The following is a 57,671-nucleotide window of genomic DNA, read 5'->3' on the forward strand; positions in this document are numbered from 1 at the left end:
CAATTAGAAAAGCCGAACAGGCTCGTTCAGCTCTGACAGAAAAATAGGAAAACAGGATTGTGTCGTATTTGACACGAGCAAGTTTTATCTTTTTTCCGAAATGCTAGCGTGTAAGGCTGGACAATTAGAAAAGCCAAACAAGCTCTTTTAGTGTTTGAGAATTTTATTCTAGCAAGTAGAAAAATGGAGCAAGTATATGAAAAAAATAGGCCTATTTGTTCTCTTACTCCTTTTGATTGTAGCATCGATTTTTGTTGGAGTGAAAGATATTTCTCTGACACAATTGTTTCAATGGGATTCACAGCAACAATTAGTATTGTTAACAACAAGGGTACCTCGAACAATCAGTTTAGTGATTGCCGGAAGTACGATTAGTATTTCTGGGTTGATCATGCAACATTTAACACAGAATAAATTTGTTTCACCTAGTACAGCAGGTACGATGGATAGTGCACGATTAGGTATTTTGGTCGTGATGATCTTTTTCCCTAGTGCACCGCTATTATTCCGATCATTCATCGCATTCTTGTTTGCTTTTGTTGGAACGTTGATTTTTATTTATTTAACACGTTTTCTACCTGCAAAAAATCAAGTGATGATTCCGTTGATTGGTGTGATGTTTGGTAATATCATTGGATCAGTGGCAACTTTTTTTGCGTATCAATTTCAGTTAGTTCAAAATATGTCTTCTTGGCTGCAGGGGAATTTTTCCACAGTGATGAAAGGCAATTATGAACTGCTTTATCTAACGATTCCTTTATTGATCATCACCTATTTTTTTGCTTATCGGTTCACTGTAGTCGGCATGGGGGAAGATATGGCAACCAATTTGGGGTTGAATTATCAGCGTATCCAATTATTTGGCTTAGGTATCGTAGCACTATCTAGCGCTGTGGTTTTGATTATGGTAGGTAATATCCCCTTTTTAGGCGTGATTGTTCCTAACTTGGTATCGATGCGTTATGGAGATCATATGAAGAACACATTGGCAATTACGGCAGTCGGGGGCAGTATCTTTTTACTGGCATGTGATGTTTTGGCTCGAGTTGTGATAGCGCCTTATGAAGTGCCTGTCAGCGTTGTAGTCGGTGTGCTAGGTAGTTTTATCTTTATCGCATTACTGATGAGGAGGAAAACAGCATGAAGAAATTCTTCCAGTCATCAGCGGTAAAAGTTATTTTATTGTTGATCGCCGTGATTGCGGTTTGTGCTTTATACCTGTCATATAAAACGTATGGGAATTGGGCCTTTGCCTTAGAGCTTAGAGGAAAAAAATTATTAGCATTTATTTTTGTCGGGATTGCAGCAACATTTTCGACGATCAGTTTTCAGACTATGACACAAAATCACTTTTTAACGCCAAATATTTTAGGACTGGATTCACTATATGTTTTTATCCAGACCTTACTGTTTTTCTTTTTAGGTGGACAGCAGTTGTTAGGTAATGAAACGATCGCCACATTTTTATTGAATGTTTTGTTAATGGTGAGTGCTAGCATTATGTTATCTCGTTTTTTATTGAAAAAAGGTGGGAATGATCTATTTCTATTATTGATGATCGGGATTATTTTAGGAACTTTTTTCAATAGTATTAGTACTTTTTTACAAGTTGTAATGGATCCAAATGAGTATGATCTGTTGCAAGGAAAATTATTTGCTAGTTTTGGAAATGTGAATAGTCAACATTTGTTGATAGCTGGAATTTTAATTACGTTTTTAGCTGGTTTTTTGTGGTTGAAAAGTCATGCGCTAGATGTTCTACATTTAGGGAACGAGCAAGCGACGAGTTTAGGAATCAATGTTCCGAGATTTCAGTTTGTACTCTTAACAGTAATCAGTGCTTTGATTGGATTATCCACAGCATTAGTCGGGCCCGTCACGTTTCTTGGATTCATTGTCGCTAATATGAGTTATCAATTGATGGGAACTTATAAGCATCGTGAGTTATTTTTAGGTGGAAGTTTGTTGTCCATTCTATTGCTTGTATTTGGTCAGTTTCTTGTAGAACAAGTTTTTCAGCTGAATACAACACTAAGTATTGTGATTGAATTTGGCGGTGGTGTCTATTTTGTTGGAAAAATTATTAGTGAAAGGAAGCAGCGCAGATGATCGAAATCAAAAATGTATCAAAAAGATATGGTGAAAAGATTGTTGTTTCAGAAGTTCAGTTGCCCATTACGGAGCAAAAATTGACTGCTTTTATTGGTCCGAATGGGGCAGGGAAAAGTACGCTGCTTTCAATGATGAGTCGCTTGATTCCTAAAGATACTGGTGAAATTTATTTAGATCACAACGAAGTGAAAACTTGGAAACAAAGTGAATTATCTAAAAAACTATCGATTTTAAAGCAAACAAACGGCATTAATCTAAAAATTACAGTTAGAGAGTTAGTCAATTTTGGCCGTTTTCCTTATAGTAAAGGTCGTTTGAAGAAAGAAGATCATGAAAAAGTCGAAGAAGCAATGGAAAATCTTGGGTTATTAGATCTTGCCGATGAACTGATCGATACATTATCAGGTGGCCAATTACAAAGAGTATATATTGCTATGGTTTTGGCGCAGGATACAGATTATATTTTACTGGATGAGCCATTAAATAATTTGGATATGAACTTTGCGGTTCAAATGATGCAGACGCTACGGCGCTTGGTAGATGAATTTGGAAAAACAGTCATTATCGTCCTTCACGATATCAATTTTGCAGCGAGCTATGCTGATGAGATCGTAGCAATGAAAGACGGTCGACTATTTACCCATGGTAGCACAGATGACATTATTCAATCCGAAGTTTTGAATAAACTTTATGATATGAATATTCGGATTTGTGAAATTGAAGGAAAAAGATTCTGTATGTATTTTAACTAGAAAAGCGTAACGCACTCGTTTAGCTCTGACAGAAAAATAGGGAATAATGATTGCGGCGATTTTTGCCACTAGCAATATTCATCTTTTTTCCGAAGAGCTAGTAAGTGAAGCTAGATCACAAGAAAAGCGTAACACATTGGCTCAGCCTTTGAGCAGTATAAGAATAATAATTTTAGCAGAGTGTTTTTCTCTGTGAATTATTATTCGTTACTGCCGATAAGGCTAATGAGTGAAGCTGGATCACAAGAAAAGCGTAACATATTAGCTCACTCTTTGAGCAGTATAAAAATATTAATTAAATTGGGGGAAACAAAATGAAAAAGAAATTCTTAGCAGTTGCAACAATCTCAATGATCGCATTACTTACTTTAGGTGCATGTGGAAATAATGATAAAAAAACGACTGATGGATCGGCAACCAATGATTCAAGTAAAGAAGCAACAACAATCACAGTAAAAGATTCAAATGGTTCTGTTGAAGTTCCTAAAAATCCTAAAAAAGTCGTTGTTTTTGATAATGGCTCATTGGATACGATGGATGCATTAGGTGTTGGTGATACTGTTGTCGGTGCGCCAACGAAGAACTTGCCAGCCTATTTAGCTGACTATAAAAAAGTAGAATCTGCAGGTGGGATCAAAGAACCAGATTTAGAAAAAATCAACCAATTAAAACCAGATATGATCATTATTTCTGGACGTCAACAAGATTTTCAAGATAAACTAAGCAAAATTGCGCCAACAATTTATCTATCAGTAGATGCCAAAGATACATGGAACTCTACAAAGAAAAATATTGAAACCTTAGCTGAAATCTTCGATAAAAAAGATGAAGCGAAAACAAAAATTGCAGATTTAGAAAAAGAAATTACAGATGTTAAAGAAAAAGCACAAGCTAGTGATGAAAAAGCATTAGTTGTCTTGGTAAATGAAGGCCAACTTTCAGCATATGGCACAGGGTCTCGTTTTGGTATCGTTCATGATACATTTGGTTTCAAACAAGCAGACGATGCTATCGAAGCTTCAACACATGGTCAAAGTGTGTCATATGAATATGTGTTAGAAAAGAATCCAGACATCTTATTTGTAGTTGATCGTACGAAGGCAATCGGCGGGGATGATACGAATGATAATGTTGAAAATAACGAATTAGTTAAGCAAACGAATGCAGGTAAAAACGGTAAAGTGATTACTTTACAGCCAGATGTTTGGTACTTGAGCGGTGGCGGTTTAGAGTCTACGCATTTGATGATTGAAGATGTGCAAAAAGCGTTGAAGTAAAACTTGAATCAGTGATAAAAGAGAGTATAAGTCAGCGTGGCTGAGTTATACTCTCTTTTTATATACTATTTAAGTTGATTATAAACTAAATTCATCTTCACGTTTTTTCTTAGTGAAGTAAACTGCTGCAATGATAGTCAAGCCAAGTGAAGCTACGAAAGAACTTGTTTCAGTTTCACCTGTTTCAGGTAATTTTTTATGTTCTTTTTTAATCGGCGCTGTTTTGATTGGTTCTGCTAATAAAGTTGGTACTGTAGTTGTTTGGATACCAGGCGTTGGTGCAGTTGGTGCAGCTGGAATCGTAGGAACTTCTACAATTTTTCTGTAAGTTGCAACAAAGCTTTGATCTTCTAATCCATACTTTCCTTCAAATACCATAGAAGGACTTGCTGAGTAGGCTGCCTGAGAGATACCTAAATATTCATAACCAGGTACTTCTGGTGCTGTGATTGTGAAGGCATCGTCAAATTTACCAACTTCGGATACAACATCTCCTAGAGGAACGCCATTTTCATCAACACAAACAACACTAACAGTTGTTTGAACACGATCATAACGATAAATAACTTCTTGCTCAGTGTCTGTAAACGCGCCAATACTATTAGCTGGTGTACTTACTAAGATATAACCAGGGATATTTCTTGGTTCAGTTGTGTAAGACTCACCAATGAAACCACCTAGAACTGTGATAGCCTGAGTCAACTCAAGGCCGCGATCATCAATATGAGCAACATAAACGTTTCCTCCAACGATACCAGCAAGTTTCTTAACAGTTACAGAAACAATCTGATTGGTATCTGGGAAGGTTAATTGTAAACCTAAATTTCCAGTAGCATCCGCAACAGGAATTGCCATTGCGTCTGAAGTAGAAACAAAAGTATAAGCCCCTGGTGTTAAAGATAAGGCTACATTTTGAGTTGTACCTGCTTCACCTGTAAAAGAAAGTGTATTGATCGGACCAGCGTCTTGATCAACGATGTTAACAATCACTGTAACGTTCGTAGCTGCCTTTTCTTTTTTAGGTGTTTCTGTTTTTTCAGCTTCGGGTGTAGTTTCAGGTTTCGCTTCTTCTTTTGGTGTTTCTTGTTCAGGTTTGCTTTCAGGTTGTGTTTCTTCCTGAGGCACTTCCTTTTCAGCTTCAGGTTGAGTTTCAACATCAGCCTCTTTTTCAGCTTCTGGCTGTTTCTCTTCAGAAACTACCTCTTGTTACGGGTGCAGGTTGTGTATCTTCTGCAAATGCAAGTTGGGCATTCAATAATGTTGGCGCTAGTAGCGTAACCAAGGCTAGACTAGCAAATTTTTTGTTCGTTTTCATTTTACCGTTTCCTCCTTTTAGTATTAAAATATTTTAATACTAGTTAAATTATATCATTTACAAGATAAAGGAATTTATCAAAAAAACAATATTTTTTGTAAGAAATAGAGAATGAAGTAAAGCGTATTTTTTAAAATGTATAATAAAATTAACTATTTTACTTAGTTCAAAATAGCGTTTACAGATCAAGGTATAATAGGAAGGTTAGAACGTTTAGGGAAAATAAAATGTTTAAAAGTTTGTTGACGGTCACTATTTTACTATGCTACAATCTTTGTAATACATTATCTATTAAAATTAAATGTGAAGATGAGGAAAGTATTTTTCAGCTAGCTCAAAGAGAGTCTCGATTGGTGGGAAGAGACAGTGAATATGGAAAAGAAAATGGCCTTTGAACAAATTGATCGAACACGTTGAGATCAATTCAGGTGCGCCTGTTACAGCGCCTCAGTATGTTTGTACTGATAGAGTGGGCTTATTGTATAAGCTAATTGAAGGTGGTACCGCGAAAGTTTAAAACTCTCGTCCTTTACAGGATGAGAGTTTTTTGTTGTTCATCACTACGCTGCGCTTCGATCGCATTGTTGTAAATCACGAAGAATGAAGTGATTCGATGACGCACAATACAAGGTATCGGAAAGCTACGTTGCTTCCTTTGTTTTCTAAGAGCTAAAGCTCTAAGAATTGAAGGACTACGACTGGCTCCGCCAGAGTAGATGATGAACAATACTTGGCGACCAGAGGGAGAGAAGTAACCTTACTAGTGAATCACTACGCTGCGCTTTAATCTCATTGTTGTACATCATAAAGAACGAAGCAACTTGATGATGTACAATTCAAGCTGTAGCAAGGACAAGAATACCTCATTTTCATATTCACATAATAAGGTAGGAGTAGCTAATGTATACAGATATTGAAGGGGGAAACAAAATGAAGAGAAAAATATTAGTCGTAAGCGCTGTAGTAACGGGATTATTACTAACAGCATGTGGGGGCAATGACAAAAAAGAAACAACAAAAAGTGAAGATGGGGTAATTGCAACAACTCAAAAAATTGAAATCAGCTCACCTGCGCCACTTTCAACATTAGATACAACACAAACAATGGACAAAAACACCTTTACGATCGTTCAGCATCTTTTTGAAGGCTTGTATCGTTTTGATGATGACAGTACACTAATTCCAGGATTAGCGGAAAAAGTTGATATTAGTGAAGATGGCTTAACGTATAAATTTACATTAAAAGATGACATTAAATGGAGTAATGGTGAACCGATCACTGCACAAGATTTTCTTTATTCATGGAAAAAATTAGTAACACCGGAAACGATCGGCCCAAATGCCTACTTATTAGATAATGTGAAAAATAGTAAAGCGATTCGTAATGGTGAAAAACCAGTAGCTGAAATTGGTCTCGCTGCACCGAGTGATAAAGAATTTGAAGTAACATTAGAGCAAGCACAACCATCATTTTTAACAGTTGCGTCAATAGGTTGGTTAGCACCACAAAACCAAGCATACGTTGAAAAACAAGGAAAAGATTATGCGACAGATAGCGATCACTTGATTTATAGCGGTCCATTTATCTTAACTGACTGGGATGCTTCATCCGAAACATGGACATTAAAGAAAAATCCTGAATACTATGATGCAGATAATGTAAAATTAACAGAAGTGAAAGTCAATACGATCAAAGATGAGAATACCGGCATCAATTTATATCAATCAAACGAGTTAGATTTAGTCCGCATCAGTGGTCAATATGTTCAACAATACAGTGATGAGGCGGGGTATGTCACTCATTCAGATGTTGCCAACTACTACCTAGATTTCAATACAAAAGCAGATACGGCACCAGATAATCTTCATTTACGCAAAGCAATTGCACAAGCGATTGACAAAGATGCATTGACGAAAAGTGTGCTAAACGATGGTTCAAAACCATTGAACGGTTTAATTCCAAGTGGGCTATACAAAAATCCTGAAACATCTGAAGACTTCAGAGAGTTCAGTGGGGATCATTCAGTTTATGATGTGAAAAAAGCGCAAGCTGAGTGGGAGAAAGCCAAAGCGGATTTAGGGGATAAAATCAAACTATCACTTTTAGTTTCGGATGACGATAATGGTAAAAAAATCTCTGAGTACGTTCAAAGTCAATTACAAGAAAACTTAAAAGGGTTAGAAATCACGATCAATGCACAACCAAAAAATAATGTACTTCAAACGCGTAAAGACAAAAACTATGAGCTATCATTGTCTGGCTGGATTGCTGGAAGCAGTGATTTAGATTCTTATTTCAATTTGTATGCTGGAGAGTCTGCCTATAACTATGGTTCATATAAAAATGCTGATTACGATAAACTTATTACAAATGCCCGTACGATCAATGCTAATACACCAGACAAACAGTTTGACGATTACAAAGAAGCGGAAGCTATTTTATTAGATCAAGATGCAGCCCAAGTGCCACTTTACCAAAGTGCTTCTAACTACTTGATCAATCCGAAAATCAAAGGGATCAGTTATCACTTATACGGTGATTACTTCAACCTTAGAACAGCTTACTTAGAGGAGTAGAGAAATGAGTCGATTATTAGAACGATTTATCCGTTATGTTAAAGTTAATACACGCTCTGATGCAGCCAGTCAGACAGTTCCGACGACAAGAGGACAAGTAGAGTTTGCTAGAATCATTGAAAAGGAATTAGCTGAAATCGGACTTTCTGAGATTCATTACAATGAAAAAAATGGCTTTTTAACAGCAACGCTACCTGCAACAATAAGTGAGGATGTACCGGTAATCGGGTTTATTGCTCATTTGGATACAGCAGATTATAATGCTGACAATATTCAGCCAAAGGTTTTCCCAAACTATGACGGCCAAGATGTGGTGTTGAATGAGAAATTAGGGATTATCATGGCAACAGAAGAATTTCCCAATTTAAAAGAGTATACAGGACAAACGTTAATTACAACGGATGGAACAACATTATTGGGTGCGGATGATAAAGCGGGAATCGTTGAAATATTAGATGCGGTGGAATATTTACTGGCGCATCCTGAGATTCCTCATGGTGAAGTCTTACTGGCATTTGGACCAGATGAGGAAATCGGCCGTGGAGCAGACCGTTTTGATGCAGCAAATTTTCCAGCAAAATTTGCGTATACAATAGATAGCGGCAGAGTCGGTTGTTTTGAGTATGAAACGTTTAATGCGGCACAAGCTGTGATTAAAATCGAAGGGACAAGCGTACATCCTGGAACAGCATATGGTGTTATGATCAATGCCATTAAATTGGGTGAAATGATCGATGCCCAATTACCTAAAGAGGAGGTTCCTGAAAAAACACGAGGATATGAAGGTTTTTACTTGTTGACAAAATTTATTGGAAGTTTAGATCATGCCGAATTGACGTATATTATCCGTGATCATGATAAAGAACTTTTTCAAAATAGAAAAAACACACTAGCTGAAATAGTCTCTAAATTGAATGGCACTTTGGACAAAGAGCGCGTAACAATAGAGTTTTTAGACCAATATTACAATATGGGAGAAATTATCAAAAAAGATATGACACCTGTAGAGCTTGCAGTCAAAGCAATGGAAAACTTAAATATCAAACCAGATATTCAACCTTTTCGTGGTGGAACGGATGGATCGAAAATCTCATTTATGGGAATCCCAACGCCTAATTTATTCACAGGTGGTGAAAATTTTCATGGACAATATGAATTTATTACTCTTGAGTCAATGGAATTAACCGCAAAAACGATAGTGGAAATCATCAAAGAGAACCATACTAAATCGAAGGGTTGACAGTGGAAAATGAAAAAGAGATAAAAAATGTTGACAAGATTAGAATTTTCTAATATGATTATCCTTAATAGCAAAGCTTTGAGAAAGAGGAGTAACAACACTGGAACTTTTCAGAGAGCTGATGGGACTGCGAATCAGTAAGGGATGGGTTGTGAATGGACTTTCGAGCAAAATGTTGAACTATAGTAGGCATTTTCGGGGACTCCCGTTATAGAGTAAGGTCGTTGATAGACGACTGATAAGAGGAAAGAATTTCTTTCAAACTTGAGGTGGCACCGTGAATAGTTCGCCCTCAAACCACAGATTTTTGTGTGGTTTGGGGGTTTTTGTTGTGAATCACCATGACTGGCTCCGCCAGAATGGATGATGAACAATACAAGGCGTACCAAGGGAGAGAAGTAACCTTACTAGGAATCACCAAACGCTCTAATCCAAAACGATGAATAGCGAATGGCAATTCTAATAACGATAAGTAATTACATGACGTTTACGTTGAATAATGTAAAGTTACTAAAGGTTACTAAAAAAAGAAATACCCTTTTCATTGAGGTGGTACCGTGGATACTATTATTCGCCCTCACAAAACAGATAGTGGTCTGTTTTGTGAGGGCTTTTTGCTGTGAATCACTACACTGCGTTTCGATCGCATTGTTGTAAATCACGAAGAATAAAGTGATTCGATGATGCACAATACAAGGTATCGTCAAGATACGTTGCTTCCTTTATTTTCTAAGAGTTGAAGCTCTAAGAATTGAAGGACTACGATTGGCTTCGCCAGAGTAGATGATGAACAGTACTTGGCGAGCGAAGTGAGAGAAGTCTCATTACTAGAGAATCACGTATTCTATCAAAATCTGAAATAAAAAAATAGAAAAGAGGGAATCTCATGCAACGAATCAAAGAAATCCAAGCAGACTATCTAACTGCGATATCAGCCTTTTTAAGAATCAAAGGAACGAACAAATGTCTTTTAGAAAGTATTCCCAGAGATAAAAGCAAAGGACGCTATTCGGTCATTGCGTGGGATGCCGTTTCTGAAATCACTTGTTTCGGTCATCAGTTCACGATCGATGGTCAAACAAGAACGGTAAAAGATCCATTAAAAGAAATCGAAAAATACGTCCTGAAACAAGGATCTGTCTCAGCCGAGTTACCTTTTCAAGGTGGAGCGATCGGTTATGTTGGTTATGATGTGATTGCTTGTTATGAAGATTTAGGGCAACAGCCGTTTGACGAATTGAACGTTCCAGATATTCATTTTTACTTATTTGATTCGTACTTAATATTTGATCATGTTAGTGAAAAAATAGTTTTAGTCGAAGCGAATACTTACTCGAAACGTGGAGAAGAAGAGCTAGTTGAAGCGATCACACAAAAAATAAAAGAACTTCAAACACCAAACCAAGAAGAACAAAAAGTCATCCATTTGAAGAAACTGCACTACAAAAGTAATTTTAGCAAGCCGCAATTTGAAGCAGTCGTTACCAAAATAAAAAGATATATCAAACAAGGGGACATGTTCCAAATGGTACCGTCACAACGTTTGACTGCTGATTTTGAAGAAGCTCCATTTGATTATTATCGTAGGCTACGGGTGACCAATCCATCCACCTACTTATATTTTCTAGACTTTGGTGAAACTTATGTGATCGGTTCTTCCCCGGAAAGTCTAGTGAGTGTGAAAAATCAACTTGTCACGACAAACCCAATTGCTGGAACACGTAAACGAGGACAGACAGCTGAACAGGACTTGGTGTTGGAACGAGAGTTGATTACTGATGAAAAAGAACGAGCAGAGCATTTGATGTTGATCGATCTTGGCCGCAATGATATAGGGAAAGTAAGTGAAATCGGTTCTGTTGAAGTGCCAGTTTATATGATCGTTGAAAAGTATCGGTTCGTCATGCACTTAGTCTCTGTAGTAACTGGAAAGCTGAAACAGGACTTGACCGCAATGGATGCCCTGAAAGCAACTTTACCGGCAGGAACAGTTAGTGGAGCGCCGAAAATTAGAGCGATGCAACGGATTTATGAGATCGAACCAGTTAAACGAAACATCTATGCTGGAGCCGTGGGCTATCTTTCGAAAAATGATCAGGCTGATTTTGCTATTGCCATCCGAACGATGGTTGTTCATAAAAATAAAGCGTATGTTCAAGCCGGTGCAGGCATTGTTTACGATTCTAATCCTGCTAAAGAGTATGAAGAAACATTGCATAAAGCAAAAGCACTTTTGGAGGTGGGAGAATGATTTTACTCATTGATAATTATGATTCATTTACACATAATCTAGCTCAATTGATTGGTGCAGACCAAGAAGTTGTGATTACTCGAAATGATTCAGATACTATTTTTCAGCTGGCGAATCAGGCTAAGGCAATCATTATTTCTCCTGGACCTGGAACGCCAGAAGAGACAGGACATGTAAAAGAGCTGATCCAACAGTTTTACCAAAAGAAGCCAGTACTAGGTATTTGCTTAGGACATCAAACAATTGGGGAAGTATTCGGAGCCAAAGTTATACTGGCTAAGAAAATTCGTCACGGTAAGCAATCGCTTATTAAAACGAATAAAGACAGTCAGCTTTTTAAAGGGATAGCTCAAGAAGATTCAGTGATGCGGTATCACTCACTTGTGATCGATCGTCAAACTTTGCCATCAGAATTTCTAGTTACTGCAACAGCAACGGATGATCAAGAGATTATGGCAATTGAACATCAAAAATATCCAGTGTTCGGCCTTCAATTTCATCCAGAATCGATCGGCACTTCAAGTGGTACAGCAATTATCAAAAATTTTATCCAAGTAATGGAGGAACAATGCGATGAAAGAACTCTTTGAAAAAGTTTTTAGTAATCAACATTTGACACGTTTGGAAACACAACAAGTAGCGGAAAAAATCTTTGAAGGGCAACTAACAGATAGTCAAATCGCAGCTTTTTTAACAGCATTAAAATGCAAAGGAGAAACGGCGGAAGAAATGGCCGGAATTGCAGAAACGATCCAACGTAAAGCAGTCATAATCGATTGTCAAAAAGAGAATGTTATGGATAATTGTGGAACTGGTGGGGATCAATCAGGCAGTTTTAATATTAGTACAACAGCTGCCTTCGTTTTGGCAGCTGGTGGTGTAACTGTTGCCAAACATGGTAACCGCAGTATTTCCAGTAAATCAGGCAGTGCTGATCTTTTTGAATGTTTAGGGGTTGATATTACACTGTCGCCGGATAAATTAAGTACGGTATTGAATGAAGTTGGTCTAGCTTTTCTTTTTGCACCTCACATGCACCCGAACATGAAATATGTGATGAATGTCCGCAAAGAGCTGGGGACACCAACAATTTTAAACTTGATTGGTCCATTAACGAATCCAGTAAGATTAGACTCGCAGCTAATGGGAACTTATCGGCGTGATCTGTTGGAAGAAACAGCGAAGACACTAGGTGAATTAGGACGTAAGCGAGCGGTAGTTGTTAATGGTTCAGGTAACTTAGATGAAGCCACGTTGGCTGGAACAACCTATTTTGCTTTATTAGAAGAGCAACGGATCACCATGCATACGATCGAACCAGAAGAGTTTGGGTTTGCACGTCTCCCAATAGAGGCGATTCAGGGCGGGAAGGCTGAACAAAATACAGAAATTCTGTTATCTATTTTAAAAAATCAGGCGAGTCCATATTTGGATACTGTTTTATTAAATGCTGGATTAGGATTTTTCAGCAATGGTAAAGTGTCCAGCGTTCAAGCAGGAATTCTGTTGGCGAAAGAGTGTGTTGCAAGCGGTGAGGCTTTTGATAAACTGCTGCAATTGATCAAAGTGCAAAAGGAGGTAGCTTAAATGGATTTTTTAGAAACAATCATTCATGAAAAGAAACAAGAAGTACAGGCAATGCCGTTAGAGAAGATTCAACCATTACGGAAAACAGACTCGTTTTATCAACAAGTCAAAGCACATCCGGATAAAATGCATATCATCGGAGAAGTTAAACGAGCTTCACCATCTAAAGGTGCTATTAATTTAGCTGTCAACGTAATCGAACAAGCGCAAGCATATGAACAAGCCGGTGTTACAGCTATTTCTGTATTAACGGATGAAGTCTTCTTCAAAGGCTCAATTGAAGATTTACGAACAGTTGCTTCACAGGTAGCAATTCCAGTTTTATGTAAAGATTTTATCATCGATGAAAAACAGTTGATTCGTGCAAGAAATGCTGGAGCGACGATGGTATTATTGATTGTTTCGGCTTTATCTAAACAGAAGCTAGCAGAGTTATACACCAAAGCAGTCGCATTGGAGTTAGAGGTCTTAGTAGAAGTTCATGATGAACAAGAGCTTGCAATAGCAGAAAAGTTATCGGCTCAACTAATCGGTGTGAATAATCGGAATCTGAAGACCTTTGATGTGTCAATCGAAGTCAGCCAACAACTAGGGAAAAAACAAACAAGAGATGCTGTTTATATCAGTGAATCAGGTTTTTCAACGGGTCAACAAGTTGCTCTTGTAAAAGAAAACTATCAAGCGGTTTTAGTTGGTGAAGGGTTGATGCGGGAAAATGATCCTAAAGCAAAAGTCAAAGAATTGCAGGTCTTACGATGAAAGTCAAAATTTGCGGATTGAAAACGGAAGAACAAGTAAACACAGCAGTTGCACATGGGGCAGAGTATCTTGGCTTTGTTTTTGCGGAAAGCAAACGTCAGATTAGCCCAGAAAAAGTCAAAGAGATCACGAAAGCTGTCCCTAAACGAGTCAAAAAAGTGGGCGTATTTGTTTCTCCGAGCCAATCAGAAGTTGAATGGATCGTTCGACAAGCTAGCTTAGATATGGTGCAAATTCATGGTTTATTAAAAGCGGGAACCTTTTCAGTCCCGCTGATTCGTGCAATTCCTGTTGATGGTTCATCTCAAGAAAAACTTATCCAAGAGACCTCAACAGAATATTTGCTGTTCGATGCGCCACCACAGCGATTTGTTGGGGGAAATGGTCGAGTATTTGATTGGTCTCGGTTAGATACAAATTCGATTAAAAGCAAGAAAATCATCATTGCTGGCGGCCTAACACCGGAAAATGTCCAACAAGCAAAACAACTATTTGACCCGTATGCAGTCGATGTATCAAGTGGCGTTGAGACAAATGGAGAAAAAGATCTGAATAAAATAATTGCTTTTCTAAAAAAAGCACGTTAGCTTTGCGGGCTAGGTTCATGAAACAGCACCTCGAAAAAAAGATGAAACCTGAATGCGGTAAAGAACACCACTTCCATGTTTTTCTATTTTTCAGTCGATGCTAAACAGCTCATTCAGCTTTAATAATAAGGAGGAAAATCATGTATAATCAACCAAATCAAGGGTTTTACGGAGAATTTGGGGGGCAATTTGTCCCTGAAACATTAATGTATGCAGTGAAAGAATTAGAAGAGGTTTATGAAGCGTCTAAGAAAGATGAGGCGTTTCAAACAGAACTGAATTATTACTTGAAACAATATGTAGGGCGAGAAAATCCTTTGTATTTTGCCGAGCGTTTAACAGATTATGCGGGTGGGGCCAAAATTTATCTGAAAAGAGAAGATTTAAACCATACGGGTGCGCATAAAATCAATAATACGATTGGGCAAATTTTGTTGGCGAAAAAGATGGGCAAGAAAAAAATTGTCGCAGAAACAGGTGCAGGCCAACATGGTGTAGCAACAGCGACTGTTGCTGCTTTGTTTGGAATGGAGTGTACGGTTTTTATGGGAGCTGTTGATGTTGCTCGCCAGTCGTTAAATGTTTTTCGGATGGAATTATTAGGTACGAAAGTTGAAAGTGTTACTTCTGGAAGCAAGACATTAAAAGATGCAGTTAATGAAGCGTTACGATTTTGGGTTGCCAATGTTGAAGATACTCATTATGTGATGGGCTCTGTCTTAGGACCACATCCATTTCCTGAAATTGTTCGAGATTATCAAAGCATCATCGGAATTGAAGCTAGACGGCAATTTTTAGAAGTAGAAAATAAATTGCCGGATGCAGTGGTTGCATGTGTTGGGGGTGGGAGTAATGCAATGGGAATTTTCTATCCATTTATCAATGATGATGTGGCTCTAATCGGTGTTGAGGCAGCTGGATTAGGGTTGGATACAGAGGCACATGCAGCATCGATCAACAAAGGCAAAACAGGTGTTCTTCACGGTGCTATGATGAAGTTGCTTCAAGATGATGACGGACAAATTTTAGAAGCGTTCTCGATTTCGGCTGGATTAGATTACCCTGGCCTTGGCCCAGAACACTGCCATTTAAACGAGACAAAGCGAGCAAGTTATGAATCGGTAACGGATCAAGAAGCACTAGCTGCTTTTAAGATTTTATGCCAAACAGAAGGGGTCATCCCCGCGTTAGAAAGCGCACATGCCGTTAGTCATGCAATAAAAATCGCAAAAGAACTTGGCCCAGATAAGCAAATCGTTGTTTGTCTTTCAGGTCGTGGTGATAAAGATGTCCAACAAATCAAAGCATTACTGGAAGAGGAGGGGAACCAATGAAACCATTAACAAAGCAATTGAAGGAAAAACAAGAGGTCAACGAAACGATTTTCGTTCCATATATTATGGCTGGAGCACAAGGTCTAGAACAACTAGCAGATGAAATTCATTTATTAACAGAGGCCGGTGCAAGTGCGATTGAATTAGGGATTCCATTTTCTGATCCAGTAGCAGATGGTCCTGTGATCCAAGCAGCAGGCCTGCGAGCATTGGAAAATAAAGTGACGCTACGAAAAATAATTAAACAGCTAAAACAAGTCAAAACCCCAACACCATTGGTCATCATGACGTATTTCAATCCGATTTTTAGTTATGGTCTAGAAGCATTTGTACAAGATTTAGCTGAGACGAATGTCTTAGGCTTGATTATTCCAGATTTACCTTATGAGCATCAAGAACGATTAGCGCCGTTTTTAAAAGACAGTGATATTTCATTGATTCCATTAGTGGCATTAACGACGCCAAAAGAACGGATTCCAGAGTTAGTCGAAGCGGGCGACGGCTTTATTTATGCAGTAGCAGTCAATGGTGTAACAGGTATTGGTCGAAATTATGAAGAAACAGTAGACGAACATTTAGCTTATATTCAAAAAGTCAGTGATAAACCAGTTTTAGCTGGATTTGGTGTTTCTTCTAGGGATCATGTTGATCGTTTTAGAAAAAGTTGTGCGGGAGTGATCGTAGGAAGCAAAATCGTACAACTGTTAAGTGAGGGGAAACAGAACGAAGTCACAGCATTTATTGAAGCAGCAGTAAGAAACTAGTTTTTTTATTTTTCCCCTTGCCACTGAGCCTGAATTTCTGTAAAGTAGTATGAAAAGCAGGTGAAATTATGGAAATTGTCATCAATCGGAATTTGATTTTTGCAGAAAATCAATCTCTAAAAACAGAACGCTTAACGTTGCGGCCCGTAACGCTAAGTGATGTTAATGATATGTATGAATATGCATCTGACGAAGAAACCTGTAGATATGTTTTTCCAAGGCATCAAACAATAAAAGAGACCAAAGAAAGTATTGCTAATTATTTTATGTGTGCACCTTTCGGAAAATACGGAATTGAATTAAATACAACGGGAAAACTCATTGGAACGATCGATTTACGTATCGAGAGTCAGCATCATATAGCCGAAATCGGTTATGCGCTGAATAAAGATTTTTGGGGTAATGGCTATGTACCAGAGGCAGCAAATGAACTGCTTCGTTTAGGCTTTGAAGAACTAAAGTTGATGCGGATTTTTGCAACATATGATATTGATAATCCTAAATCTGGACGTGTAATGGAAAAAATTGGGATGAAAATAGAAGGAAATATCCCGAATGCTCGCATGTGGAAAGGGAAAGTCGTTACAGATGTCATGCGTGGAATTACGTTAGAGGAATGGCGGCAACTACACAACTAAATAACAGAACAGTTCAGAGGAGAAATGAAGACATGCTGATGTTTACTGAAAAAGATTTTGATGTTTTTACAATAGCAGGGTTAGACCCAAGAATGGCTGAGATTCGTTCAACGATCCAACCAAAATTTCAAGAATTAGATGATTATTTTGCTGAAAAATTAGGCGAGAAACTCGAAATAGAATTTTTTGTTCACATCGCTCAACACCGTCGGAGAACAGTTTATCCGCCAGAAAATACCTGGTCAGCCTTGAGTCAGAAAAAACGTGGCTATAAAATGGAAGCACATTTCCAACTAGGTATTTGGCCAGAGTATCTTTTTATGTGGCTATCACTAATTGATAATCCTAAAAATGAAAAAGAAATTGCGCAAGCATTTTTAGACAATCAACCATTATTTCAGCAATTAGATGATGATTTTTATTTGTCGATCGACCATACACAACCCGAAATTGAACGATTGAATGAAGCGGATTTGGAAAAACATTTGACTCGTTTTCGTGATGTCAAAAAAGGAGAATTCCAAATTGGTCGAATTATTAGGAAGACAGATAACTTGTTGAACGACCCGGAAAAAGCCCGTGCATATATGTTACAAACGTATGAGGCGTTATTGCCTTTATATGAACTAGCAAGTAAACAGCAATAAAAAAACAAGTAGTCACTTCAATTATAGAAGTGACTACTTGTTTTTTTATTGCATATCGATCTTATTCAACGGATAATACTGAAAATAAACCACACCGACAATATCCTCTTTATCCACAAAACCAAAGTAACGGCTATCATCGGCTTTGCGACGATTATCCCCTAATACAAAATACTTTCCTTCTGGAACAACCGTTGCGGGCCCAGCAGCTGTACTCGCCAAAGTGAAATCAGCCGTTAAGGGTTGTCCGTCTGTTAAAGCTTCTTTAAATTCATTTAAATAAGGCTCATCATATTTTTTATCATTGATATATAGTTGATCATTTTCTATCCGGATTGTATCACCGGGTAAGCCGACAACGCGTTTCACGATCCGTTTTCCATCTCTTGGGCTCGGAAAAGTTGCTACGTCAAAACGTTTTGGACTGATTAAAGAGGTTTGCCACAGACGATCAGATTCATGATAAGTCGGCTCCATTGAAATTCCGATAACTTCCACAGGTGTTAAAACAAACTTCCTTAGGAAAAGCGCAAATAGCAAAATTATTGAAAATTGGATTACTGTATAAAGTGTGCCGTGTTTCTTTTTCATATATAAACTCCTTTTTACTTATTGTTTCTTTTAGTATATCAGAATAATAGGCAGAAATAAGAAGAAAGGTAGATAAATTTGTGGCTTTTTTTAGAGTAGGTAAAAGCAAATATTTTGTTGTAAACTCTAAATTTTGCTATACTTTTTTTATAACTTATCAATCGATAAGGAGGAGGAAGAGAAATGTTTTTAGCATGGAATGAAATAACTCGTTCAAAATTACGCTATGCATTGATCATTAGTGTGATGTTTTTAATTTCGTATTTAGTCTTTTTTTTAACAGGTTTAGCATATGGCTTGGCGGAAGATAATCGCACGGCTGTAGATAAGTGGCAGGCAGATGGTATTGTGTTGTCGGATGAATCAAATACGAATATTAATATGTCGATGATTCCGATCAAATCAATGAATCAGGTCGAGGCGAAAGAAAAAGCTGTACTTGGTCAAACAGCAGCCGTGATTCAATTAGATAAAAAGAACGCCGAAAAAATCAATGCTAGTTTTTTTGGTATCAATAAAGACGAGTTTCTAATGCCAAATATTGTCGAAGGAGAAGCATTTAAGAATGAAAATGAGACGGTCGTAGATGATAGTCTGAAAAAAGAAAATGATGTTCAATTGGGTGATACGATAAAGCTGGCAGGAAACGATAAAAAGCTAAAAGTAGTGGGATTTACGAACAACGCCAAATTTAATGTTGCCCCTGTTTTGTATGTCTCAACAGCCGCTTTTCAACAAATTCGCTTTGAAAAAACAGATACTTCAGAAAATGCTAGAGTAAACGCAATCGTATTTCGAGCAAAAGATGGGGCAGTAAAAAATGTTCACGTAAAAGATGATGGTCTAACTCGTTATAGTATTGGCACATTTATTAATAAATTGCCTGGGTATAGTGCCCAAGTACTGACGTTTGGTTTCATGATCGGATTTTTGATTGTAATTGCAGCAATCGTGATTGGAATTTTCATTTATGTATTGACCATGCAAAAAGCAACAATTTTTGGGATCATGAAAGCACAAGGGATCTTTGGATTTTATATCGCTGTCTCTGTGATTGTTCAAACCTTTGTTTTAGCCGTTCTGGGGATAACTTTTGGGTTACTAGGTACGCTTGGGACTTCATTTGTATTGCCAACATCAGTTCCGTTTCAAACAAATTGGTTATTCTTCTTATCAATTGGCGGAATCATGTTGGTGATTGCCGTATTAGGCGCATTATTTTCTGTTCGGACGATCATAAAAATTGATCCACTGAAGGCGATAGGTTAGAAAGGGGGGTGTTTAACATGAAAGCAATCGAATTTTTGTCTGTGAATAAACAGTTTTTAGATGGGGATACAACAATCGAAGCATTGAAACCCACAGATTTTTCTGTGGAAAAAGGCAAATTTGTGGCTGTGATTGGTCCAAGTGGTTCGGGGAAAAGTACGTTTTTAACATTAGCTGGTGGTTTGCAAACGCCAACGAATGGCGAGGTTAAGATAAATAGTGAAGCATTTAGCAAAGAAAATGAGAAAACACGCTCTAAAATACGCTTCTCTGAAATTGGCTTTATTTTACAAGCATCAAATTTGGTTCCATTTCTAACTGTGGAAAAGCAACTGCGGTTAGTGGATAAAGTAAAAAAAGAAAAGACCGATATGGAGAAAGTCAATAAGTTATTAACAGAGCTAGGAATTGAGAAGTTGAAGAAAAAATATCCAGATGAAATTTCTGGTGGGGAACGTCAACGAGTAGCAATTGCGCGGGCTTTGTATAATGATCCATCTATTATCTTAGCGGACGAACCTACAGCAAGCTTAGATTCAGATCGGGCTTTTGAAGTTGTAAAAATATTAGCGAGAGAAACAAAAGAAAAAAACAAAGCAACGATCATGGTCACTCACGATCAACGCTTGATCGAGCATTGCGATGAAGTATATGTGATGAAAGATGGCGTGTTGCAAAAACAAAGAACGTAGAAAAAGCAATTGGCTAACATGTTTATTTGGTTTTAAAGGGTAAGACAAAAGTGTTTTTACTTTTGTCTTACCCTTATTTTTTTATATAAAAAAACCTTATACAGAAAAACTGTACAAGGTTTTTTCGAGAAAGATCCATAATGCAATAACAGCAAGAGAATCTTAAAGTTTTTGGTTGTAGTATTCAACGACAAGAGCTTCGTCGATATCAGGGTATAATTCATCACGTTCTGGTAAACGAGTGAAGCTACCTTCTAATTTTTCAGTGTCAAAGCTTACGAATGCTGGACGTCCAACAGTAGATTCAACAGCTTCTTTGATTGTTACTACGTTTTGAGATTTTTCACGAACAGAAATCACTTGACCAACTTCAACGTGGTATGAAGGGATATCTACGCGTTTGCCATCTACAGTAACGTGACCGTGGTTAACTAATTGACGTGCTTGACGACGAGTAGTTGCAAGACCTAAACGGTAAACGACGTTATCTAAACGTTGTTCTAGTAAGATCATGAAGTTAACACCGTGTTTACCTTCTTTGATCTTGCTTGCTTTAATAAACAAGTTAACGAATTGACGTTCGTTCATACCGTACATATGACGTAATTTTTGTTTTTCAGTTAATTGCATACCGTATTCAGAAACTTTACCACGACTGTTTGGTCCGTGTTGTCCTGGTTTGTATGGGCGACGTGCTAGTTCTTTACCAGTTCCTGATAGAGAGATACCTAGACGACGAGAGATTTTCCATGATGGTCCTGTATAACGTGACATTAAAAATTCCTCCAATAAAATAATTTTTTGGAGTAAAATAATCTTCTGAAAAATTCATATTCGTTCAATTCATTCTTCAACCTTCGCCCTTTGCAGCCGTGGTTACGCAGTTGAACCTGAAAAGAATAGCCGATAAGATGATTAAACCTTAGAAGCTAGACATCGATCAAGGCAATGAATTGTTGACGAGCCTATTATTTTTCTGCTGCATTATTTTACACAAAGATTAGTATAACGTAAAAAAAGTGATAACTCAAGTTTTTTCTTGAGTTATCACAGATAAACTACCAGCCTCCAGAAGCGCCACCGCCACCAGATGAACCCCCACCGAAAGAGCCCCATGAAGATCCTCCACCGCCGCTACCAGAAGAATCATTGTGTGACCAATTATTAGAATTGTAATTAGATGTCAGATAGGCAGTCGTTAAAATGTCTCCATTACCTGAATAAAGAGTATCACCAATTAAAATGCGGCCAAAAGCTTTTGGTTGAGCAGTTGGATTTTTTAATAGTTCTCCTCTAGCTCGTGCACGCCGGATACTTCTTCTTGATGAAATCAAGAAGGCTCCGCTTAGCATGATATAGTAAAGGTCTGTTTGTTTTATTTTTTCAAGAAGTAATTGAGAATCAGGTTGATGGAGTTCATTGGCGCTGCTGGCTACTTGTTCTTGATATGCTTTATAGCTTAGTTTTAAAGACGTTCTTGCCCGTATGAGTCTGGTGATCAAGAAGAGGCCAACGACTATGATGCTCAGCAACAAGATGAATAACCCCCAATGAGCAAACTTAGCTGAGCTTTTTTGCTGTTCAACTTGTTTGATTTTAGAATCGACCAAGGCTGTTTTTGTGTTCATTAAAGCAAAAACGTTATCCACGACTTGGGTTACAGCGACAGCGTAATTTTCTTCTTTAAACTGATCGACAACTGTATCGTCATTGATAATAGTGTCTGCTAGTCCATCAGGAATCAACCCTTCCAATCCATAACCCACTTCTAAGCGGAATTCCCGTTCATCTAAAGCGACTAAATATAAGACACCGTTGTTCTCATCTTTATTACCGATCCCTAGCTGATTGAAAATTTTATTGGCATAAGATTCAATAGCTTCACCACGGGGCAATTTACTGACGGTTACGACTTCTAACTGAGCACCGTTGGTACTGGCAGCTAGTTGTTTGTTCAGATCATAGATTTTTTTCTTTACGGCAGCATCTAACATGTTTGCGTTATCTGAAACAAATATATTATTTTTGTTGATTACTAGATTACTGTCGGTTCCGTCAATAACAACAGAATAATTATTTTCCTGTTGGGGATACTCTTTTAAATTATCTAGGTTTTCTTGCAAAACGGTATCAAACGATTTTGTTGCTGTATCTATGTTACCAGCTAGAATGTCTGTACGTTCTTGTTCAAGTGTGAGCAATTGTTGGTCATAGGAATCTATTTTTGCAGGATAATGATTTTCTGTTATAAAAAATAAGGTGAAAAAGAAACCGCAAGATAGAATGATCCACAATAAAATGACCATAAAAATTTCGTTTCTTTGTTTTAAAGAACGATAGTGAGAAATAACTTTTTGATTTAATTGTTGTGGCTGATTGTTTTGAATGGATCTATACATGATGTTCGTCCCCCTAACTTCAAGTTAATACCAAATTTTCTTTTTCATTTTTCATAGAGAAAGTAAGTGTTAATACTACTATTTTACCATTAGCTTAAATAATGTCATCCTACTTCAGATGGATTTTTTTGTTTTTAGATTACTATAGATTTCTTTGGAATTTTCCTCTTCAATTTGTTATGCTATGAAAAAAAGTATTATTTTGTATGAAAAAGAACTAGACAAAACACTCGCCGGTCTTTAAAATGATAAGGGATGTTTTTGAAAATATTAGATGAAAACAAATTGAAAAGGAGAAACACAATGAAACCTGTATCGCCATTGTTTGAGCAGATCGACAAATCAATTAGTAAAAAAATGAACTTATTCCAAAGCAGCTTTATGCGTTACGCTTTTCGCGCTATTCTTGCTTGCATGTTTTTAACACTAGGAACAGCGGTTGCTTTTGCGATTGCAATCAAAGGTGAAGGAATGGTCCACGGCTTAGGCAAGATTCTTTATGCCTTCATGTTCAGCTGGTCACTTGTTATGATTCTTTATATGAATGCGGAACTCGGGACATCAAACATGCTTTATATGACTGTTGGGGTTTACCGTAAAAAAATCAACTTCTCTTTTGCTGCAAAAATTTTATTTACATGTATTTTCTTTAATTTAGTTGGTGGGGTTCTTTTTGGTTACTTGATTTCTTTAACCGTTCCTTTCCAGGACTTACCGGCTGACAGCTTTTTCTTCACGTCGATTGCAGGTAAATTAGATAAAACAACAACACAGATTTTAGTTGAAGCAATTTTTGCAAATATTGTGGTAAATACTGCAGTGCTAGTAAGTATGCGTATGAAAGATGACGCAGGTAAAGTTGCAGCAATCATTTTTATCATTTTCATCTTTGCTTTCTTAGGGTACGAGCACGTTATCGCCAACTTCCCAGCATTTAGTTTAGCGTATTTCGCTTCTCACGGAACATTGGCGGCAATGACAGCTGGCAGTGTAGCACACAATCTATTCTTTGCTTTGATTGGTAACTTTATCGGTGGTGGCTTAGTGATGGGCTTGGGTTATGCTTGGTTGAACAATGCAGATACAAATTATTTAGATTAATGAAATGAAAAGCTGAGATGGACCTATTTCCATTTCAGCTTTTTTTGCTGTCTGGGCTGATTTGAAGTAAGATAGAGGAAAGAAGTAAAAGGAGCAAAAGAATGAATGAAATTGTGTTTCCGAGAAATAAAGAAAAAGCACAGCAAATGGCCGCTTACATGAAAAATTTATTTCCTTTTGCAGGTGTTGCAGCACCAGAACGTACGTTATTAGAGAAAGAACTATTGAAAGTTAGTAAAAAAATGCCAGTTACAGAATTGTTTGACTTAATAGGTTTTTACTATCAGAAATCTGAACGGGAGTACCAGTATCTGGCAATCGATTTGGCAACGGTCAATGTCAAACGCTTCTCCTTTGAAGACATAATAAACGTCAAATCATTTGTGATCGAAAAAGCTTGGTGGGACAGTGTTGATGCTTGGCGTAAGTTTTTTGGACTGTGGGGCGCTCAACATTTTGAAGAGATGCCGCAGTTATTTGATGCCTTTTTTGGTGAAGAAAATTTTTGGCACAGACGGATTGCCATCAATTTGCAACTGTTATATAAAGAAAAAACAAACGCTGTGTTATTGAAAAAAGCCATCATTTATGATAAAACTACAGATGAGTTCTTTATTCAAAAAGCAATCGGCTGGTCTATGCGTCAATATAGTAAAACGGAGCCAAATTGGGTCCAAACATTGATGGAGGAAACTGATTTAAGCCCATTAGCCGTTAGAGAAGGCAGCAAGTATTTGCCAAAACCATAGAAAGCGAGCGAGTTATTACGCCATGAGAAGAAAACTTTTTGCATTTGATATTGATGGAACATTACTGGGAACAGACAGACAACCACTAGAGAGCACCCGAGAAGCATTAAAGATGTTACGCCAACAAGGGCACCTTGTAACGATTGCTACAGGACGCAGCCGATTTATGGCGCAAGATATTATCTTAGATCTAGATTTTTCTAATTATGTTCTTTGTAACGGTGCCGCAGCATTTTTAGATCATGAACAATATTTTCAAAATTTATTAGATCAAGATGAATTACATCGTTTTGCTTCAGAGGTAGAAAAAAGAGAAATCGGCTTGGCCTATGTCGGGCTGGATGACGTGAAAAAAAACAATCATCATCGTCATATCCAAATGGCTGAAGCGATGGGATCAATCGATTTTGAAGCGCCGGAATATGATAGGAATTTTCAAAAGGAAAATGATGTCTATCAGGCATTAGCGTTTTATGATGATTCGTCAGATGGGATGTTTGATCGTGAATTTTCAAAATTCCGCTTTATCCGCTGGCATTCTGAAAGTGTCGATATTGTGCCTAAGAATGGTTCAAAAGCAGCAACTTTGCTGAACTTAGCAGAGCGTGTGGGGATTGCTCGTGAAGACATCATTGCATTTGGCGATGGTGAAAATGATCGTGAAATGTTATGTGAATCAGGTATTGGTGTAGCGATGGGAAATGCATTACCACATATCCAAAAAGAAGCAAAAATCGTGACAGACACCAATGATAATGATGGTATTTGGAAAGCGTTAAAAGAATTAAAAGCAATTTAAATAGAATAAAAAAGTGGAACAGGACAAACATGTTGCGTTTGTCCTGTTCCACTTTTACTTTATTCGATCACCAAAACGCCATCTTTCAGTGCGTAGGGATTTTCTGAATCAATGTGATCATAGAACATGATCCCGTTCAAATGATCGATTTCATGCTGAACGACAATGGCTTCATAATTTTTCAATCGAATTTTTTGTTTTATACCAGAAACATCTACATAAGACAAGGTGATTTTATTATGGCGTACCACATAACCGGGTACTTCACGGTCAACAGATAAACACCCCTCACCTTCCCCAAGACAGGCATCTTGCACAGAATGGCTTAAAATTTTTGGATTGTACATAACAGCACTCAATGCCGGTTCTGGGTTTTCTAAATCGCCATTTGGTACGTGAACGGCTATGATTCGTTTAGAGATGTCTAATTGCGGTGCTGCTAAGCCAACACCGCCGCGTAATCTTAATTCTTCTGCTTTGACAGGATCTTGACTATTATGTAAAAATTCCATCATGTCTTCTCCTAATTTAATATCTTCATTAGATAGTGGCAAAGCTACTTCTTTTGCCACTGATCTAAGGGTTGGGTTTCCTTCACGGATAATATTATCCATTGTAATCATTACTATTCTTCCTTTCAATACACTAAAGTATTAAAGTTATTTAGTTTATATTTTAACATATAAGAGGTATAGAAAAAACAGAAAAATGAATAACTCTCTTATCAATAGGTCAAACAAAAAACGTACCAGAATTATCAGGTATTACAAAGTAGTAAATAGAATGAAATATGAGTGATTGAATAAAAATAATACTATTTTTTTCTGAAGAGTAAGAAACGAATAACGTTCATTCATTGTTATAGTTGGCCAATAGCTGTCTCAAATTTCTCATAGAACGAATTTCAATAAATAGAGCAAATCAAATTGAATTGTATGCTCTATCATCCAAATGAGGTGATTTTTGTTAAAAACGCATCAATCATGAACGTAGTAAACCGCTTCCTGTATATGATGATTTTTTCATCATTAGAATCACTCCTAAGTTAGTTCCGAAAGCAATTATAAAAAAATCAAATAAAATCTCAACTTAGGAGATTAGTTGCAATCTGAAAAATTCTGAGAGTGAGTGTTCCTCTTAACAAATATATGTGCTTAGACATTAAAATAAAGATAGACTATTGAGAACACTGAGTTAATATTGACTAGTAATAGACATAATTTTCAAGAGTGATAAAAAATACCTTTAGAATAACCCAAATATCATTTTAGGTTATTCTTTTTTTATTCTCCGGAGGAAAATCAAAAATTTTATCAATTAAAAACTGATTGATTAGAGTAATTAATGGCAATAAGTTTTGGTTATAAAGAAAGCGCGTATCAATGTAGCGAGTTGCTTTTACCTTTCTATCAGAAAAAATTTGCGGATCCAAAGCAGTGTGTACGATAAGATCTATAGGCTCTGTGACATTGTTTACTCCAGAATAAAAAACGATGTTGACGATGTCGGAAAAATAGTCAGTTAAAATACGCAATAATTTTAATTCTATAGAAGGATCAATATCTGTACAAAAACTAATAATGATTTTTTTTGAAAAAACAGAAGGTGGATAAATTGTCGATAATATTATGCCATATCGGTAAATTAAAAAGTTTTTGGTAGCTTCATCCAATGGGACCTCTTTTTCAATCAAATATATAATCTTATTAATAGTAGGTTCCATATTTTTTTTGTTAAAAAAAGACAATTCTTTGTCGTTTATAGTATAGCTGTTATTGAATAAAATTAAATGCATATGAGTACAAAATAAATAATTAAACATGTTGTGAGTCTCTTCTTGTGACAAGGGACCCAGCGTTTCTGTAACGAAAGTCAAAATTTTAATATTTAGCTTTGCATAGGCATCTAATTTATCATTCCCTAACATGGTAGCATTAAAGTCTGTATCAAAGTAAGAATAGTATTTTGAATTTGTCGCTAGATGAAAATAAAAATAATAAAATTCTTCTTCTGTTGGAAATAAACTTGTTTTTTGTTGCATGTTTGCTATAAAGGGAACCAAAAATGGGTAATAACTTTTGATGTATGGGTTGGTTTTGAAGAATTGACCACATTTGAATCGCATCTCTTGGACTGCTAAGGCGTAATGAACTTTTCGCTGATCAATCAAAGAAACAGGTCTTGTTGTATTTTCTAGTAATAGAGTCGTCTTTTCAATAATGACTTGTTCCTCAATTGCTTCAAAGGGCCAAGAACTACCCTTAAAAAATTCCCAGAAAAAATCTTCTGATAATCGTCGAATATTAGCTTCATTTCCTTCCAAGTAATAACTACCATTACGTATTTTTAATGTAATTGAAAATACACTGAGAATTTTTTTAAAATCTTTGATTTTATTTTTTAATACCGATTCACTAATGAAAAATTTGACAGGGAAAAAAGCTTTGCTTACTTTATTATGTAAAATCAATTGTGTTAAAAATTGAACTGGCCACATGAAGTAAAGAATATCACGATAATATTGTCCAAATTCGAATGTGTTTTTAATCTCTAATAAATATCCTCTCTTCTTATCATATTTTAAAGAAAAATATTTATTTTTTTTCGCTTCTTTTTCGAATTGAGTTAAATATTTTTTCAAAGTAATTGTGGTATATCCTAATGTTATATGTAATTCTTCTAAAGTAATCCAGTCATTTTTATACTCTAAAGCTTTCATGATAGAAAGCTTTTTTTTTGCGTCTGGTTCATACAGTAGACCCAATAAGGTATCTAAAGTCTGTGGCATTGTTTATATTCCTTTCTATAATAAAGATATTTTTTTTCAAAAAATCAAATAAAAAAATGTCCCATTAAAATGGAACATTCACATATTATATTATTATACAAAAAAAACAAAAGAATGGAAGTTTTTAAATTGAAATATAATAAACCTATGTGTTTACTCTCTTTTTTTTGTCTTTTTCTTTTTCCACTTCCTACATATGCAAATAAATCAGCAAGTCAAAAAATAGAAGAATCTGGTGTGGAAACGCAAATACCTCAACCTGCTGATGATAATGAAGAGATTGAAGAAAACTTAAACACGACTAACGAGAGGATGTATTCGACTACAAAGGGCTTAGCTTCTATTCCAGAAGGTGGAATTATTGTTAATGGTCTTTTTGATAACCCCGTGGGTGGAACAGGATTTAATATTCAAAGTTATCCACCTAATACCAGTTCAAATAATGGATTTCCCTATAGTGAAGTGACGATTGGTGGGAAAAACAATTGGGTAGCAATGTGGTCACTAGATAATAATAAATTAGATTTTTCTAAGTCTTTTAAAGGGAGGATGTTCGTCAATTTTGGTAGTGTGCAATCAGATGGATTCACTTTTACGATACACAACGATTCAAAAAAAACACAAGCCTTGACTACTTCACAAGACAAAAAGACAGATGGACAAAATTTAGGTGTATACGGATCTAATGTTTCCTCTCAAGGGTTGTTTACTACTTATTATCCGAATACGGGCGCAATAAAAAATTCATTTTCAGTAGAATTTGATTTATATACTAACGGTATTGCACGTTATCCTAGTGCTTTTGATATTTCTGATTCTGGTGGCGAATTCGATTCTCCGCATATGGCGTATACCTTCCCGGGAAACTTAGATTTGACGTATCAAGCAATTGATAAAAGTGTGTTAGGGAATATTTCAGATGCCAATAGCTGGTTTACGGCTGGACTGATTGGAAGAACAGCTAGAATCAAGCATCGAATGCTTTCAAATATAAATAGTACGTTAAAAACAAACGTGAGAGATAATTCTTGGTATGAATTTAATTTTAGCTTTGATTATGATAAGAAAGAATTTGCCTATTTTTTAAGAGATCCCAACACAGATATTTCTACTAGCCCTGTCTTAGTCCCTTGGAATTTATTGTCATCGGAATTGAAACTATCTGCAACAAACACAACTGCTTATTGGGGATTTACAGCAGCAAATGGTGCAAGCAGCGGAAATGTAAAAGTGGTGTTTGCCGATGCACCAGTTCCTTTATCCTACGATCTAAAGAATGAGGTGACCAATAAAAAAGGGGAAGAGCTAGCATTAGAAAACAATGGCGGGAATACAAGTGTTTACGCAACAAAAGGCGATCAAGTATCATTTAAAACGACTGCGACTATTCAAGATTTGGCCTATACAAGTACAACTAATATCTATCAAGTAGGGTTAAGTGCAGCACAGTTTGATTTAGCTAGTATTGGTACTGTTCAGGGGAAAATCAACGGACAGGTGGTTGGGTCCTATACTCCGTCAATTGATACGACTACTAATAAATTTTATATAACGATTCCTGGAAATATAAAAAAAGGAGATGCTGTTGAGCTAGCATTTAGTGCGAAAAGCAACCTTACATTGAAAACAGATGAAATAGCGACTTTTAGTTCTAGTTTGTATTTAACAAATACTTCTACCGGAAATCAAGACTTTCTTTCTTCTATGCCTGTGCATTTCTTACTAAAATATGTTGCAGACCCATTCAATGTGTCTTGGACAAGTGATTCACTAACTACAACAATCACAAAAGAAATTGATCAAGGGGCACTTAAAGAAACCGGTTATCCACTAACGTTTTATTATAGTGGAGGAACGGCCGCTTCAACAATCAACTATAAAGTTCTTAAAAATGGAGAACTAGTGCTTAATGATACCTTACTCAATGATAGCAATACTACGACGCAAAAAAGTAAAGAATTATTGATTCCTAAAGGAGCGTTGACCTATGGGGATAATTCATTAGACATCGTGATTTATGAAGAAGCAAATGCGGCAAATGTAAAACAGTTAAGTGCAACGATTAAGGTCACGGGGGTGTTACAACTGACAAAAGTTCCTTCCATTTTAAGCTGGACCAATCTGAAAATTGGTGAAACTAAAGGTGTCGTAGCTAGAGATGCCGGAAATGCAATAGATTTGACAGTGTCTGATAGTCGACAAAATCAGATGAATGACTGGTATGTAAGTATTTCGACTATAACAAAAGATTCATCTGTATTATCTGACAGTAGCTTCTTATGGCAGACAAAAGAAGGGGAAAGGCAGCCTATACCAGATAAACAATCAGGTAATACGCTGAACATTATGGACCCAACAAAAGCCTCGTTAAAGGATACCTACTATTATCAATTGCATCTGGAAAACACAGCAGGCGTCTTACTAAATAATAAAAAGTATCTTGCAATCGGTACGTACAATAATGACCGAGCTATTCAATGGACGTTAAATCAAGTCTATACACCGAAGTAAATACAACGACAAGTGAATAAAGGTGGAATAAATATTGAACAAAAAAAAAGGCACACTTTATGTACTTACTATAATGGGTTTGTTGAGCAGCACGGGAATTGCTGAAATAGGGGGTGCGCAAGAAATAACAAATCAGACGCAAGAGACCCCCACGATGATTACTGTGATTGATAATGATGATGGATCAGGAGTAGATCCTTTAGACCCTACAGATCCCAATCAAAAAAATCTTTTATTAGAAACAGTACCAAAAAATTACCAATTTAAAACAAAATTGCTAGGGCAAACCGTTACCGCTAGTGCCAAAGCAAACGAAACACTGGATGTATTCAATGATCGTATCAATCGAGAGTGGTCTGTTAAAGCCCAAGTAGTAGATAACTACTTAATTTTAGCTCGTTCAAATGAGAAAATGGAAGTAACAAGTTTTAAAATGAATCAAATTGAGTTAGTGGGTACGGGAGCAACAGGGATTGTTGCGCAAGCTGCGGCTAGTAAAACTGCACAAAATAACACAGGTGTAATCAAAACAACGATTTCAGATTTAACTATAACATTTAATGATTTGAATCGTGAATTGATTGCAGGCGATACGTTGAAAGGCACAATCAGCTATAAGCTATACAATACACCCAATGCACAATAACGAAGTGAGGATGATAGCACTATGAAGAAAGCCAGTTATCTCTTAGTGATAGTATTATGCTCATTTTATCTGTTAGCAGGTTGGGATTCTGCGGTACAAGCAGATGCAGCTAAAGCAGGTGAGACAGAAATTGGCTACCATATATATGCTATCTTGCCAGAAAATCAAAAAAATCCAGATAGCTCATTTTTTGACTTGCAAATGAAACCAGGGCAAAAGCAAACGATTGAGGTTGCAGTGGCAAATACATCAGTAGAAGACCAAACCTATACTATAGAAATTAATCCAGCATACACTAATGATCAAGGTTTTATTGATTATTCTGAAAAAAAAGAGACAGAAGAAAAACAGAGAGAATTAACAATAGATCATATTGCGACCTATGAAAAAAAAATTACTGTTCCAAAAGGACAAACGGAAAAAGTACCAATTACCTTGACTATGCCAGAAGAAGCATACAAAGGTGAATTATTGGCAGGAATCAAGGTTAGCAAAGTAAAAAAACAAACGAATCAAGTAGGAATTGCAAATACCTACAGTTATCTTTTAGGGCTACGTCTGACAGAGAGTGACCAAAAAATACAACGTAAAATTGGTGTAAAAAAAATTGAACCGACAATTGCTTTTGGTAAAGCGAGTGTAGCGATTGATCTTATTAACCCTGTGCGAGAAGCTTATGGTCATTTAACATACCACGTTGAGATCAAAAACGAGGAAACGGGAAAGAAAATCAACGAAAAAACCTATTCAGGCTTACAGTTAGCACCTGTATCAACCTATCATTTTTCTATTGATTGGGATGATGAACAATTGGTTGCAGGAAACTATCAGTTAGTTTTGACTATTGAAGACAAAAAAGATAATCAGTGGACATTTCATAGAAATTTTGCCATTAGTCCAGATGCAGCAAAGCAAGTCAATACTGTAGTTGTGCAAGAAAATAGATTTCCTTACCAGGCGCTTTTAATAGGAATAGTGGGGCTCATTATTGGTGCTATATTGATTTTTTGCATCATAAAATGGAAAAACAAAAGACGTACGAGGAGAAAATTATGAAAAAAAGAATCGGTCTGTTGCCGATTGGAGAAGAACCCGACATGTACAAGAGGATGACAGAATCGATTTGCATAAACGAGAAGGAATATGATCTTGTATCTGTTGAAACGGAAGAGATACTCTCCACTCTAGATGGAATAGTTATTTATGTTGCCAATCAAGAAAAGTTAGAAATGATGTCATGGTTGATTGAATTAGAGCATCAAATGCCACTATTTATTTGGATTGTTTACAGTAAACCAAATGAACAAATAGCTCAAATTTGTTATGAACTATGTAAACATTCTGTTATCACAATAATTGATCAGCCACATCAGCTTTCGATAATGAAATACATGATACGGAATGCTATGAATTATAAAAAAAGTACCACAGAGAGACACTGTGCAGAAATAAAAAAAAATCAATATAACTTCTCTTTGGATGCTAACAAAATGATACTAGTATATGAGGATAGTATCATAAGATTAACAAGGAGAGAATTTATGTTGACGTCATTACTTTTTGAACAAATGAATAATGTCGTAAGTTACGAGAGACTAGAAGAACATCTATTTGGGAAAACGGGTTCTTATTATCAAGCCAGATTAGCCAACTTGGTTCATTTAATTCGAGAGAAGTTAAAGGTTCAAAATTATTTGAGTATTGAGATCATTCGTACTAAGGGATACATGTTATGTACGAATGAATAAATAATATGATACATGTAAAAATAGGAATGGAGATGCCAATGAGAAACAGAACGAAAGGAAATCGGAGCCTACTTTCAGGAAGTATTAAAGTACTGACCCTGCTTTTGATTTGGAGTGGTTATTTAAGCGTTTATGATTACATCTATAAAGAAATTACTTTTTACATTGACAAACAAGCGGATGCGCTAGCTCAATTTCTTTTCATTCTGACATATTCTGTAAATGAAATGTTATTACTACTACTGCTTTATGATGTGTTGTTGCTAGTAAGTGTTGTGATAATTTTATGGGACACTCGAACAAATAGAATGAATCTTATCGTAACAAATGTTGAATTAATCATGATAATAATTGTGTCAATGGTGGCACTAGCACCATTGTTAACACGACTGTGGCCATTCTTTTTAGTAGATCTTTTAATTGTAGGAACTCTTTTATTTGTTATCTATATCCTATTTAAACCAGAAGCAAACGTAATAGTGATTGAGGTCAAAGATGAACCGATAAAGGTATTGGGTCCATTTAAAACAAAAGAAGAAGCAGAACAACAAGCAAAAAGCTTTTTAGACTATTGGATGCCCTATTATCAACAAAAACTAACACAATTAGAAGCGGTCATTACGGAGGAAGAGTTGGAAAGTTATAAGGTTAGAATCTTGGTGAAACTACAAAAAAGAAATCAATTTAGCTAGGAGAATTATCAGAATGAAAAGAAAGAATCTGTTTTATGTTTTGCTTTTATTTATTGTAGTGAGTATTGGTCATTCGATTCCAGTGTTAGCTACAGATGCAAAAGACAACTTAGGATATACAGTGTCTATGGTTCAACCTAAAACGCAAGTCGATCCAAAACAAAGCTTTTTTTACTTACAAACGCGTCCGAATGAACCGCAAGAGATTGAAGTTCGTATTAAAAGTACTAAAAAGGAAAACGTAAAAATCAAAATTTATAGTCAAAATGCGATCACGGGTAATAAAGGGACTATAGATTTATCTGATCAAGACAGCAGTTTGAGCATGCCGATTACTGAAATGGTCCATGTAAAGACACCAGAGATTACTATTGGAAATTTTGAAGAAAAAACAGTTAAAATCACCATCACACCACCGGAAAAAGGGTATGAAGGTATAAAAATGGGTGCCCTTGTCTTTGCGTTAGACCAAGCTGAAAAACAACAAAATGGTGTAGCAACGAACTTTTCTTATCGCATTGGGCTGATCATTTCAGAATCAGGAGATGAATTCAATAATGGTAAGACCCTGAATCTCATTGATGCAAAGGCGTCGATCAAACGAGGAAAAAAAATGGTTTTAGCAAGGATACAAAATCCAGAACCAAAAACAATTGAAGGGTTAACCATCTATGCTGAAATGACTAAAAAAGGTAGTAATACAGTCGTAAAGAAAAAAGACGTTACTAATTATTCATTAGCACCAAACAGTCATGTGGATTTTGAATTAGATTGGGGAACTAATTCCCTCCCTTCAGGTGACTATGTGATTACCCTAACTATGCACAATGATTATCAAGAATGGCGTTTGACTAAGGATTTTACAATCACCGGTGAACAAGCAAAATCAATTAATGAAGAGAGTGCTTTTAGTATTGTAACTCCCCAGTGGATAAAAGTCTTAGCAATCATGCTACTGGTGCTAACAGGAATCAATAGTACTTGGTTGATAATGAGAAGACAGAAGTGGGAAAATGCATGGAAAAAATTACAGTTAACAAATAAAAAGAAAAAGAAAAAAAGAGAGCAAAGAAGAAAAAATGAACAGCTGAAAAAAGTTTAAACTTCAGAGGTGAATAAAATGAGAAAAATCATTGGATGTTGTATAGGGCTATTGTTCATACTGTGGTTAGTTACACCTTATCAAGCGGATGCAGAAGAATTAAGTCGAACTGACGCCGCGATTTCGTTTGAAGAAGCACAAATAACGGATAAAGGAAAATTACCAGCCACATATGTACCAGAATTGAAGGTAGTATCTAACAGAGGTGTATTGCCTTCTACAGGTGAATTAGTTCAGTCTTTTATCATCTTATTATTAGGCATATTTGGATTGATCCTGTTTATGGGTATCCACAGTATGAAACGAATTTATGATTTATCAAAAGGGGAATCGAACATATGAATTTTTTATGGATATATATTTTGGGAGGGACAAGCATATTAACATTGCTAATATTTCTAGTGACTTTTTCGAAGGATGTTTTTTTAGTGAAACGCCTGAAAAAAAGGAAAAGGAGTTTGTGGTTAAATGGGTCATTTTTAGCCATTACTTTTATTAGTATTAGTTTAGTCATCTATCTATTTATCTTGTTGAGAGATCAAATCCAACTACTTGGCTAATAGAAGACTGAATTTACAATAGTAACTGCTATCAATTTATTCACCAATAAGAAAGGTGATAAATTTTGAAAAAATTACTTGCTTTAACACTCGTATCTGCAACTGTTTTAGGGTTTGCAGCACTTCCAGCTAATGCTGCTGAGGTTGATAAAGACACATCTGATTTAGGAATTCAATTTGATACAGACGGTCCTGTGAAACCAGGGCCTGGTCCATACAAAGATAATTTAGCTTTGGTGTGGACACCTTCTAAGTTCGATTTTGGAAAACAAAAAGCTGTAGGCAATTCTGCTACATACAGCAATACGATACAGGGTGATCAGTATATTGTCGTGAATGATGACCGAAAAGGTGAAGAAGATGATCAGGGAGTTGTAACAACATCAGGATGGAAAGTGACAGCAACGTTATCAAATCTTGTTTCTACAGATGCTGCAGCAACAAATTTACCAGCTAACTTAACATTTGGGTTAACTGCGCCACAAGCCTACGACATTGGTGAAGTGGATCCAGATACAAACGACTTTTTACCAAATCCGATTGAGGGGAATCTTAGTACTCTTGCTGAGCCGAACAATATTGTAGTTGGCAAAAATGTTGCGTTAGAAGCGGGTAGCACATCAGCGGTAGAAATTTTAGGAAAAACCAAAACAGATGCTATGAAAGATGGTTTTGCTACAAAATTAACAGATACTAAATTAGTCGTTACGTCAAGCACTGGTGCTGAAGGTAAAAAATTTAAAGGTGCGGTAACGTGGAGTTTAGATAACACATACTAAAAAAATATATAAATACTAAATATAAAGGATAGATGTGAGTAAATTGGTAGCAGTTAGTGTTGTAAATTTAGTCTAATATAATCAATTAAAAAGAGGGAGTTTGATTGTTCTTGGTTTGGAGTGCATAAATTTCTTGGAAAATAATGGCATATCCGAATGACAATCGGTTGAATGAATAACTTTAAATGGTAAAAAGGACACTTTGGTGGTAATCAAAGTGTCTTTTTGTAATTTTTTTTATTGAAGAATTTGGCAATAGTCGATCTTGTTAACTAGTAATGCAATTGATGGTTAAAGCATACAATGATGTAATTATGACGTCATAGGAATCTAAAGTAGTCGGTCGCGGGTCACTGCTTATGAGAATAACTTGTATGCTAAAAATAGTTCAAAATACCTAAGATAGTAAACCTCTTCCGTATAGAGTTAAAAAAAGCCAATAGCACTCAATTAAAAATAAGTAAAAATCATGCCGTGATTAATGTGCTAGATAAGTACGCGCATGTGAACTTTACTGAAAACGAGAACGTTCACATAGAAAAATTGAAATAAAATGGATAAAAATTTTAGGAGAATGCTTATTTTTAATTTTATGTTAGATAAAATAGTTTGGTTAGCTTCATACTCTCGCTACATCAATAGAATGACTTGTTTGTAGCTTTTGGATGTGGGCATTTTTGCTAGCTCATTTTCGATCCTTTGATACCAGAAATGTATCCACAATCAGGATAGATCTTTATATTTGTAATTTTATATTTGCAATTTATATGCTATAATCCGAAATATAAAATTTAGGTTAAATTATTATGTCAAAAGTTTAATTTTCAGATTATTCAGAAAAAGAGGGTTTTATATGAAGATGATAAGTAACCAACAAACGATGTATGATTCATCATTTGAAAAAGACGCTTGTGGCATGGGCTTTATCGCCCAAAAAGACGGACAAGCATCAAGAAAATTGGTCGAATATGCGTTAACGATGTTAAAGCGGATGAACCACCGCGGAGGAACTGGTGCAGAACCCAATACAGGTGACGGTGCGGGGTTATTGATGGCAATGCCAGCCGGTTTTTTTGCAAAAGAAGCCCAAAAAAATGAAATTTCATTACCAGAAAAGGGACAGTACGCTGTAGGCATGTTTTTTTTGCCAAAAGAAAAAGACAAACGGGAATTATTGCAACAGTCGATTATTGCTGATATTTCTGAATCAGGGTTCAATACTCTTTGGGCTAGAGAAGTACCATATGCTTTTCATCAATGTGGGCGTGGTGCTCAGAAAGTAATGCCAAGTTTTGTGCAATTGTTCATTGAAAAGCCAAGAGGTATCTTGTCAGAACGAGCATTCGAAGATCAGCTATATCGTTTGCGTCGAGCGTTAGAAAAAAATTTTTCTTCTGAAGAAATGACTATTTGTAGCCTATCAAGTCAAACCATCGTTTACAAAGGTATGTTGCACGCGTATCAAGTAGGACTGTTTTTTAAAGACTTACAAGATCCTGATATGCAGACGAGTATTGTTTTGACGCATTCACGTTTTTCTACAAACACTTTTCCTAGCTGGAGCCGCGCCCAGCCTTTCCGCTTTTTGGCGCACAATGGTGAAATCAATACGTTACGCGGGGCTGAAAATTGGATGCATAGCCATCAGATTGAAGTGTATGATGAAGAAAATTCGGATTCTGCTAAGCTAGAAAACTGCTTAGAGTATCTTTATAGAAATGGACGGGACATTCCGCATGCCTTAATGATGATGGTGCCAGAGGCTTGGTCTAAAGAAGCAAAACTTTCAGAAGAATTAACAGCGTTTAACGAGTACAACGCTAGCTTTATGGCTCCTTGGGATGGTCCAGCAGCACTTTGCTTCACCGATGGCAAGTTTGTAGGGGCTGCTTTGGATAGAAATGGGTTACGTCCATCAAGATATTCAATTACCTCAGATGGGATAGTAGTGGTAGCTTCTGAATCTGGTGTTGTTGACTTGCCTGCTGCAACAGTGATTAAAAAAGGTGTTTTGGGTCCAGCAGAGATGTTTATTGTGGATACGATAACAGGAAATATTATGAAAAACGAAGAAATCAAAACATATTATGCTAAGCAACATCCATATAAAGAATGGTTGCAACAACAGCTTATTTCTGTTGATCAGTTAGAAAAAGAAGAAGAGGAATCACTCTATTCGGAAGATGAATTATTAGCAATGTGGAAATTGTTTGGCTACACAGATGAAGTTATTCGCACCTTGTTGCTGCCAATGGCAGAAAAAGGCGAAGAACCAGTTGTATCCATGGGCTTTGATTCGCCATTAGCGATTTTAAGCGATAAACCGCAGTCATTATTTACGTATTTTAAACAGCAGTTTGCACAAGTTACTAATCCGCCGATTGATGCAATTCGTGAAAAAATGGTGATCGGAACGGAATTGTTCTTAGGAAAAGATGCAGATATTCGTATAGATCAAAAAGTGAATTGTTGTAAATTGAAAATTGATAGTCCGATTTTGAGTACAGAACAATATCAAAAAGTAAAGAGCTTATCGGATGACTATCGAAAAACAATGGTTCAATCTATCTTATATGATGCGACAAGTCAGGATAGAAATAGTCTGCAAAGTGCGATGGAGACCTTCTTTTCCGAAGCCGAAACAAAAGTGAACCAGGGGGCAACCATTCTTATTTTGTCAGATCGAGGAGCGGGCAAGCAACAGCGTCCGATTCCTATCTTATTAGCAGTGTCTGGGTTACATAATTATCTGGTAAAACAAGGCAAGGGAGCGGCAGTGTCTCTTGTTGTTGATACTGCGGAAGCGTGCGAAGTGCATCATTTTGCAATGTTAATCGGCTACGGAGCAAGTGCAATCCATCCTTATGGAGCCTATGCTACTTTACGTCATTTTGATCGAAAAAAACAGCTTGAAACCTATCGCAAAGCATGTGAAAAAGGATTGATAAAGGTGATGTCGCGGATGGGGATTTCGACAATTGCTGGATATCAAGGTGCACAGCTATTCGAAGCAGTAGGGATTTCTGCTTCCGTTGTCGAAAAATATTTCACTGGAACAGCAACACGTATCGGTGGGCTTTCATTGGTACAAATCGAGCAAGAATATGCTCAGCGATATGAGGAAGCTTTCGGAGCCGAGGCAAAAGATTATCTAAAATCTGGTGGTAGTTACCAATACAAAGCAGATGGTGAACACCATTTATTTAATCCCGAAACGATTTATAATTTCCAACGTGCCGTTCGCTCAGGAGATTATCAGCTTTACAAAGAATATGCGAATCAGATAAATGCGGATATGGTAACCACACCTACCACGTTGCGTGCGATGTGGTCTTTCAATCAGGTGAATGAAGCAATTTCTATTAATGAGGTTGAGCCTGCAGAAGAAATTGTAAAGCGATTTAAAGTAGGTGCCATGTCTTTTGGCTCTCTAAGTGAAGAGGCACATACTTGCATCGCAGAAGGTATGAACCGGATTGGCGCGAAGTCCAATTCTGGAGAAGGAGGCGAAGATCGGCGTCGGTTTAAACCACTGGCGGATGGACGCAATTTAAATAGTAAAATCAAACAAGTAGCTTCTGGAAGGTTTGGTGTCAACGCTGAATATTTAATGAGTGCAGAAGAAATTCAAATTAAGATGGCACAAGGTGCAAAACCAGGAGAAGGGGGCCAATTACCAGCAAACAAAGCATTCCCTTGGGTTGCGGAAATTCGTGGCTCAACTCCAGGCGTTCAATTGATTTCACCGCCGCCGCATCACGATATTTATTCCATCGAGGATTTGGCGCAATTGATTTATGACTTAAAAACAATCAATCCATATGCTCGCATCAATGTAAAGTTAGTTTCTAGTACTGGGGTTGGCACAATCGCTACAGGCGTCGTAAAAGCTGGGGCAGATGTGGTAGTTGTTTCTGGCTATGATGGTGGGACAGGAGCATCACCGCGAAACTCTGTTAGAGATGCTGGGCTGCCATGGGAGATGGGAATTGCAGAAGCGCACCAAACACTAATGATGAATGGTCTTAGACAGCGTATGAGTCTTGAGACGGATGGGAAATTAATGACGGGTAGAGATATTGCTGTTGCGACGTTACTAGGAGCTGAGGAATTTAGTTTTGCCTCTTTAGCTCTTGTTGCAGTAGGCTGTGTCATGATGCGTGTTTGTAGTTTAAATACGTGTCCTGTCGGTGTAGCAACACAAAAACCAGCACTACGGAAATTTTTTGCTGGCAAACCAGAATACGTGATTAATACTATGATGTTCTTAGCGGAAGATTTACGTGAAGTGATGGCTGAACTCGGATTTAAAACCGTTGAAGAAATGATTGGGCACGGAGAATGTTTACGTCCACGTTTTACTGCAAAAGGTAAAGCAAAATCATTAGATTTCTCTCGTATGATTGGAAAATCGTTAGGAATTGAAAGAAAAGTCACCGACCCATTTTCAGAAAAACGGCAATGGCAATTACTAGATGATTATGCACAAGCTTCTATTGAAGCGAATCAAAAAATTAAAGTAAGTAAAACTATTAATAATGTGCAACGCTCAGTTGGTGCCCGAATGGGAGGGTGGATTGCGGAACGGTTTGGGAATTATAGTGTCACACCTGGGTTATTGAATTATACGTATACAGGGATTGCCGGACAGAGTTTTGGTGCGTTTATTACGCAAGGAATGTCGTTGCGATTAATTGGAGAAGCAAATGATTATGTTGCAAAAGGATTAAGTGGAGGACGTATTATTATCGTTCCACCAGAAGATGCTGCTTATGACAGTGAAAAATCACCAATTGTCGGAAATGTCGCTTGTTTTGGTGCCAATCGTGGAGAAGCATTCTTTCGGGGAATGGCTGGTGAGCGTTTTTGTGTCAGAAATAGTGGGGCAAATGTAGTAGTTGAAGGCATTGGTGATCATGGCTGCGAATATATGACAGGTGGTATCGCAGTTATCTTAGGAAAAACAGGTCGTAACTTTGGTGCAGGAATGTCAGGTGGTGTTGCCTATGTTTATGATCCAACACAGGAACTTGCAGAAAAATGCAACACTGAAATGGTTGAGCTATTTTCTATTGGCGAAAGTGGGCATGATGAGGACCTAAAAGAACTTATTGAAAAACACTATCGCTACACAGATTCAATAAAAGCAAAAATGCTATTGGATGATTGGGAAAATCAAATGCTGAATTTCGTCAAAGTATACCCGACGGAATACCACAAGATGATGAAGATGACAGAAAAAGTCCGTGAAGAGGGATACGAAGGTAATGAATTGATGCTTCGTGCATTTGAATTAGTTGTTGGCATAGACGTAGTAACGCAAGAAGGGAAGGGATAATTCATATGGCAGATCCATTTGGTTTTTTAAAGTATCCAAAGAAAGAAAATCCTTATCGCGAGATTAGCGAACGAATTTATGATTGGCAGGAATTACAAATACCACTTTCTGAAAAAGATCGACAAGAACAAGCTGCACGTTGTATGGATTGTGGGATTCCATTTTGTCATTCAGGAACTTTTTATGGAGGAAAGAGGGCAGTATCTGGTTGCCCTAATGACAATTTAATTCCTGAATGGAACGATTTAGTCTTTCAAGGAAGATATCAGGCAGCATTTGAACGATTGGCAAAAACGAATCCACTGCCTGAAATGACGGGACGTGTCTGCCCGGCCCCTTGTGAAAAAAGTTGTACGGAATCTTTAAACGGTGAAGGAGTTGCTATCCATGATAACGAACGCTTTATCATCGATACAGCGTTTGAAAATGATTGGGTAAAAGCATCAGGGCATCCAGGCAAGTCCACAGGTTTTAAAGTCGCAATTATTGGGAGTGGTCCAGCAGGATTATCGGCTGCATGGCGTTTGAATCAGTTAGGGCATGACGTGACTGTTTACGAGCGAAGCGATCGTTTCGGAGGTCTGTTGATGTATGGAATTCCCAATATGAAATTAGACAAAGGCATTGTACAACGTCGCATTGATTTGATGGCTGATCTAGGTGTAACGTTTATTGCAAATATAGAAATTGGACGAGACATTATGCCAGAAGAGTTAGAAGCGCGTTTTGATCGTGTGATTTTAGCTACAGGTGCTAGTATGCCAAGAGAGCTGGAAATTGAAGGACGTGAGCTTAATGGAGTCAAATTAGCTGTTGATTATTTGACTGAGGTGACTAAAGAGGTATTACAATATGGTAAAAAAACAACAAATCGAGAACTAGAAGGTAAGCATGTGATCGTTATTGGTGGTGGAGACACTGGAAATGATTGCATCGGTTCAGCTGTGCGTCAAGGAGCTGCTTCAGTAACACAATTGGAGATTACCCCAGAATTGCCTATAAGCCGTGACAACAATAATCCTTGGCCGGAATATCCAATGACGAAAAGGACTGGTTATGGTCAAGAGGAAGCCTTAGCTGTTTACAAAAATTCGATTATCAAACATCAAACATCAACAACTAGGTTTATTGGTGCAGAATGTGGGAGTATTGCCGCTATTGAGGTTGTCAAAGTAAATCAATCCTTTCAGCCAATTGATGGGACGCAAGAAACATTAAAGGCCGATTTAGTTCTATTGGCAATGGGTTTTTTAGGAGCAGAAACAACGTTATTTGATGCATTCGATGTTCATAAAATTTATGATGACTACACAACGAATAATGAACGTGTCTTAGTCGCTGGAGATGCTAAAAGAGGCCCAAGTTTAGTGATTTGGGCAATTCGAGAGGGACGACTAGCTGCAGAAAAAGTAGACGAATCATTGCGTTCATTAAGCATATCTTCAGCGATATAATAATTTGAAAAACACATTTTTTTATTTGATATAGCAGATATAAGAGAAACTAATTTAGTATTTTAACGAGAATCAATCACTACTTATTGACTAAGAAACAACTTTCCTGTAAAGTATAAATGTATGGAAACATACCGTCTTTTACTTGGTTGTGCGAATCACCAACGCATTACTCAGTAGGAAGATGACTATTAAAGAAGAGGTGAAAAACATGGCAATGTCAAAAGAAAAGAAAAACGAAATCATTAGCGAATACGCTCGTCATGAAGGAGATACTGGTTCACCAGAAGTACAGATTGCTGTATTAACTGCTGATATCAATCACTTGAATGAACACGCTCGCGTTCACAAAAAAGATCATCATTCTTACCGTGGACTAATGAAAAAAATTGGTCACCGTCGTAACTTGTTAGCTTACTTACGTAAGACTGACATCCAACGTTACCGCGTATTGATCGAACGTTTAGGATTACGTCGTTAATCAAAAAAGGAAAAGCGAGATTCTTAACGAACCTCGCTTTTTAGCTTATTCAAAAACGACAAAGGTAAAGTAGCCTTAAATTACTAAAAAATAAGTTTCTTTGGAAAGTTTGAATCGAATCTACTAACCAAATAAAAGGACTCAACTTTTTTGAATCTTTTCATTTGTTTAGTAGTAGTCTGACTTTTCCGAAGAACAAAGGAGAACAAAGACATGACAGAAAAACAAGTGTTTAAAACAACTTGGGGCGGACGCCCTTTACAAGTTGAGATTGGTCAATTAGCCAAACAAGCAAACGGTGCAGTATTAGTTCGTTATGGGGATACTGTAGTATTAACAGCTGCAGTCGCTTCAAAAGATGCGAGAGATTTTGATTTCTTTCCATTGACTGTTAACTATGAAGAAAAAATGTACTCAGTAGGGAAAATTCCTGGTGGATTTATTAAACGTGAAGGTCGTCCGAGTGAACGTGCAACACTAACAGCTCGTTTGATCGACCGTCCGATCCGTCCAATGTTTGCTGAAGGTTTCCGTAATGAAGTTCAAATCACCAATACAGTAATGAGCGTGGAACAAGATTGTACACCAGAAATGGCTGCAATGTTTGGTTCATCTCTGGCTTTAGCTATTTCAGATATTCCATTTGACGGACCAATTGCAGGTGTTGATGTTGGTCGTGTGGATGGAGAATATGTATTAAATCCAACCGTTGAACAGTCTGAAAAAACAGATATCGAGTTAACGGTTGCTGGAACGAAAAAAGCAATCAACATGGTTGAAAGTGGTGCTAAAGAAGTTTCAGAAGAAGACATGCTTGGTGCGTTACTTTTCGGGTTTGATGCAATCAAAGAATTAGTGGCATTCCAAGAAGAAATCGTTGCCGCAGTCGGTAAAGAAAAAATGGAAATCAAATTATTACAAGTCGATGCTGATTTGAAAAAAGAAATCTTCGCAGCTTATTATGCTCCAATGAAAGAAGCTGTGATGACAGAAGAAAAATTAGCTCGTGAAGTTAATATCGATGCAATCAAAGATCAATTGAAAGAAGCGTACGCTGAAAAATTTGCTGGTCATGAAGAGGAAGCGCAAGTAGCTAAAGAAGTAAAACAAATTGCAGAAGATCTAGAAAAAGATGTTGTTCGTGAGTTGATTACGATCGATAAAATCCGTCCTGATGGCCGTAAATTAGACGAAATCCGTCCATTGGCTTCAGAAGTTGGTATTTTACCACGTGTTCACGGCTCTGGCTTATTCACTCGTGGACAAACACAAGCATTGTCAGTTGTGACATTAGCACCACTTGGCGAACATCAAATCATTGATGGTTTAGGAGTGGAAGACAGCAAACGTTTCATCCATCACTATAATTTCCCGCAATTCTCTGTTGGTTCAACAGGTCGTGCAGGCTCTCCTGGTCGTCGTGAAATCGGTCACGGTGCTTTAGGTGAACGTGCGATGGCGCAAATTATTCCTGATGAAGCAGATTTCCCTTACATGATCCGTGTAGTATCAGAGGTTTTAGAATCAAATGGTTCATCTTCACAAGCAAGTATCTGTGCAGGTATTTTAGCCTTGATGGATGCTGGTGTGCCAATCAAAGCACCAGTTGCCGGCATCGCAATGGGACTTGTCAGTGATGGCGAAAACTATACGATTTTAACAGATATCCAAGGCTTAGAAGATCATCTAGGAGACATGGACTTTAAAGTTGCCGGAACGCGCGACGGAATCACAGCACTACAAATGGATATCAAAATCCAAGGAATTACGGAACAAATCCTAACAGAAGCATTGACTCAAGCGAAAAAAGCTCGTATGGAAATTCTTGCTGAATTGACATCAACATTAGCTGAACCTCGTCCAGAGTTAAGTAAATATGCACCTAAGATCGAAATGATCCAAATCGCTCCAGCCAAAATCAAAGATGTGATCGGTAAAGGCGGAGAAACAATCAACGGCATTATCGATGAAACAGGCGTTAAGATTGATATCGATCAAGAAGGTAATGTAAGTATTGCTTCTGCTGATGCAGATATGATCAAAAAAGCGATCAAGATCATTGAAGAGTTGACAAAAGAAGTTGAAGTTGGTCAAGTTTACTTAGGTAAAGTCGTTCGTATCGAAAAATTCGGTGCATTTGTTAACTTGATCAAAGGAAAAGATGGTCTAGTTCACATTTCTCAATTAGCCAATGAACGTGTCAACAATGTCGAAGATGTTGTGAAACTTGGCGATGAAGTACTTGTAAAAGTTATGGAAATCGATAAACAAGGCCGTGTGAACGTTTCACGTAAAGCGTTGTTGACAGAAGAAAATAAAGAAAAATAAGCAATCGATTGTTGCTTTAGTTTACATGTTTTAAGCAGAGTAAGGCATTTGGCTTACTCTGCTTTTTTGTAAAAATGATTTTATTTAATAAAATTAAGTAAAGAGACACCACAGCTCTTTTGTTTGCTTCTAATTAGTGGTAAAATTATTGCTATCAGTCTAAAGATTATTCGGGGTGTCGATGTGAAAAAATTTAATCCAAATAAAAATATAATTATCACGTTAATCGTAGTGATCATCGTGGTTACTATCATCAGTTTGACCGCAGCTCATAGAGCAAACGATGGGAAGAGCAATCTAGGTCAATCTGCAGTCAACGACAGTGTAAGTTTTGTCGATAAGGTCATTTCATTTCCAGCGAATGTGATCGGTAGCGGAGTCTCATCGATCAGTACATTATTTAACACGTATGATGAAAATGTGCGCTTAAAAGAGCGGATTGATGGTTATGGTGAGTTATCGATTCAAAATGATAATTTAAAAAAAGAAAATGAAACGTTGAAGAAAGAATTAGCGTTAAACGAGACGTTAGGCAATTATGAAAAAGTGACAGCAACTGTTGTGTCACGTTCTCCTGATATGTGGCAAGATCTCCTGATTGTTGATCGTGGATCAAATGATGGGATCGAGCCGAATATGGCCGTGATGGCGCAAAAAGGGTTGATTGGACGTGTCGTTGAAGTCAATGCGACGTCATCGAAAGTAGAACTATTAACGTCTAAAAATCAAAATTCAAATCATTTCCCAGTCCAAATCAATTCTGAAAAAGGCGATTCTTATGGATTATTGAAGAATTATGATGATAAGGAAAATACGTTGATCATCAGTCAATTAGTAGGAGATATGGATATCAAAGAAGGCGATATCGTTCAAACATCTGGGTTGGGTCAAAACTCTCCAGCAAACTTGCCAGTTGGTGTGGTTCAAAAAGTTAAACCAGATAGCTATGGCCTAGACCGTGAAGTGTATGTTAAACCTTATGCTGATATGTATGGGATTCCCGTTGTGACGATCATCAAGCGACTAGCTGGAGCGGGGGAATGATGAATAAATGATACGTAAAGAAAATGTTAGATACTATGCGCCTGTGGTTTTCTTTTTGCTTATGCTGATTGATGGTCAATTGACTCAGGCTGCCATAAATTTAACGGATAACGTCTATTTTGCGAATGCGCATCTTATGTTATTAGCATTTTTGATGGCAGTTCCCAATTTATCGAAACGTTACCTGTTGATTACGACGTTAGTCTTGGGTATGATCTGTGATAGTTATTATATTGGCATTATAGGGATTTATACAGTAGCACTAGCAGCAACTGTTATGATGATGTATCGTTTCCAGAGAGTAGTTCATACGAATTTACTAACTGCGTTTTTCGGAATGATTATTTTTGTAACGACGTATGAACTAATTGCAGTAGGACTTCAAATTGTTTTTCATCTATCAAACGTTGCTCCACTATTATTTATCACAAAAGTTTTAGGACCAACCTTACTTTTTAATATGTTGATATTTGTTATTTTTTCTTATCCATTAAAGAGATTATTCGCGAATGAATAGTCTTTTTTCTATAGCTGGAGTTAGAGTGTAATATTACAGTCTTTACTAGTAAAACCTATAGTTAAACCGGATTGGCGCTAGTTACAAGCGTTATTTAATTAGCTTACATGAAACAATTTTGTAATATCCTGTTTATCTGTATGTCATACTGCTATGGTACAATTAGCTCGTTGTCAATGAAACTATGACTGAAACAATACTCAGCAATTATAAAATACATAAAAGTAAACACCGGAGGACTTAAGCGTGAAAAAAAGTATATTATCAGCATTGATGGTCTGTTCGATTACTCTTAGCGCAGCTGCTTTGCCAATAGCTGCAGTGGCAGATGACTATGATACAAAGATCGAACAACAAGATGAAATCATCAACGGACTAAAAACGAAAGAATCAGAAGCTGCAACTAAACTAGCCGCAATCGAAGCTGACATGTTGAGTACAGCAACAAAAATCGATGAATTGACCGATAAGAAAAAAACACTTAAAGATGAAATCACAACATTATATGGTGAAATTTCTGATTTAAATGTTCGTATTCAAAAAAGAGAAGTTCAAATGCGTAACCAAGCTCGCGATGTTCAGGTTAGTGGAACGAGTACTAGTTATTTAGACGTTATTCTTAATTCTGAATCAATTTCAGATGCAATTAGTCGTGTACAAGGGATTTCTACATTGGTTAAAGCCAACAATGATCTATTAGAGCAACAAAACTCTGATAAAAAAGAAGTAGAGAAAAAGACTAAAACCGTTGAAACACAAATTTCTGTTCTAGAAACTTCAACAAAAGAATTAACAGATAAGCAAGCTTCGTTAGATACTTTAAAAATTGAGCAAGAGATTGCAAAAAATGATTTAGAAGCGCAACGTTCAACAGAAGAAGGCAAAAAATCTGAATACGTTGAACAAAAAGCAGCTGCTCAAAAGAAACTAGAAGAAGAGCAAGCAAAACAAGTAAAACAAGCAGAAGCGCAAAGAAAAGCTGAAGCTGAAGCCGCTGTAAAACTTGCAGAAGCACAAGCATCAAATCCAGGTCTTGCCAAAACAAATGTTGTAGAAGAAAATGGAACAACAAGTACAACACCTGTTGCACCAACACCTGAAAAACCTAGCGATAATAACACTGGCGGCGGTAGTAGCATTGGGACCGGCGGCGTGTCAGAAGCGAAGAAAAGAGCGGCTCAAATTGCCTTGAATGCTGTTGGTCAGACAAACCCAACAGGTTGGGGACAAAGTGGTGAATGTATCGTAGCTGTACAAAATTGGCTGAATGCAGCCGGTGTCAGATTCTCACCAGGTGGCCCGCATAGTGGGTATACACAATCAGGTGCAGTTCAGGTATCATGGTCTGATGTTCAAGTTGGAGATGTGGTTCAATACGAGAACGCACTTAGTCCAGATGCATGGTTAGATGGTGTTCATACAGTTCTAGTCGTTGGTGTTAACGGCAGTTCAGTTCAAATTGTGGAATCAAATAACCCAGCAGGATCAGGTTATGTATCGACAACTACAGGTTGGACACCAAGTCCATATGCTGCAAACTTTAGAGCAGTTGTCTGGCGTTTCCCAGGATAAACCAATTAAAAAAACATCCTCATCGACAAAACCATTTTTAGTTTTGTCGATGAGGATTATTTGTATTATATTGTCTAATAAAGTAAGGTATAAGAATCGGTGTAGTTGTTCATATCTTTTTTGATCACAGATCGTTGAATCAATCAGAAATAGAGTTGAAAGAATTGTTTTAGTAAGTACATAGGGTATAAATAGTCTCTATTTCAGTCGTCATGTTTAACTTTCAAAAATGAAATACTCCTGTAACATTATTTTTATATGTATGACATGTGATTATGATACAATGATTTCGTTGTCAATATTAGAATGAAAATTACTCAAAAGATGAACCATTATATGATAAGTAAAAAGTCGGAGGAATGAATAGTGAAGAAAAGTATATTGCCATTATTAATGACTTGCTCATTAGTTCTTACATCTGTAGCATTACCAGCAATCGCATCAGCAGATGAAGTGGATTCAAAAATTCAACAAAAAGACCAAGCGATTTCAGGATTGAAATCTAAAGAAGCTGACGCTCAAAGTCAAGTGGCTGCGGTACAAGATCAAGTAGCTTCTATTAATGAAAAAGCAGAAACTTTATTAGCTGAACAAGGCAAATTAAGAACAACATCGACTAACTTAGAAAAAGAAATTACACAATTAACAAAACGTATTGAAAAACGTGAAGTTGCTATCCAAAACCAAGCACGTGACGTACAAGTTAATGGCGGTAGCTCAAGCTACATGGATGCATTATTGAACGCAAAATCAGTATCTGATGCTATTACTCGTGTAACAGCTATGTCTACGATTGTTAATGCAAACAATAACTTAGTGAAACAACAACAAGAAGATAAAAAAGCAGTAGAAACAAAGAAAACTGAAAATGAAGAAAAATTACAAGAATTACAAGATAATCAAGTAGAACTTGAAGCTCAAAAAGGCGATCTTGTTAAAGCAGAAGCTGATTTGAATGTATTACAAACAACATTGGCTGCTGAAAGAGCAACTGCTGAAGATCAAAAAGCTAGCTTAGTAAAAGAAAAAGATGCTGCAATTGCAGAACAAGCACGTATTGCAGAACAAGCAAAAGTAGTAGCAGCAAATGCTAAAAAAGCTTCTGAAGAAGCTGCAGCTGCTAAAGCAACAAAACCAAGTACTACAACTGCTTCATCAACTGAAGAATCAGCAACTATTGGTAGCTCAACAAATAATAACAATACTGAAGTGGTAACACCTGCTGTTAATAATAACGGTGGAGGCGACGGAACAGTTGATCCGACACCAACTCCAGATCCTGTTAAACCAGATCCAATCCCAGACCCAACTCCACTACCACCATCAACTGGCGGTTCTGCAATTTCTATCGCAGCAGCACAAGTTGGTAAACCATATGTATGGGGTGCTAAAGGTCCAAATAGCTTTGACTGTTCTGGTTTAGTCTACTATGCATTTATGAATTCAACTGGCCGCAACGTTGGTGGTTATACAGTTGCACAAGAAAGTGCTGGTACACGTATCTCTGTAGGCGAAGCTCAAGCAGGAGATTTATACTTCTGGGGTAGCCCAGGTGCTTCTTACCATGTAGCGATTGCTACAGGTGGTGGCGGTTATATCCACGCTGGTAACGAAAGTACAGGCGTTGAGTACAGCAATGTTGGTTCATTCACACCAAGTTTCGCTGTACGCATGTAATCAAATTAAATCTAATAATTTAAGAATCAGACTGATGTCTGGTTCTTTTTTTTGTAAAAAGAAATAGAAAGAACTCGATTCAAAGTATTTTCTACCTTGAACTGAGTTCTTTCTATTTTTATTTAATATAATCTTCAGTCAACTCTAAAAATTCATTTACATCTTTAATTACTTGATCGATCCCAGCTTGCCAAAAATCAGGTTTTGTTAGGTCTACATCTAAATGTTTTTTAGCCAAATCTTCAGAAGTCATGGATGCTGTATCTCGAAGTAACGCGATATATTGATCTTCAAAACCGCTACCTTGTTGATTTGCATAAGCGTAGATCCCCATACTAAACAAATAGCCAAATGTATAAGGGAAATTATAAAATGGAACATCATCAATAAAGAAATGAAGTTTACTTGCCCAGAAATGAGGATGGTAAGATCCCAAACTATCTTGATAACTTTCTTTTTGTGCTTCTAGCATTAGTTCGGTGATTTCATCTTCACTTAAAAGTCCATTTTGACGTGCTTCATAAAAATTATTTTCAAAAATAAAACGAGAATGGATATTCATAAACATGGCAATGGCATTTTGCATTTTGATATCCAATAAATTTATTTTTTCCTCTGGTGTCTCTGCTTTTTTCAAGGTAGCATCTGCTACAATCAATTCTGCAAACGTACTAGCTGTTTCAGCAACGTTCATTGCATATTCTCGGTCAAGTGCAGGGAGATCCCACATCACGCTGCTGTGGAACGCATGACCTAACTCGTGTGCTAATGTTGCAACTTCATTGATCGAATTTCCAAAAGTCATAAAGATTCTAGATTCTTTTGTTTCGGGAAGTTCCGTACAATAGCCACCTGGGCGTTTATCTGGACGATCTTCGGCTTCGATCCAACTCTTTTCAAAAGCACCTTTCGCAAAAGTTGCCATGGCTGGACTAAATTTTTCAAAGTTTTCTAAGATAAATGCTGCTGCTTCATCAAAACTGTAGCTTTTTTCTTTTAAGTCACCTAAGATGATCGGCGCATCTTGATCTTGCCAATCCATTTTGTCTTTCCCGAATAACTGTGCTTTACGAGTTAAGAAGTCGATGAATGGTTGTTTATTTTTTTGAATGGTTGCCCACATCACATCTAAGGTTTCTTTTTGCATCCGGTTATAGTTTAATGGTTTTTCTAAGAAATCCGTCACACCATGTAGTTTGTAGTCACTCAAACGGAAACCATCTAAATGATTCAATGTATCTGCTAACAAGGGTGCTTTGTCACTCCAAGCTTTTTCCCACGCAATAAACAGTGCTTCACGGACTTCTGGGTTAGGATCACTCATCATACGGTTAAAGGCTTGGCCGGCTGAAAGTAATGTTGTTTGATCGCCTTCTTTAAATGGAATCAGAATACTAGCTACAATGGTATCATAGTGGCTGCTCCAAGCATTTAGCCCATCTAAGGATAAGGTGTTGATGATATTTTCTTCTTGCTCAGATAGGAGTTGCATGCCATCACGACGAATCTCACCTAAGCGAAAAGCAATGGAGTCAAAAACAGGTAGACTGATTAATGCTTGCCAATGTTCATCAGAAATTTCTGTCAATTTTTTTGTGAAAATAGTTTCTGCTAACTGAATTGCAGGTAATTGTGAGAAAAGATCTCCAGCTAAAATTTTGGCTTTCTTGTCTTTTGTGTCAGCTGAAGATAATGCGTTGATAAAACTACCACATTGTGAAAATCCGTCTGAAATTTTTTCATGTAAAGCTAAAATCTCTTGTAATTTTTGATAATCTGCATCGTTTTCTGGTGTCCATTGCTCGATCAATTGATGATAGCTGGCGCTTTGTTCTTTCAGTTGTGTTAATCGTTGTTCTAATTCCACAGAGTGGCTGCCACCAGGGAAGATACTATCTAGATCCCAAATAAGTGAATAAGTCATACTCGATTCCTTCTTTCTTAAATTCATTTCTTTTAGTATATCATAAGAAAAATTGAGTGATTGTTTATTTTGTTTAAAAAGTCTACTATAATAAAAGAAAAGAGGTGACGATTTGAAAAAACAGTTAAAAAATAGTAATTTTTATATAGTTGTAGCGTTTTTGATCATGGCAGTATTATTCTATAGCTCTTCCCAAACATATGAACAACAATCACAAGTGGGGTTATTGGATAATTTATTAAGCAATCATCCATTTAAAGAACAGCTGAAAGGAATTTCATTTAGTTATGCTGGTAGTGAAGTAAGTGTTCAAGCAATGGGGTATGCTAAGTTTATAGAATTTTTTATTCGTAAGGGTGCTCATTTTGGTACATACTTTTTATTGGGTGGCAGCTGGTTTATCGGATTGAACATGAAAATCAAGCAGCCTCTTTTAATCGGCGTTGTAGCATGGCTTACCGCAACTGGTTATGCTGGCTTGGATGAATATCATCAAATGTTGACAGGTGGACGGACCCCGTTATTTCAGGACGTGATGTTAGATTCTATTGGTGCATTAACTGCAGTATTACTTTGCCTAATTGTGATAGGTATCAAAAAGATGAAGAAGAAATAGAAGAAGTTGGGCTCTGAAGGAAGAACAAATAGTAAGACCACCTACCGACTAGAGTAATCCAGTCGGTATTTTTATCATTTTATTCTAAAAATCAGTCTCAAGCTGGATGAAAATTAATAGTAAAAAAACTATGATAAGGAAAGTGAGTGAAACGACCGATAAAAAGAGAAGGAGAAAAACAGTATGAAACGTTTCTGTAAATCCATATTCGCAACGATTATTATTTTGATACTCAGCGTTATTGGCCTTAGAATTTATACATACAATAATACATCAACTGCTGCAGCTGTGATCGATCGTCTAAACCCATTCGTTAAAAATGATACACTATATACTAAGACGACAGCTAAGTATGAGGGGAAATATCCAGATGCTGTCAGTAAGATAGAAAATTTTACTTATATTCAAACTTGTTATAACAAAAATGGGTACACAAGAAAACTGGAATATATTTCATTTGGAAAACAGCTGTCACCAGGCAAGTTCCTAAAATTAGAAGTCAAAGGGCAGAATGTTTTGTACTGGGAAGAAATCAAACAGCAAGAATTACCAGAATCTGTTGTACCGCTATTGTAGCCAAACGAAAGAAATCCTTCTATAATAAAAAAGAAGGAGTGATTGAATATGGAGATTTTGACTATCAACCAAGTCAAAACTAGAGATACTGCAACAATAGCTAGCTTAGGTATGTTGGCTTACCGAGTTTTTCCGGATACAGGATGCATCAATATCCAGTTATTAAGCGGTGAACAAGAAGAATGTACGATTCCATTCAAAACTGGTGAAATGGCAGTATTAAGTGGTGTAGAGCTTCGTCTAGATATTATTGCATAGTACTATAGATAAATAAGGGAAGGCAATTGCTGAAAGGTATTGTCTTCCCTTGATTTGTTTAAATAGGATTTGAATCATATAAATGAGAGTAAGGGTTGCAACTATTAAGAAGCATAGTAAAATGGAAGGTAACTAACTGGATGTCTAGCTACACGGGCTAGCCTCTCGGGAAAAAGATAAAAATTGATTATGGCAAAGAGCGCCACCCTCAATTTTTCCTATTTTCCTGTCAGGGCTGACCAAGCTCTTTCAGCTTTTAATGTTATCTAGCTACGCGGGCTAGCCTCTCGGAAAAAAGATAAAAATGGAATGTGACAAAAAGCGTCACAGTCAATTTTTTCTATTTTTCAGTCGAGGCTAAACGAGCCCGCTACGCTTTTAAATTATCTAGCTGCACAAATCAATCCTTAGGAAAATAGATAAATTGTCAGTGAAACAAAGAACGTTTCAATGTCAATTTCCTAATTTTCTACAAAATCAAACGATTTGTTCCGCTTTTAAATTAGGAGGAGAAATAATGGCAGGTCACAGTAAATGGAAGAATATTCAAGGTCGGAAAAATGCGCAGGATGCTAAACGGGGGAAGATTTTTCAAAAGTTATCAAGGGAAATTTATATGGCAGCTAAAGCAGGAGGGGCTGATCCAGCGACGAATGCGGCTTTAAGACTGGTGATGGATAAAGCAAAAGCAGCTAATATGCCTAATGATAATATCGATCGTGCAATCAAAAAGGCTAGCAGTACAGGTGAAAATGAGCATTATGATGAGATTACGTATGAAGGCTATGGACCAGCTGGTGTGGCGATTTTAGTCTATGCCTTGACAGATAATCGCAATCGGACTGGAACCAATGTCCGAGTCGCATTTACTAGAAATGGTGGTTCTTTAGGGGAAACGGGTTCGGTCAGCTATATGTTTGATCGTAAAGGCTATATTGCGATCGAGCGTTCAGGTCTTTCTGTGGATGAAGATACAATGTTTGAAAATGTGTTGGAAGCAGGAGCGGAGGATTTAGAAACCTCAGAAGAAGTATTTGAAATTTATACAGCACCGGAAGATTTTACTGCAGTTCGCGATGTTTTAGAAAAAGACGGATATAATTTAGCTCAAGCGGAATTAACAATGGTTCCTCAAACGTTGGTCGAACTTGAGGCTGAGCAACAAGAGCAACTACAAATTTTGATCGATAAACTAGAAGAAGATGATGACGTATCAGAAGTTTTTACTTCAGCTGATCTGTGATTTAAAAAATGATGACATGATGTTGTCATCATTCTCATGTTAATTTATAGTCATCACGTAAATGGAGATGAAACTATGAATTATAAAATCGAAGAAAAAGCAGCTTTTGCAGTTGGTGGATATTTACAAGAAATGCCGAAAATCGAAAAAAATGAAAATTTTTATGAAATATCACATTTTTGGTCAAATTTAACAGAAAACAAAATGAATCAGTTGATGTCTGTAACAGATGGAACTATTCAATGTTTACTTGGCATTTCTGATAGCAACAAAGCACAACGAGAATCATTTAACTATCTGATTGGCACAAGTGTAAAGCCTAGAGATATTAAGATGGATAGTTTAGATCTTATCCAGTTTCCAGTATCAGACTGGGCAGTAGTTGAATGTGTGGGTGCAATTTCAGCAGGTGTTACAGCCGTGGATGACAAGCAACCGTTTGAACCGAATACCTTGATGAAATCAAAAATGCAAATGAGCGCACCTTGGAACAATAATGGACTGGTTGAGAATACTGAGCTACCTAGAGTAGAACTTTATCCAATGGGGAACATGGAATCCGAGGATTACCGGTGTGAATTATGGATTCCAATTAAAAAATACTAGTTCTAAAAAGAGGGATTGAATGAAAGAGATTATTGATATAAATGTAGCAAAGGTTTTTGAACAGTATCCAAAGGAATATCGTAAACCATTACTACAGATAAGAGAGTTGATTTTTAATACCGCTGCAGGACTGGCTAGTGTCGGTGAGCTAGAAGAAAGTTTGAAGTGGCAGCAGCCATCTTATGCGACAAGAGTCAGTAAATCAGGCAGTCCGATCCGGCTCGATCGCTTTGGTGCTGAAAAGATTGCGATTTTCTTTCATTGTCAAACAACGTTGGTGGAAGAATTCAGAGCATTGTTTAGTGATATTTTTGAATTTTCCAAGAATCGAGCAATTGTTCTTGATCCAGAAACAGAATTACCAATCAATGAACTAACTTTCTGCATTGAGCAAGCATTAACGTATCATAAAAGATGATTTAACGAAAAAAAAGATACTATAGGTGTGGGACAGAAGTAAAAAAACTTCTGTCCTAGCTGTATAGTATCGTTTTTTTTATTATTCAGCTGGTAGGAACTCCTATATCCGCTGAATAAAAGTATAGGGGATTGCTATACTCTGGTTCGATTTTTCAAATAGCAAGTGAAAGGCAGCCGCACCACATTGATCTAAATGATGATCAATAGTAGAAAAACCGAGCAGTTGACTAGATAATAAGTTTTCTTCACCAATAACTTGTACGTTTTCTTGGTCAATGTGCTGTAAGACACCAGCTGCAACGTCGTCGCCATTAGTCACGATCACATCAAGTTCTTTTATCTTAGAAAAATGAATGCCTGCGTTTACACCATCTTCAAAAGAGCGGCAATTTCTAACGATCATCACCTCATCCAACTTTCCTATGATCGTTTGATAGGTCTCAAGTACTAAAGCAGTACTGGCACTAATCGTTTCTGATCGTCCAACAGTTAAGGCAATCTTTGAATGACCTTGTTTTTTTAAACTAGTAAATAGATCGATATATGATTCTTCACGTTTGATGGACACACAAGAAATTGGAAAGTCATCAGTATCTTCACAACAAATGATCGGTGCGTATTTTAAATAACGTGCAATCGTTTCAAATGATACTTTTTTTGAGGTAATGATCATACCATCCCAAGCTTTTGCAGCTAATTCATCTAAATATTGCTTCTCGATATTCGGATCATAATTTGTAGGCAGTAAGGTTACTTTGTATCCTTCCTTGAATGCGGCGCCTAAAATACCGCTGACGATTTTTTCAGAATAAGGATGATTAGCATAAGGAATCATCACCGCGATATGAGTTGATTTTCCACTACTTAAATCACGGGCTTTAGCATTTGGGATATAGTCAAGATCATGCATGATCTTCAAGACTTTCGTTCGTTTTTCCTCAGAGACGTAAGGATGATTATTCAAAACTCGTGAAACAGTCGTGACTGAATAGCCTGAAAGCTTGGCAATATCACGTATATTTGCCATAGATGACTCCTTTCAAAATTAGTAACTAACGCTGATCGGACGCAAGATGCTGCTTAAAAAAGGGAGCAAGTGATTACCATAATCAATAAAGCGATAATGCTCTTTTTCATAATCAAAACAAATGAAATCAAGCTCGCCTTCTGCTCCAAACGTCAAACCTTCTATTTCAGCCAATTCTACTGCTTTATCGATCGGTTTGCAATAGTTATTCAAACTCCGAATGACAAGTGAGCTCTTCTCCGTTGTTAAAGAAACAAAATAATAATCCAGTCCTAAACGATCAGTTAATTCAAGCATCCCATTCATCATAATTTGATACCTCCT

The 57,671-nt window shown here is 37.0% G+C and carries 52 protein-coding genes and 2 other annotated features; of the genes, 42 read left to right on the forward strand and 10 right to left on the reverse strand.

The annotated features are described in order from the left end of the window. The first annotated feature begins 196 nt into the window (after positions 1 to 196). From A5819_RS07325 to A5819_RS07340, 4 genes are all read left to right on the forward strand, one after another. Positions 197 to 1,144: an ABC transporter permease gene (locus A5819_RS07325; RefSeq protein WP_086278003.1), complete on the forward strand. Its 948-nt coding sequence runs from the start codon at positions 197 to 199 to the stop codon at positions 1,142 to 1,144. After that, entirely contained in the window at positions 1,141 to 2,109 is a 969-nt protein-coding gene (locus A5819_RS07330) for an iron chelate uptake ABC transporter family permease subunit (protein WP_086278005.1), read from the forward strand. The genes A5819_RS07325 and A5819_RS07330 overlap by 4 nt, the downstream gene beginning before the upstream one ends. Beyond that, positions 2,106 to 2,864, forward strand: coding sequence for an ABC transporter ATP-binding protein (locus A5819_RS07335; protein ID WP_069639184.1), 759 nt, complete (start codon positions 2,106 to 2,108; stop codon positions 2,862 to 2,864). Before A5819_RS07330 ends, A5819_RS07335 begins: the two co-directional genes overlap by 4 nt. Positions 2,865 to 3,178: 314 nt before the next feature. Next, complete coding sequence (locus A5819_RS07340; protein WP_086278007.1) at positions 3,179 to 4,141, forward strand: siderophore ABC transporter substrate-binding protein; 963 nt, start codon at positions 3,179 to 3,181, stop codon at positions 4,139 to 4,141. A gap of 78 nt (positions 4,142 to 4,219) precedes the next feature. Here A5819_RS07340 and A5819_RS07345 read toward each other — a convergent pair whose 3' ends face one another. Together A5819_RS07345 and A5819_RS19730 are read right to left on the reverse strand one after the other, a co-directional pair. After that, complete coding sequence (locus tag A5819_RS07345; RefSeq protein WP_254907237.1) at positions 4,220 to 5,266, reverse strand: MucBP domain-containing protein; 1,047 nt, start codon at positions 5,264 to 5,266, stop codon at positions 4,220 to 4,222. A gap of 64 nt (positions 5,267 to 5,330) precedes the next feature. Next, positions 5,331 to 5,456 carry a hypothetical protein gene (locus A5819_RS19730; protein ID WP_254907238.1) on the reverse strand — a complete coding sequence of 42 codons (126 nt, stop codon included), beginning with the start codon at positions 5,454 to 5,456 and terminating at the stop codon, positions 5,331 to 5,333. A 297-nt stretch (positions 5,457 to 5,753) separates the two neighbouring features. After that, positions 5,754 to 5,989: a binding site (T-box leader), on the forward strand. 397 nt (positions 5,990 to 6,386) lie between these two features. Here A5819_RS19730 and A5819_RS07350 point away from each other — a divergent pair. From A5819_RS07350 to A5819_RS07400, 11 genes are all read left to right on the forward strand, one after another. Further along, complete coding sequence (locus A5819_RS07350; protein WP_176271380.1) at positions 6,387 to 8,033, forward strand: peptide ABC transporter substrate-binding protein; 1,647 nt, start codon at positions 6,387 to 6,389, stop codon at positions 8,031 to 8,033. Positions 8,034 to 8,037: 4 nt separating this feature from the next. After that, the gene (gene pepT, locus A5819_RS07355; protein WP_086278011.1) at positions 8,038 to 9,273 is read left to right on the forward strand and encodes a peptidase T; all 1,236 of its coding nucleotides are present in this window, start codon (positions 8,038 to 8,040) and stop codon (positions 9,271 to 9,273) included. Between the two features lie 69 nt (positions 9,274 to 9,342). Beyond that, positions 9,343 to 9,570 (forward strand) — a binding site (T-box leader). Between the two features lie 589 nt (positions 9,571 to 10,159). After that, entirely contained in the window at positions 10,160 to 11,524 is a 1,365-nt protein-coding gene (trpE, locus tag A5819_RS07360) for an anthranilate synthase component I (RefSeq protein WP_086278013.1), read from the forward strand. Next, entirely contained in the window at positions 11,521 to 12,114 is a 594-nt protein-coding gene (locus A5819_RS07365) for an aminodeoxychorismate/anthranilate synthase component II (RefSeq protein WP_086278015.1), read from the forward strand. The genes trpE and A5819_RS07365 overlap by 4 nt, the downstream gene beginning before the upstream one ends. Beyond that, positions 12,098 to 13,111, forward strand: a complete 1,014-nt coding sequence (gene trpD / locus A5819_RS07370) for an anthranilate phosphoribosyltransferase (RefSeq protein WP_086278017.1) — start codon at positions 12,098 to 12,100, stop codon at positions 13,109 to 13,111. The genes A5819_RS07365 and trpD overlap by 17 nt, the downstream gene beginning before the upstream one ends. Further along, a complete protein-coding gene (gene trpC / locus A5819_RS07375) occupies positions 13,112 to 13,870 on the forward strand; it encodes an indole-3-glycerol phosphate synthase TrpC (RefSeq protein ID WP_086278019.1) in 759 nt (252 codons plus the stop codon). Beyond that, positions 13,867 to 14,457: a phosphoribosylanthranilate isomerase gene (locus A5819_RS07380; protein ID WP_086278021.1), complete on the forward strand. Its 591-nt coding sequence runs from the start codon at positions 13,867 to 13,869 to the stop codon at positions 14,455 to 14,457. Before trpC ends, A5819_RS07380 begins: the two co-directional genes overlap by 4 nt. 140 nt (positions 14,458 to 14,597) lie before the next feature. After that, positions 14,598 to 15,791: a tryptophan synthase subunit beta gene (gene trpB, locus A5819_RS07385; RefSeq protein ID WP_086278023.1), complete on the forward strand. Its 1,194-nt coding sequence runs from the start codon at positions 14,598 to 14,600 to the stop codon at positions 15,789 to 15,791. Continuing rightward, on the forward strand, positions 15,788 to 16,555 hold the full coding sequence (gene trpA / locus A5819_RS07390) for a tryptophan synthase subunit alpha (protein ID WP_086278025.1): 768 nt from the start codon (positions 15,788 to 15,790) through the stop codon (positions 16,553 to 16,555). The genes trpB and trpA overlap by 4 nt, the downstream gene beginning before the upstream one ends. Positions 16,556 to 16,623: 68 nt before the next feature. Further along, positions 16,624 to 17,193 (forward strand): GNAT family N-acetyltransferase, encoded by a 570-nt coding sequence (locus A5819_RS07395; RefSeq protein ID WP_086278027.1) that lies wholly within the window; start codon positions 16,624 to 16,626, stop codon positions 17,191 to 17,193. A gap of 32 nt (positions 17,194 to 17,225) precedes the next feature. Beyond that, positions 17,226 to 17,840, forward strand: coding sequence for a DUF1054 domain-containing protein (locus A5819_RS07400; protein WP_086278029.1), 615 nt, complete (start codon positions 17,226 to 17,228; stop codon positions 17,838 to 17,840). Positions 17,841 to 17,885: 45 nt separating this feature from the next. Here the strand turns inward: A5819_RS07400 and lepB are convergent, their stop codons facing one another. After that, the gene (lepB, locus tag A5819_RS07405; RefSeq protein WP_086278031.1) at positions 17,886 to 18,431 is read right to left on the reverse strand and encodes a signal peptidase I; all 546 of its coding nucleotides are present in this window, start codon (positions 18,429 to 18,431) and stop codon (positions 17,886 to 17,888) included. Between the two features lie 183 nt (positions 18,432 to 18,614). On the opposite strand from lepB, the gene A5819_RS07410 reads away from it, so the two are divergent. Together A5819_RS07410 and A5819_RS07415 are read left to right on the forward strand one after the other, a co-directional pair. Continuing rightward, complete coding sequence (locus tag A5819_RS07410; protein WP_086278033.1) at positions 18,615 to 19,700, forward strand: ABC transporter permease; 1,086 nt, start codon at positions 18,615 to 18,617, stop codon at positions 19,698 to 19,700. 17 nt (positions 19,701 to 19,717) lie between these two features. Continuing rightward, on the forward strand, positions 19,718 to 20,392 hold the full coding sequence (locus A5819_RS07415; protein WP_086278035.1) for an ABC transporter ATP-binding protein: 675 nt from the start codon (positions 19,718 to 19,720) through the stop codon (positions 20,390 to 20,392). A gap of 162 nt (positions 20,393 to 20,554) precedes the next feature. Here the strand turns inward: A5819_RS07415 and rpsD are convergent, their stop codons facing one another. Next, positions 20,555 to 21,166: a 30S ribosomal protein S4 gene (gene rpsD / locus A5819_RS07420; RefSeq protein WP_086278037.1), complete on the reverse strand. Its 612-nt coding sequence runs from the start codon at positions 21,164 to 21,166 to the stop codon at positions 20,555 to 20,557. A 284-nt stretch (positions 21,167 to 21,450) separates the two neighbouring features. Further along, positions 21,451 to 22,791: a YgcG family protein gene (locus A5819_RS07425; protein ID WP_086278039.1), complete on the reverse strand. Its 1,341-nt coding sequence runs from the start codon at positions 22,789 to 22,791 to the stop codon at positions 21,451 to 21,453. Between the two features lie 303 nt (positions 22,792 to 23,094). Between A5819_RS07425 and A5819_RS07430 the strand changes: the two genes are divergently transcribed. The 3 genes from A5819_RS07430 (at position 23,095) to A5819_RS07440 (ending at position 25,440) form a co-directional block, all read left to right on the forward strand. Continuing rightward, positions 23,095 to 23,892, forward strand: a complete 798-nt coding sequence (locus A5819_RS07430; protein ID WP_086278041.1) for a formate/nitrite transporter family protein — start codon at positions 23,095 to 23,097, stop codon at positions 23,890 to 23,892. A 101-nt stretch (positions 23,893 to 23,993) separates the two neighbouring features. After that, positions 23,994 to 24,641 (forward strand): DNA alkylation repair protein, encoded by a 648-nt coding sequence (locus A5819_RS07435; protein ID WP_086278044.1) that lies wholly within the window; start codon positions 23,994 to 23,996, stop codon positions 24,639 to 24,641. Between the two features lie 22 nt (positions 24,642 to 24,663). Further along, entirely contained in the window at positions 24,664 to 25,440 is a 777-nt protein-coding gene (locus tag A5819_RS07440) for a Cof-type HAD-IIB family hydrolase (RefSeq protein WP_086278046.1), read from the forward strand. A gap of 59 nt (positions 25,441 to 25,499) precedes the next feature. Here A5819_RS07440 and def read toward each other — a convergent pair whose 3' ends face one another. Next, positions 25,500 to 26,063, reverse strand: coding sequence for a peptide deformylase (def, locus tag A5819_RS07445; protein WP_086278048.1), 564 nt, complete (start codon positions 26,061 to 26,063; stop codon positions 25,500 to 25,502). A 644-nt stretch (positions 26,064 to 26,707) separates the two neighbouring features. Then, complete coding sequence (locus tag A5819_RS07450) at positions 26,708 to 28,228, reverse strand: helix-turn-helix domain-containing protein (RefSeq protein ID WP_086353027.1); 1,521 nt, start codon at positions 28,226 to 28,228, stop codon at positions 26,708 to 26,710. 237 nt (positions 28,229 to 28,465) lie between these two features. Between A5819_RS07450 and A5819_RS07455 the strand changes: the two genes are divergently transcribed. From A5819_RS07455 to A5819_RS07535, 16 genes are all read left to right on the forward strand, one after another. Continuing rightward, positions 28,466 to 30,739, forward strand: a complete 2,274-nt coding sequence (locus A5819_RS07455; protein WP_139843288.1) for a hypothetical protein — start codon at positions 28,466 to 28,468, stop codon at positions 30,737 to 30,739. A gap of 34 nt (positions 30,740 to 30,773) precedes the next feature. After that, entirely contained in the window at positions 30,774 to 31,385 is a 612-nt protein-coding gene (locus tag A5819_RS07460; RefSeq protein ID WP_086278052.1) for a hypothetical protein, read from the forward strand. 21 nt (positions 31,386 to 31,406) lie between these two features. Further along, positions 31,407 to 32,441: a DUF916 domain-containing protein gene (locus tag A5819_RS07465; RefSeq protein WP_086278054.1), complete on the forward strand. Its 1,035-nt coding sequence runs from the start codon at positions 31,407 to 31,409 to the stop codon at positions 32,439 to 32,441. Further along, the gene (locus A5819_RS07470; RefSeq protein ID WP_176271381.1) at positions 32,438 to 33,133 is read left to right on the forward strand and encodes a helix-turn-helix domain-containing protein; all 696 of its coding nucleotides are present in this window, start codon (positions 32,438 to 32,440) and stop codon (positions 33,131 to 33,133) included. The genes A5819_RS07465 and A5819_RS07470 overlap by 4 nt, the downstream gene beginning before the upstream one ends. A 38-nt stretch (positions 33,134 to 33,171) precedes the next feature. Further along, the gene (locus A5819_RS07475) at positions 33,172 to 33,825 is read left to right on the forward strand and encodes a hypothetical protein (RefSeq protein WP_086278058.1); all 654 of its coding nucleotides are present in this window, start codon (positions 33,172 to 33,174) and stop codon (positions 33,823 to 33,825) included. Positions 33,826 to 33,838: 13 nt separating this feature from the next. Continuing rightward, positions 33,839 to 34,927 carry a DUF916 and DUF3324 domain-containing protein gene (locus A5819_RS07480; protein ID WP_086278061.1) on the forward strand — a complete coding sequence of 363 codons (1,089 nt, stop codon included), beginning with the start codon at positions 33,839 to 33,841 and terminating at the stop codon, positions 34,925 to 34,927. 18 nt (positions 34,928 to 34,945) lie between these two features. Next, positions 34,946 to 35,269 (forward strand): hypothetical protein, encoded by a 324-nt coding sequence (locus A5819_RS07485; protein ID WP_086278063.1) that lies wholly within the window; start codon positions 34,946 to 34,948, stop codon positions 35,267 to 35,269. A 283-nt stretch (positions 35,270 to 35,552) separates the two neighbouring features. Further along, complete coding sequence (locus A5819_RS07495) at positions 35,553 to 36,266, forward strand: WxL domain-containing protein (protein WP_086278068.1); 714 nt, start codon at positions 35,553 to 35,555, stop codon at positions 36,264 to 36,266. Between the two features lie 853 nt (positions 36,267 to 37,119). Beyond that, positions 37,120 to 41,604: a glutamate synthase large subunit gene (gene gltB / locus A5819_RS07500; protein WP_086278071.1), complete on the forward strand. Its 4,485-nt coding sequence runs from the start codon at positions 37,120 to 37,122 to the stop codon at positions 41,602 to 41,604. Between the two features lie 5 nt (positions 41,605 to 41,609). Further along, positions 41,610 to 43,058, forward strand: a complete 1,449-nt coding sequence (locus tag A5819_RS07505) for a glutamate synthase subunit beta (RefSeq protein WP_086278073.1) — start codon at positions 41,610 to 41,612, stop codon at positions 43,056 to 43,058. Between the two features lie 211 nt (positions 43,059 to 43,269). Beyond that, positions 43,270 to 43,539, forward strand: a complete 270-nt coding sequence (rpsO, locus tag A5819_RS07510) for a 30S ribosomal protein S15 (protein WP_010770485.1) — start codon at positions 43,270 to 43,272, stop codon at positions 43,537 to 43,539. Positions 43,540 to 43,752: 213 nt separating this feature from the next. Beyond that, positions 43,753 to 45,867, forward strand: coding sequence for a polyribonucleotide nucleotidyltransferase (gene pnp / locus A5819_RS07515; RefSeq protein WP_086278075.1), 2,115 nt, complete (start codon positions 43,753 to 43,755; stop codon positions 45,865 to 45,867). A gap of 183 nt (positions 45,868 to 46,050) precedes the next feature. Further along, entirely contained in the window at positions 46,051 to 46,911 is an 861-nt protein-coding gene (mreC, locus tag A5819_RS07520) for a rod shape-determining protein MreC (RefSeq protein WP_176271382.1), read from the forward strand. 7 nt (positions 46,912 to 46,918) lie between these two features. Next, complete coding sequence (gene mreD / locus A5819_RS07525; protein WP_086278079.1) at positions 46,919 to 47,428, forward strand: rod shape-determining protein MreD; 510 nt, start codon at positions 46,919 to 46,921, stop codon at positions 47,426 to 47,428. Between the two features lie 246 nt (positions 47,429 to 47,674). After that, positions 47,675 to 49,000 (forward strand): CHAP domain-containing protein, encoded by a 1,326-nt coding sequence (locus A5819_RS07530; RefSeq protein WP_086278082.1) that lies wholly within the window; start codon positions 47,675 to 47,677, stop codon positions 48,998 to 49,000. Positions 49,001 to 49,366: 366 nt separating this feature from the next. Then, positions 49,367 to 50,677 carry an NlpC/P60 family protein gene (locus tag A5819_RS07535; RefSeq protein WP_086278084.1) on the forward strand — a complete coding sequence of 437 codons (1,311 nt, stop codon included), beginning with the start codon at positions 49,367 to 49,369 and terminating at the stop codon, positions 50,675 to 50,677. A gap of 118 nt (positions 50,678 to 50,795) precedes the next feature. Here the strand turns inward: A5819_RS07535 and A5819_RS07540 are convergent, their stop codons facing one another. Further along, positions 50,796 to 52,601, reverse strand: coding sequence for a M3 family oligoendopeptidase (locus A5819_RS07540; protein ID WP_086278085.1), 1,806 nt, complete (start codon positions 52,599 to 52,601; stop codon positions 50,796 to 50,798). A gap of 112 nt (positions 52,602 to 52,713) precedes the next feature. On the opposite strand from A5819_RS07540, the gene A5819_RS07545 reads away from it, so the two are divergent. From A5819_RS07545 to A5819_RS07570, 6 genes are all read left to right on the forward strand, one after another. Further along, a complete protein-coding gene (locus A5819_RS07545) occupies positions 52,714 to 53,217 on the forward strand; it encodes a VanZ family protein (RefSeq protein ID WP_086278086.1) in 504 nt (167 codons plus the stop codon). A 183-nt stretch (positions 53,218 to 53,400) separates the two neighbouring features. After that, positions 53,401 to 53,793 carry a YxeA family protein gene (locus tag A5819_RS07550; RefSeq protein ID WP_086278087.1) on the forward strand — a complete coding sequence of 131 codons (393 nt, stop codon included), beginning with the start codon at positions 53,401 to 53,403 and terminating at the stop codon, positions 53,791 to 53,793. 48 nt (positions 53,794 to 53,841) lie between these two features. Further along, positions 53,842 to 54,051 (forward strand): hypothetical protein, encoded by a 210-nt coding sequence (locus A5819_RS07555; RefSeq protein WP_086278088.1) that lies wholly within the window; start codon positions 53,842 to 53,844, stop codon positions 54,049 to 54,051. 517 nt (positions 54,052 to 54,568) lie between these two features. Continuing rightward, entirely contained in the window at positions 54,569 to 55,294 is a 726-nt protein-coding gene (locus A5819_RS07560; protein WP_086278090.1) for a YebC/PmpR family DNA-binding transcriptional regulator, read from the forward strand. A 75-nt stretch (positions 55,295 to 55,369) separates the two neighbouring features. Further along, the gene (locus tag A5819_RS07565) at positions 55,370 to 55,900 is read left to right on the forward strand and encodes a GyrI-like domain-containing protein (RefSeq protein ID WP_086278092.1); all 531 of its coding nucleotides are present in this window, start codon (positions 55,370 to 55,372) and stop codon (positions 55,898 to 55,900) included. A gap of 19 nt (positions 55,901 to 55,919) precedes the next feature. Then, positions 55,920 to 56,318, forward strand: coding sequence for a DUF1801 domain-containing protein (locus tag A5819_RS07570; RefSeq protein WP_086278094.1), 399 nt, complete (start codon positions 55,920 to 55,922; stop codon positions 56,316 to 56,318). A gap of 102 nt (positions 56,319 to 56,420) precedes the next feature. Here the strand turns inward: A5819_RS07570 and A5819_RS07575 are convergent, their stop codons facing one another. Then, positions 56,421 to 57,347: a LacI family DNA-binding transcriptional regulator gene (locus tag A5819_RS07575; protein WP_086278097.1), complete on the reverse strand. Its 927-nt coding sequence runs from the start codon at positions 57,345 to 57,347 to the stop codon at positions 56,421 to 56,423. 18 nt (positions 57,348 to 57,365) lie between these two features. Beyond that, complete coding sequence (locus tag A5819_RS07580) at positions 57,366 to 57,656, reverse strand: hypothetical protein (RefSeq protein ID WP_086278099.1); 291 nt, start codon at positions 57,654 to 57,656, stop codon at positions 57,366 to 57,368. Positions 57,657 to 57,671 lie beyond the last annotated feature (15 nt).

The sequence above is a fragment of the Enterococcus sp. 7E2_DIV0204 genome, from assembly GCF_002140855.1.
In the GTDB taxonomy this organism is placed as follows: domain Bacteria; phylum Bacillota; class Bacilli; order Lactobacillales; family Enterococcaceae; genus Enterococcus_L; species Enterococcus_L lemimoniae.

Excerpts from the sequence above, each read along its gene's own strand:
- A5819_RS07435 (WP_086278044.1), top strand. The coding sequence starts at position 23,994 with ATGAATGAAATTGTGTTTCCGAGAAATAAAGAAAAAGCACAGCAAATG.
- A5819_RS07350 (WP_176271380.1), top strand. The coding sequence starts at position 6,387 with ATGAAGAGAAAAATATTAGTCGTAAGCGCTGTAGTAACGGGATTATTA.
- A5819_RS07440 (WP_086278046.1), top strand. The coding sequence starts at position 24,664 with ATGAGAAGAAAACTTTTTGCATTTGATATTGATGGAACATTACTGGGA.
- A5819_RS07550 (WP_086278087.1), top strand. The coding sequence starts at position 53,401 with ATGAAACGTTTCTGTAAATCCATATTCGCAACGATTATTATTTTGATA.
- A5819_RS07330 (WP_086278005.1), top strand. The coding sequence starts at position 1,141 with ATGAAGAAATTCTTCCAGTCATCAGCGGTAAAAGTTATTTTATTGTTG.
- A5819_RS07470 (WP_176271381.1), top strand. The coding sequence starts at position 32,438 with ATGAAAAAAAGAATCGGTCTGTTGCCGATTGGAGAAGAACCCGACATG.
- A5819_RS07395 (WP_086278027.1), top strand. The coding sequence starts at position 16,624 with ATGGAAATTGTCATCAATCGGAATTTGATTTTTGCAGAAAATCAATCT.
- A5819_RS07570 (WP_086278094.1), top strand. The coding sequence starts at position 55,920 with ATGAAAGAGATTATTGATATAAATGTAGCAAAGGTTTTTGAACAGTAT.
- trpA (WP_086278025.1), top strand. The coding sequence starts at position 15,788 with ATGAAACCATTAACAAAGCAATTGAAGGAAAAACAAGAGGTCAACGAA.
- A5819_RS07380 (WP_086278021.1), top strand. The coding sequence starts at position 13,867 with ATGAAAGTCAAAATTTGCGGATTGAAAACGGAAGAACAAGTAAACACA.
- A5819_RS07450 (WP_086353027.1), bottom strand. The coding sequence starts at position 28,228 with ATGCCACAGACTTTAGATACCTTATTGGGTCTACTGTATGAACCAGAC.
- A5819_RS07325 (WP_086278003.1), top strand. The coding sequence starts at position 197 with ATGAAAAAAATAGGCCTATTTGTTCTCTTACTCCTTTTGATTGTAGCA.
- A5819_RS07335 (WP_069639184.1), top strand. The coding sequence starts at position 2,106 with ATGATCGAAATCAAAAATGTATCAAAAAGATATGGTGAAAAGATTGTT.
- gltB (WP_086278071.1), top strand. The coding sequence starts at position 37,120 with ATGAAGATGATAAGTAACCAACAAACGATGTATGATTCATCATTTGAA.
- A5819_RS07425 (WP_086278039.1), bottom strand. The coding sequence starts at position 22,791 with ATGTATAGATCCATTCAAAACAATCAGCCACAACAATTAAATCAAAAA.
- pnp (WP_086278075.1), top strand. The coding sequence starts at position 43,753 with ATGACAGAAAAACAAGTGTTTAAAACAACTTGGGGCGGACGCCCTTTA.
- rpsD (WP_086278037.1), bottom strand. The coding sequence starts at position 21,166 with ATGTCACGTTATACAGGACCATCATGGAAAATCTCTCGTCGTCTAGGT.
- A5819_RS07400 (WP_086278029.1), top strand. The coding sequence starts at position 17,226 with ATGCTGATGTTTACTGAAAAAGATTTTGATGTTTTTACAATAGCAGGG.
- A5819_RS07575 (WP_086278097.1), bottom strand. The coding sequence starts at position 57,347 with ATGGCAAATATACGTGATATTGCCAAGCTTTCAGGCTATTCAGTCACG.
- A5819_RS07485 (WP_086278063.1), top strand. The coding sequence starts at position 34,946 with ATGAGAAAAATCATTGGATGTTGTATAGGGCTATTGTTCATACTGTGG.
- A5819_RS07480 (WP_086278061.1), top strand. The coding sequence starts at position 33,839 with ATGAAAAGAAAGAATCTGTTTTATGTTTTGCTTTTATTTATTGTAGTG.
- A5819_RS07540 (WP_086278085.1), bottom strand. The coding sequence starts at position 52,601 with ATGACTTATTCACTTATTTGGGATCTAGATAGTATCTTCCCTGGTGGC.
- rpsO (WP_010770485.1), top strand. The coding sequence starts at position 43,270 with ATGGCAATGTCAAAAGAAAAGAAAAACGAAATCATTAGCGAATACGCT.
- A5819_RS19730 (WP_254907238.1), bottom strand. The coding sequence starts at position 5,456 with ATGAAAACGAACAAAAAATTTGCTAGTCTAGCCTTGGTTACGCTACTA.
- trpC (WP_086278019.1), top strand. The coding sequence starts at position 13,112 with ATGGATTTTTTAGAAACAATCATTCATGAAAAGAAACAAGAAGTACAG.
- A5819_RS07475 (WP_086278058.1), top strand. The coding sequence starts at position 33,172 with ATGAGAAACAGAACGAAAGGAAATCGGAGCCTACTTTCAGGAAGTATT.
- mreD (WP_086278079.1), top strand. The coding sequence starts at position 46,919 with ATGATACGTAAAGAAAATGTTAGATACTATGCGCCTGTGGTTTTCTTT.
- def (WP_086278048.1), bottom strand. The coding sequence starts at position 26,063 with ATGATTACAATGGATAATATTATCCGTGAAGGAAACCCAACCCTTAGA.
- A5819_RS07560 (WP_086278090.1), top strand. The coding sequence starts at position 54,569 with ATGGCAGGTCACAGTAAATGGAAGAATATTCAAGGTCGGAAAAATGCG.
- A5819_RS07365 (WP_086278015.1), top strand. The coding sequence starts at position 11,521 with ATGATTTTACTCATTGATAATTATGATTCATTTACACATAATCTAGCT.
- A5819_RS07465 (WP_086278054.1), top strand. The coding sequence starts at position 31,407 with ATGAAGAAAGCCAGTTATCTCTTAGTGATAGTATTATGCTCATTTTAT.
- A5819_RS07555 (WP_086278088.1), top strand. The coding sequence starts at position 53,842 with ATGGAGATTTTGACTATCAACCAAGTCAAAACTAGAGATACTGCAACA.
- A5819_RS07415 (WP_086278035.1), top strand. The coding sequence starts at position 19,718 with ATGAAAGCAATCGAATTTTTGTCTGTGAATAAACAGTTTTTAGATGGG.
- pepT (WP_086278011.1), top strand. The coding sequence starts at position 8,038 with ATGAGTCGATTATTAGAACGATTTATCCGTTATGTTAAAGTTAATACA.
- trpD (WP_086278017.1), top strand. The coding sequence starts at position 12,098 with ATGAAAGAACTCTTTGAAAAAGTTTTTAGTAATCAACATTTGACACGT.
- A5819_RS07340 (WP_086278007.1), top strand. The coding sequence starts at position 3,179 with ATGAAAAAGAAATTCTTAGCAGTTGCAACAATCTCAATGATCGCATTA.
- A5819_RS07410 (WP_086278033.1), top strand. The coding sequence starts at position 18,615 with ATGTTTTTAGCATGGAATGAAATAACTCGTTCAAAATTACGCTATGCA.
- lepB (WP_086278031.1), bottom strand. The coding sequence starts at position 18,431 with ATGAAAAAGAAACACGGCACACTTTATACAGTAATCCAATTTTCAATA.
- A5819_RS07580 (WP_086278099.1), bottom strand. The coding sequence starts at position 57,656 with ATGATGAATGGGATGCTTGAATTAACTGATCGTTTAGGACTGGATTAT.
- A5819_RS07565 (WP_086278092.1), top strand. The coding sequence starts at position 55,370 with ATGAATTATAAAATCGAAGAAAAAGCAGCTTTTGCAGTTGGTGGATAT.
- trpE (WP_086278013.1), top strand. The coding sequence starts at position 10,160 with ATGCAACGAATCAAAGAAATCCAAGCAGACTATCTAACTGCGATATCA.
- trpB (WP_086278023.1), top strand. The coding sequence starts at position 14,598 with ATGTATAATCAACCAAATCAAGGGTTTTACGGAGAATTTGGGGGGCAA.
- A5819_RS07430 (WP_086278041.1), top strand. The coding sequence starts at position 23,095 with ATGAAACCTGTATCGCCATTGTTTGAGCAGATCGACAAATCAATTAGT.
- A5819_RS07505 (WP_086278073.1), top strand. The coding sequence starts at position 41,610 with ATGGCAGATCCATTTGGTTTTTTAAAGTATCCAAAGAAAGAAAATCCT.